The 57,671-nt window shown below is 71.5% G+C and carries 46 protein-coding genes (2 of these 46 cut by a window edge); 22 read left to right on the forward strand and 24 right to left on the reverse strand.

Annotated features, from left to right (window positions below; genetic code table 11):
* The 5 genes from ACFY0K_RS26835 to ACFY0K_RS26855 all read right to left on the reverse strand — a co-directional run.
* Positions 1-4,316 carry the 5' portion of a polymorphic toxin-type HINT domain-containing protein gene (locus tag ACFY0K_RS26835; protein WP_390641978.1) on the reverse strand. 2,530 nt of this gene lie to the left of the window's left edge, so 4,316 of the gene's 6,846 nt are visible here — the first part of the coding sequence; the start codon lies at positions 4,314-4,316; its stop codon lies off the left edge, out of view.
* Positions 4,317-4,423: 107 nt separating this feature from the next.
* On the reverse strand, positions 4,424-8,836 hold the full coding sequence (locus tag ACFY0K_RS26840) for a LamG-like jellyroll fold domain-containing protein (RefSeq protein WP_390641979.1): 4,413 nt from the start codon (positions 8,834-8,836) through the stop codon (positions 4,424-4,426).
* 112 nt (positions 8,837-8,948) lie between these two features.
* Positions 8,949-9,542: a TetR/AcrR family transcriptional regulator gene (locus tag ACFY0K_RS26845; protein ID WP_293998386.1), complete on the reverse strand. Its 594-nt coding sequence runs from the start codon at positions 9,540-9,542 to the stop codon at positions 8,949-8,951.
* A 29-nt stretch (positions 9,543-9,571) separates the two neighbouring features.
* A complete protein-coding gene (locus ACFY0K_RS26850; RefSeq protein ID WP_390642073.1) occupies positions 9,572-11,236 on the reverse strand; it encodes a class I adenylate-forming enzyme family protein in 1,665 nt (554 codons plus the stop codon).
* An 8-nt stretch (positions 11,237-11,244) separates the two neighbouring features.
* Positions 11,245-12,009 (reverse strand): SDR family oxidoreductase, encoded by a 765-nt coding sequence (locus ACFY0K_RS26855; RefSeq protein WP_390641980.1) that lies wholly within the window; start codon positions 12,007-12,009, stop codon positions 11,245-11,247.
* Between the two features lie 185 nt (positions 12,010-12,194).
* Here ACFY0K_RS26855 and ACFY0K_RS26860 point away from each other — a divergent pair, with 185 nt between their 5' ends.
* Both ACFY0K_RS26860 and ACFY0K_RS26865 read left to right on the forward strand, forming a co-directional pair.
* A complete protein-coding gene (locus ACFY0K_RS26860) occupies positions 12,195-13,436 on the forward strand; it encodes an exo-beta-N-acetylmuramidase NamZ domain-containing protein (protein ID WP_390641981.1) in 1,242 nt (413 codons plus the stop codon).
* A gap of 80 nt (positions 13,437-13,516) precedes the next feature.
* Positions 13,517-14,836, forward strand: coding sequence for a serine-threonine protein kinase (locus ACFY0K_RS26865; protein WP_390641982.1), 1,320 nt, complete (start codon positions 13,517-13,519; stop codon positions 14,834-14,836).
* Positions 14,837-14,919: 83 nt separating this feature from the next.
* Here ACFY0K_RS26865 and ACFY0K_RS26870 read toward each other — a convergent pair whose 3' ends face one another.
* Positions 14,920-17,709, reverse strand: a complete 2,790-nt coding sequence (locus ACFY0K_RS26870) for a penicillin acylase family protein (RefSeq protein WP_390641983.1) — start codon at positions 17,707-17,709, stop codon at positions 14,920-14,922.
* Positions 17,710-17,977: 268 nt separating this feature from the next.
* Between ACFY0K_RS26870 and ACFY0K_RS26875 the strand changes: the two genes are divergently transcribed.
* Positions 17,978-18,580: a hypothetical protein gene (locus tag ACFY0K_RS26875; RefSeq protein WP_390641984.1), complete on the forward strand. Its 603-nt coding sequence runs from the start codon at positions 17,978-17,980 to the stop codon at positions 18,578-18,580.
* 185 nt (positions 18,581-18,765) lie between these two features.
* Positions 18,766-19,833, forward strand: a complete 1,068-nt coding sequence (locus ACFY0K_RS26880) for an RNA ligase (ATP) (RefSeq protein ID WP_390641985.1) — start codon at positions 18,766-18,768, stop codon at positions 19,831-19,833.
* 158 nt (positions 19,834-19,991) lie between these two features.
* Here the strand turns inward: ACFY0K_RS26880 and soxR are convergent, their stop codons facing one another.
* Positions 19,992-20,456 carry a redox-sensitive transcriptional activator SoxR gene (gene soxR / locus ACFY0K_RS26885; RefSeq protein ID WP_390641986.1) on the reverse strand — a complete coding sequence of 155 codons (465 nt, stop codon included), beginning with the start codon at positions 20,454-20,456 and terminating at the stop codon, positions 19,992-19,994.
* 122 nt (positions 20,457-20,578) lie between these two features.
* Here soxR and ACFY0K_RS26890 point away from each other — a divergent pair, with 122 nt between their 5' ends.
* A complete protein-coding gene (locus ACFY0K_RS26890) occupies positions 20,579-21,040 on the forward strand; it encodes a MaoC family dehydratase (RefSeq protein WP_093504979.1) in 462 nt (153 codons plus the stop codon).
* Between the two features lie 12 nt (positions 21,041-21,052).
* Here ACFY0K_RS26890 and ACFY0K_RS26895 read toward each other — a convergent pair whose 3' ends face one another.
* From ACFY0K_RS26895 to ACFY0K_RS26905, 3 genes are all read right to left on the reverse strand, one after another.
* Positions 21,053-21,676, reverse strand: coding sequence for a TetR/AcrR family transcriptional regulator (locus tag ACFY0K_RS26895; RefSeq protein ID WP_351958974.1), 624 nt, complete (start codon positions 21,674-21,676; stop codon positions 21,053-21,055).
* Between the two features lie 159 nt (positions 21,677-21,835).
* On the reverse strand, positions 21,836-22,123 hold the full coding sequence (locus tag ACFY0K_RS26900) for a YiaA/YiaB family inner membrane protein (protein ID WP_351958975.1): 288 nt from the start codon (positions 22,121-22,123) through the stop codon (positions 21,836-21,838).
* A 104-nt stretch (positions 22,124-22,227) separates the two neighbouring features.
* Positions 22,228-23,379 (reverse strand): acyl-CoA dehydrogenase family protein, encoded by a 1,152-nt coding sequence (locus ACFY0K_RS26905; RefSeq protein ID WP_390642074.1) that lies wholly within the window; start codon positions 23,377-23,379, stop codon positions 22,228-22,230.
* A 61-nt stretch (positions 23,380-23,440) separates the two neighbouring features.
* Between ACFY0K_RS26905 and ACFY0K_RS26910 the strand changes: the two genes are divergently transcribed.
* Positions 23,441-24,097 carry a TetR/AcrR family transcriptional regulator gene (locus ACFY0K_RS26910; RefSeq protein WP_390641987.1) on the forward strand — a complete coding sequence of 219 codons (657 nt, stop codon included), beginning with the start codon at positions 23,441-23,443 and terminating at the stop codon, positions 24,095-24,097.
* 292 nt (positions 24,098-24,389) lie between these two features.
* Positions 24,390-25,325, forward strand: coding sequence for a DMT family transporter (locus ACFY0K_RS26915; RefSeq protein ID WP_390641988.1), 936 nt, complete (start codon positions 24,390-24,392; stop codon positions 25,323-25,325).
* A gap of 25 nt (positions 25,326-25,350) precedes the next feature.
* Here ACFY0K_RS26915 and ACFY0K_RS26920 read toward each other — a convergent pair whose 3' ends face one another.
* The 9 genes from ACFY0K_RS26920 to ACFY0K_RS26960 all read right to left on the reverse strand — a co-directional run bounded on the left by ACFY0K_RS26920 (position 25,351) and on the right by ACFY0K_RS26960 (position 35,368).
* Entirely contained in the window at positions 25,351-26,439 is a 1,089-nt protein-coding gene (locus ACFY0K_RS26920; protein WP_390641989.1) for a Zn-dependent alcohol dehydrogenase, read from the reverse strand.
* Between the two features lie 13 nt (positions 26,440-26,452).
* Entirely contained in the window at positions 26,453-27,841 is a 1,389-nt protein-coding gene (locus tag ACFY0K_RS26925) for an aldehyde dehydrogenase family protein (protein WP_390641990.1), read from the reverse strand.
* A gap of 95 nt (positions 27,842-27,936) precedes the next feature.
* Positions 27,937-28,389: a DUF3574 domain-containing protein gene (locus ACFY0K_RS26930; RefSeq protein ID WP_390641991.1), complete on the reverse strand. Its 453-nt coding sequence runs from the start codon at positions 28,387-28,389 to the stop codon at positions 27,937-27,939.
* 87 nt (positions 28,390-28,476) lie between these two features.
* Positions 28,477-29,127 (reverse strand): class F sortase, encoded by a 651-nt coding sequence (locus ACFY0K_RS26935; RefSeq protein ID WP_352362214.1) that lies wholly within the window; start codon positions 29,125-29,127, stop codon positions 28,477-28,479.
* Positions 29,114-29,872, reverse strand: coding sequence for a hypothetical protein (locus ACFY0K_RS26940; RefSeq protein WP_390641992.1), 759 nt, complete (start codon positions 29,870-29,872; stop codon positions 29,114-29,116). Before ACFY0K_RS26940 ends, ACFY0K_RS26935 begins: the two co-directional genes overlap by 14 nt.
* A gap of 232 nt (positions 29,873-30,104) precedes the next feature.
* Positions 30,105-31,493 carry a CitMHS family transporter gene (locus tag ACFY0K_RS26945; protein WP_390641993.1) on the reverse strand — a complete coding sequence of 463 codons (1,389 nt, stop codon included), beginning with the start codon at positions 31,491-31,493 and terminating at the stop codon, positions 30,105-30,107.
* Between the two features lie 123 nt (positions 31,494-31,616).
* Positions 31,617-33,860, reverse strand: a complete 2,244-nt coding sequence (locus ACFY0K_RS26950; RefSeq protein WP_390641994.1) for a molybdopterin oxidoreductase family protein — start codon at positions 33,858-33,860, stop codon at positions 31,617-31,619.
* A gap of 247 nt (positions 33,861-34,107) precedes the next feature.
* Positions 34,108-34,725, reverse strand: a complete 618-nt coding sequence (locus ACFY0K_RS26955; protein ID WP_382728119.1) for a TetR family transcriptional regulator — start codon at positions 34,723-34,725, stop codon at positions 34,108-34,110.
* 64 nt (positions 34,726-34,789) lie between these two features.
* A complete protein-coding gene (locus ACFY0K_RS26960) occupies positions 34,790-35,368 on the reverse strand; it encodes a hypothetical protein (RefSeq protein WP_390641995.1) in 579 nt (192 codons plus the stop codon).
* 158 nt (positions 35,369-35,526) lie between these two features.
* On the opposite strand from ACFY0K_RS26960, the gene hmgA reads away from it, so the two are divergent.
* The 3 genes from hmgA to ACFY0K_RS26975 are packed head-to-tail and all read left to right on the forward strand — an operon-like array spanning position 35,527 to position 38,840.
* Positions 35,527-36,897 (forward strand): homogentisate 1,2-dioxygenase, encoded by a 1,371-nt coding sequence (hmgA, locus tag ACFY0K_RS26965; RefSeq protein WP_390641996.1) that lies wholly within the window; start codon positions 35,527-35,529, stop codon positions 36,895-36,897.
* Between the two features lie 26 nt (positions 36,898-36,923).
* Positions 36,924-37,673, forward strand: a complete 750-nt coding sequence (locus tag ACFY0K_RS26970) for a GntR family transcriptional regulator (protein WP_390641997.1) — start codon at positions 36,924-36,926, stop codon at positions 37,671-37,673.
* Positions 37,674-37,685: 12 nt separating this feature from the next.
* Complete coding sequence (locus ACFY0K_RS26975; protein WP_390641998.1) at positions 37,686-38,840, forward strand: type ISP restriction/modification enzyme; 1,155 nt, start codon at positions 37,686-37,688, stop codon at positions 38,838-38,840.
* A gap of 73 nt (positions 38,841-38,913) precedes the next feature.
* Here the strand turns inward: ACFY0K_RS26975 and ACFY0K_RS26980 are convergent, their stop codons facing one another.
* Positions 38,914-39,624, reverse strand: coding sequence for a TetR/AcrR family transcriptional regulator (locus ACFY0K_RS26980; RefSeq protein WP_390641999.1), 711 nt, complete (start codon positions 39,622-39,624; stop codon positions 38,914-38,916).
* 63 nt (positions 39,625-39,687) lie between these two features.
* Here ACFY0K_RS26980 and ACFY0K_RS26985 point away from each other — a divergent pair, with 63 nt between their 5' ends.
* Genes ACFY0K_RS26985 through ACFY0K_RS26995 form a run of 3 tightly spaced genes read left to right on the forward strand, consistent with a single transcriptional unit; the run spans position 39,688 to position 42,638 of the window.
* Positions 39,688-40,623 (forward strand): ATP-binding cassette domain-containing protein, encoded by a 936-nt coding sequence (locus tag ACFY0K_RS26985; protein WP_390642000.1) that lies wholly within the window; start codon positions 39,688-39,690, stop codon positions 40,621-40,623.
* Positions 40,620-41,396, forward strand: coding sequence for an ABC transporter permease (locus ACFY0K_RS26990; RefSeq protein WP_390642001.1), 777 nt, complete (start codon positions 40,620-40,622; stop codon positions 41,394-41,396). Before ACFY0K_RS26985 ends, ACFY0K_RS26990 begins: the two co-directional genes overlap by 4 nt.
* Before the next feature lie 33 nt (positions 41,397-41,429).
* A complete protein-coding gene (locus ACFY0K_RS26995; protein WP_390642002.1) occupies positions 41,430-42,638 on the forward strand; it encodes a CaiB/BaiF CoA transferase family protein in 1,209 nt (402 codons plus the stop codon).
* Positions 42,639-42,649: 11 nt separating this feature from the next.
* On the opposite strand, the gene ACFY0K_RS27000 is transcribed toward ACFY0K_RS26995, so the two are convergent.
* From ACFY0K_RS27000 to ACFY0K_RS27010, 3 genes are all read right to left on the reverse strand, one after another.
* A complete protein-coding gene (locus ACFY0K_RS27000; protein WP_351958991.1) occupies positions 42,650-42,919 on the reverse strand; it encodes a hypothetical protein in 270 nt (89 codons plus the stop codon).
* A 137-nt stretch (positions 42,920-43,056) separates the two neighbouring features.
* Positions 43,057-43,860: an anti-sigma factor domain-containing protein gene (locus ACFY0K_RS27005; RefSeq protein ID WP_390642003.1), complete on the reverse strand. Its 804-nt coding sequence runs from the start codon at positions 43,858-43,860 to the stop codon at positions 43,057-43,059.
* On the reverse strand, positions 43,857-44,399 hold the full coding sequence (locus ACFY0K_RS27010) for a sigma-70 family RNA polymerase sigma factor (RefSeq protein WP_351958993.1): 543 nt from the start codon (positions 44,397-44,399) through the stop codon (positions 43,857-43,859). Before ACFY0K_RS27010 ends, ACFY0K_RS27005 begins: the two co-directional genes overlap by 4 nt.
* Positions 44,400-44,605: 206 nt before the next feature.
* Here ACFY0K_RS27010 and ACFY0K_RS27015 point away from each other — a divergent pair, with 206 nt between their 5' ends.
* Genes ACFY0K_RS27015 through ACFY0K_RS27030 form a run of 4 tightly spaced genes read left to right on the forward strand, consistent with a single transcriptional unit; the run spans position 44,606 to position 51,082 of the window.
* A complete protein-coding gene (locus tag ACFY0K_RS27015) occupies positions 44,606-46,132 on the forward strand; it encodes a DUF4331 domain-containing protein (RefSeq protein ID WP_390642004.1) in 1,527 nt (508 codons plus the stop codon).
* A 43-nt stretch (positions 46,133-46,175) separates the two neighbouring features.
* Entirely contained in the window at positions 46,176-47,750 is a 1,575-nt protein-coding gene (locus tag ACFY0K_RS27020; RefSeq protein WP_390642075.1) for a tetratricopeptide repeat protein, read from the forward strand.
* Positions 47,747-49,447, forward strand: coding sequence for a nickel transporter (locus tag ACFY0K_RS27025; protein WP_390642005.1), 1,701 nt, complete (start codon positions 47,747-47,749; stop codon positions 49,445-49,447). Before ACFY0K_RS27020 ends, ACFY0K_RS27025 begins: the two co-directional genes overlap by 4 nt.
* A 12-nt stretch (positions 49,448-49,459) precedes the next feature.
* Positions 49,460-51,082 (forward strand): serine/threonine-protein kinase, encoded by a 1,623-nt coding sequence (locus tag ACFY0K_RS27030; RefSeq protein WP_390642006.1) that lies wholly within the window; start codon positions 49,460-49,462, stop codon positions 51,080-51,082.
* A gap of 17 nt (positions 51,083-51,099) precedes the next feature.
* Here ACFY0K_RS27030 and ACFY0K_RS27035 read toward each other — a convergent pair whose 3' ends face one another.
* Positions 51,100-51,903: an SGNH/GDSL hydrolase family protein gene (locus ACFY0K_RS27035; RefSeq protein WP_390642007.1), complete on the reverse strand. Its 804-nt coding sequence runs from the start codon at positions 51,901-51,903 to the stop codon at positions 51,100-51,102.
* Positions 51,904-52,200: 297 nt separating this feature from the next.
* On the opposite strand from ACFY0K_RS27035, the gene ACFY0K_RS27040 reads away from it, so the two are divergent.
* The 5 genes from ACFY0K_RS27040 to ACFY0K_RS27060 form a co-directional block, all read left to right on the forward strand.
* Entirely contained in the window at positions 52,201-52,644 is a 444-nt protein-coding gene (locus tag ACFY0K_RS27040; RefSeq protein WP_390642008.1) for a hypothetical protein, read from the forward strand.
* A 425-nt stretch (positions 52,645-53,069) separates the two neighbouring features.
* On the forward strand, positions 53,070-53,891 hold the full coding sequence (locus tag ACFY0K_RS27045) for a glycosyltransferase family 2 protein (RefSeq protein WP_390642009.1): 822 nt from the start codon (positions 53,070-53,072) through the stop codon (positions 53,889-53,891).
* Positions 53,888-54,877 carry a glycosyltransferase family 2 protein gene (locus tag ACFY0K_RS27050; RefSeq protein ID WP_390642010.1) on the forward strand — a complete coding sequence of 330 codons (990 nt, stop codon included), beginning with the start codon at positions 53,888-53,890 and terminating at the stop codon, positions 54,875-54,877. The genes ACFY0K_RS27045 and ACFY0K_RS27050 overlap by 4 nt, the downstream gene beginning before the upstream one ends.
* Positions 54,870-55,670 (forward strand): polysaccharide deacetylase family protein, encoded by an 801-nt coding sequence (locus ACFY0K_RS27055; protein WP_390642011.1) that lies wholly within the window; start codon positions 54,870-54,872, stop codon positions 55,668-55,670. Before ACFY0K_RS27050 ends, ACFY0K_RS27055 begins: the two co-directional genes overlap by 8 nt.
* A protein-coding gene (locus ACFY0K_RS27060; RefSeq protein WP_390642012.1) for a lipopolysaccharide biosynthesis protein crosses the window boundary here: on the forward strand, positions 55,663-57,671 show its 5' portion. It continues 1,840 nt past the right edge of the window; 2,009 of the gene's 3,849 nt are visible here — the first part of the coding sequence; it begins with the start codon at positions 55,663-55,665; its stop codon lies off the right edge, out of view. Before ACFY0K_RS27055 ends, ACFY0K_RS27060 begins: the two co-directional genes overlap by 8 nt.

Below are 57,671 nucleotides of genomic sequence, written 5' to 3' on the forward strand. Positions count from 1 at the left end.
GCGTTGTACGTCGTCGCCGAAAGGTAGGTCCCGGCCAGGGCGCCCTCGGTCGAGGGGATCGTCACCTGGGTGCGCAGCGGGCGGTACAGACGGTCGTACGCGAGGACCTTGCTGCTGTACGCCTGGCCGCCGCTGTAGCGGACGGTCTCGGCGAGTTGCCCCTTGGCGCCGCTGACCGTGTCGTAGATCCACTTGGCGCGCAGAGTGCCGGTGGCCGAGGTGTCGTGCAGTTCGGTCCTGCGGCCCTGACCGTCGTAGACGTAGGCGAGGACGGTGCCGCGGGCGTCCTTGGTGGTGGCGGCGAGTCCGCGGTCGTCGTAGTCGGTGTGGGTGGCGCCCTTGTCGGGGTCGGTGGTGTCGGTGAGGCGGCCGAGGAGGTCGTAGGTCCAGGTCCAGTTGTTGCCGCCCGGATCGGTGACCTTGGTCAGCTCGCCGCGCGGGCTGTAGTGGTAGGCGGTGGTGTCGTAGTCGGCCTCGGGGACACGGGCGTGCAGTTCACGGATCTCGGTGGTCTGGCCGCGCGAGTCGTTGAGGGTGGTGGTGGCGGTACCGCCGGCCGGCGGGATGACGGTGGTGCGGTCGCCGCCGTAGATGGTCTTCGTGAGGCCGAGGACCGTGCCGCCGTCACCGTTGCCGGCTGTCTGGCGCAGCTCGGTCTGGCGGCCCAGGCCGTCGTAGGCGTAGCGGTTCTGCGTCTCCACGCTCAGCGCGTTCTCGGGCTTGAACAGCGTTGTGGAGGGCGCGGTGGTGTCGGTGTAGTAGGAGGCGAACTCCTTGGTCACCTGGCCGCGTTCGTCGTAGAAGGTGTCGGTGAGGAGAGTGCCGCCGCGGGGGCCGGGGGCCTGGGTCTGGCGGGGGCGCAGGAAGCCGTCGTAGAAGACGTACGAGGTGTCCTGGGTGCCGTTGTTGCCGATGACCTTGGTGCCGACGGCGACCGGCTCCTTGTCATTGATCGTGTACGTGAACTCGTAGCTGGGAGTCTGGCTGGTGGTGCGGTCGGGCAGCCAGATCTTGGTGTTGCGGCCCAGCGGGTCGTAGGCGTACGTCGTGACCTTGCCGTTGGTGTCGGTCTCGGTCAGCGGCTGGCCGTGCAGCGCGTCGAAGGTCTGGGTGGTGGTCGTGGCGGTGGTGCTGTCGCCGGGGGTGACCGGCGGGTTGGTGACGGTGGCGGAGGTGGCGAAGCCCGAGGTCGGGTTGTAGGCCGTGGTGGTGGTACGGCCGTCCGTGCGGGCGGTGCGGGTGAGCGTGCCGGCGGAGGTGACCGTGACGTCGGCGGTCAGGTCGGTGGTGGTCAGCTGCCGGCCGTAGGCGTCGTAGCCCGAACCGGACTCCACGTAGACGGCCGTGGTGCCGTCGTACTTCTTGAGCTTGGCGACCCGGGTGGCGTCGCCCTTGGTGGCCGCCGCTCCGTAGGCGCCGCCGTCGTAGGCGGTGCGGGTGTCGGAGAGGACGTCGGCGGGGCGGCTGGTGGCGGTGTCACAGGCCTTGCCGACGGTCTCGACGCGCACCGGGGTGTTGAGGACTGTGCTGCCGGCGACGTAGGTGGAGCGGGTGCACTGGTCGTCGTCCGAGGTGGTCGTGTCACCGGCGTCGTCGATGCGCGTGATCAGGCCGGTGGCCGGGTCGAAGGAGTTGGTGAGGGAGGTGGTGCGCCACTTGGTGCCCGCCCCGTCGTCCAGGGAGGTCCAGGTCCGGGTGTTCTCGGTGCCGGTGAGGTCGGCGGTGACGGTCCCCCAGTCGCGGACCTTCTTCGCGGTCTCGTTGTGCCAGGGCCTGCTCACCGTCTTGGCGAGGACCTTCCCGCCGGGGGCGGAGTAGGTGACGGTCTTGTAGCCGAACCCGGCCGTCGAGGGGTGGTCCGTGATCGGGTCGCCCTCGCCGGGGTCCAGGGTGACGCTGACGTCCTTGGTGCCGCCGGAGGTGTTCTTGCGGTCGCCGTCCATGCCGCGCAGGAAGTAGCTGTCCGTCTGCGACTTCATGGCCGGGTCGCCGCCCTGGCCGCCGGTGCGCACCCGCACGTGGCCGTAGCCGCGCCAGTCGGACCAGGTCTTGAACTTGTCCTTGGTCATCCCGTCGGTGTCGTCGTAGTGCCAGGCGGCGCCGTCCAGGTAGTCGTATCTGGTGACCTGGTCGGGGGCGCCGCCGGTGCGGTCGGTCGAGGTGACCGTGCCGACGACGTACTTGTTGAACCACTGCCGTTCCGGGTCGGTGGTGTTGTCACCGCCGATGTACTGCGGGAAGCAGCGGGTGGTGTTCGTCTCCGGGGTGGGCAGTGCGTCGAAGTCGCAGGCCGGGGCGGAGTATCCGACGTCGATCTGGCCGCCGGACTCGTCCGCGACGGTGGACAGGCGGGCCTTGATGAAGGGCGCCCAGCCGTCACCGGTCTTGTCCAGCCGGTTGGCGAGCTGGGTGTAGGCGAAGGTGACCTTCGGCAGGGTGATGGAGCTGGTGCCGTCGTGTCCGGTGCGCTGGACGGAGTCGAGCAGCAGCTGGTAGTCGATGTCGGCCTGGCCCCAGCGGTGGGCGAGCTTCCAGTCGTCGACCTCGCTGTAGGCGCCGGACACCAGGACCTTGGTGCTGACGTCGGTGAGCCGCTTGCGGGTGAAGAACGCCGGGGAGACCCGGCCCTTGTCGCAGTCGGTGCCCGCGTCGCAGTTCAGGTCCCACGGGGTGTCGTACCAGTAGAAGGCGTCCTTGGTGATCGACGAGCAGTCCGTGGCGCTGTCCGGGATGCACCGCTCGGAGCTGGTGAAGTCGACCTTGGCCAGGGCCTTCGCCGAGTACACGGTGGTGTTCTTCAGGCCGTACTCGATGCGGTCCAGGGTGCCGCCGCGGACGTAGGGGGTGTCGTCGGCCGCCTTGAGGTTGCGGCCGTAGGAGTTGGTCTCCTTGTCGTAGTAGTAGGCGACGGCGTCGCCGTGGGTGTCCACGACGTAGTCCAGGTTCCAGCGCCAGCCCTGCTGGCACCAGGAGTCGGCGAAGGCGGCCGCGTGGCAGGGCTCGCCGGAGTCGTCGCCGTAGACGGGGACGGTCCAGGCGGAGTCGGTGGTCTCCTTGGCGGCGGCCCAGCCGGGCAGCCGGTTGTAGCCGAAGTAGTACTGGGTGCCGTCGGGGGTGGTCACCCGCCAGTACTCGTCGTTGCGGGCGCCGTTGGAGCGGACGTCGGAGGCGGAGCCGTAGATCCGCTCGACCTTGGTGCCGTCGTCGTCCTTCAGCTTCCAGGTGTTGGTGCCGCTGGGCACCAGCTCGCCGCCGGTGCCGTTGAGCTGGAGCACCGCGTTGTCGTAGCCCCAGCACAGGTCGCCGGGCACGTTGCCGTCGGCGTTCTTCACGTCGTCGTCGGAGCAGCTCTTGTAGCGGCGCTCGATGTACCCGGGTGACAGGTCGAAGCCGTCGCCGACCCAGGAGGACTGGTTGTTGGTGTTGCCGGTACGGCCGTCGACGGCGCCCGAGGAGTACGACAGGGAGAGGTTCGGGACCAGTCCGCCGGGCACCTGGGGCACCGACATCGGGTACGACCAGGCGAAGGAGCCGCTGTTGAGGTCGGTGCTCCAGGTGGCGGAGGCGGACAGCGAGGTGGCCTTGTAGTCACCGAGGCCACTGCCGGAGCCGGCGACCGCGGCGAGCACCGTGGCGGACGTGGCCTTGAGGGTGACGGCGTTCGCGGTGAGGGTCTTGGACTCGGGGTCGTTGACCGTCTTCACCGGTGCGGTGGTGCGGCACTGCGGCCGCTGCGGGGTGGTCAGCACGCAGGCGGGCAGTTCGACCAGGCGGAGCCGGTCGGCGTAGCCGCCGCCGTAGGCGCCGGCGAAGGAGGAGTAGTCGAGCGTGGCGCGGACCCGGCCGGCGTCCGCCGCGCCGGCGGCGCGCAGGGTGAGGACCGGGCTCTCCAGCCCGGCCTTCCGGGCGAGGGCGCGGTCGAGGACGCGGGCGGCGACCTTGCGGGGGGCGGACCTGCCCGTGGTGTCCTCGGCAGTGGCGGGGCTGGCGGCGAGCGTGAGCGGCAGGCCCTTCGCGCGGGCCGGCTTCGAACCGAGCGTGACCGTCGCCGCGCCGGGCTTCGGCCAGGCGGTGGCCGGCGGCCGCTGCGGGGTGCGCGGGGTCTTCATCACCTTGCGCGGCAGGGCCTGGGCGGCCGGGCCGCCGGCGACCGGCGGCTCGGAGGCGGGCAGTGCGGGCCGGTGCCAGCCCTCGGCGACGGCGGGGGCGGTCACGCCCTGGAGCAGGGTGGCGGTCAGCACCGAGGCGGTGGCCAGGGCGATCCTGCGTCGTGGTACGCGGAACAGGCGGGCAAGACTGCGTGCTACGGGTCTCATGGTCATCCCTCGTGGTTCCCGGTGCGCCCCACCGGGTGCCGGACCGTGGGCGGTGCGGTACGGCACCCGGTGGGTGCGTGTCGAACGAGCGTGGGCCGGACGGTTCGTCAGTCGCCGCTGGGTACGGCGGTCTCGACGCCCGGCATGCCGACGGCGAGGTGGCTGATCTGCGTGTCGGTGAGCGCGCCCTGGAAGGTCCACAGGTCCGACACCGTGCCGGGGAAGTACTCGCCCCAGGTGCTGGTGCCCGTCTTGGCGCGGCCGAGTTGGAGGTTCTGCGCGGCCTTGAAGGTCACGACGTTCTCGTCGGAGGAGTCGATGTCCGTGCAGCCGGCCACGTCCGGGTCGCCGTCCCCGTCGGCGTCCGCACAGGCCACGTCCTGGAGTTCACCGTTGACGTAGAGCTTGAGGCCGTGGGCGAACCCGTCGTAGACGACCGCGAGGTGGGTCCAGTCCTGGACGCTGAAGAACTGTCCGTTCTCCACCTGGGTGGTGGTGGCGGTCGTGGTGTCCGCGTCGGCGGTCTCGATGCGCCAGCGTCCCGGATCGTCGGCTGCCGTGCCGGGCACGTAGCGCACGGCGAACGCGCTCCTGCTGGTGCCGGGCGCGCTGAGCAGGGTGACGTTCCCGGTGGGCTGGGCGGCGGCCTGGACGAACGCGCTGACGGTGAAGCTGGCGCTGGTGTCGACGGTCGGGACACCGCTCGCGGTGGCCGCGTAGTCGTCGACGCCGTCCAGGGTGAGTCCGCCGTCGACCCAGCCGGAGCCGGTCGCGGCGCCGTTGTAGAGGGTCATGCCGGCGCCGGTCGCGGAGGCGTCCGGGGTGATGGGCGGGGTGCCGGTGGCCGACTCGAACTTCCAGCGGGCGCCGATCAGCGGACGCTGCTTGAAGAGCTGCCGCACCTCGTCGCCGGAGACGGCACGGTCGTACAGCCGTACGTCGTCCATGTCGCCCTTGAGCGGGGAGGTGACCGCGCCGGCGGTGGTGAGTCCGCTGCCGATGGTCAGCGGGCCGTCGGCGGACCAGCGGTAGGTGAAGGGCGTGCTGGCCGCCAGGACGCCGTTGACGTAGAGCTGGAGCTGGGCCGCGTCGGCGTCGTAGACGCCCACCACGTGGTTCCACTCGCCGAACCGGCCGGCCGCGCAGTCGGTGTTCGCCGGGCAGGCGGTCTGGGTGGCCCGGACCAGGGCCCCGTCCGCGGTGTCGGACTCGGGCCGGGTGAAGACCCAGCCGCCCAGCGCCGAGGAGTGGTAGAGCTCGAAGCTGCGCCGTACGGACCCGAGCTGGGAGACGGCGATCATGGACCGGGCCTCCTTGTCCTTGGGCAGCCGGACCCAGGCGGAGACCGCGAAGCTCTGGTAGGTGTCCAGGGCGGGGCGGCCGGTGGTGGCGTAGTCGTCGACGCCGTCGAAGGTCAGGGCCCGTCCGCTCACCCCGGTGGTGCCCGCCGTGGTGCCGCCCTTGAGGACGGCGTCGGCGCGCTGGCCGCGGCCGGTCACGGTGGTGGCCTCGGCGGTCTCGTCCAGCGGCCAGACCAGTTTGGCGGGCCGGCCGGTGTCGACCGGCTGCTGGGCCGCCAGCTCGGTCACCTGGGCGTCGGTGAGCTGGTAGTCGAAGAGCTGGACCTCGTCCAGGGAGCCGGGGAAGTAGTTGGAGAGGGTGCCGTAGAGCCGGGTCGCGCCGAGGACCGTGCCGCCGCGGGCGTCCCAGGGGGCGGTGAACGGTGCGCTGCCGACGAGCTTGCCGCCCACGTACAGCTTGACGACGCGGGCGGTGTTGTCGAAGACGCCCACGAGGTGGGTCCAGCCGCCCAGCCGGGCGGTGGTGCACGCCGTGTCGCCGGCGGCGCAGGCCGGCTGCACGGCGCGCGCGGCGTCACCGCCGGAGGAGGCGTCGTCGGTGTGCCGCAGGAAGACCCAACCGCCCAGGGCGGAGGAGTAGTAGACCTCGAAGCCGCTGTGGTTCTGGCCGCCCTGGGACAGCGCGACGACCGGCCGGCCGGGGTCGTTGCCGGGCAGCTTGGCCCACAGGGACACCGAGAAGCTCTTGCCGGTGTTGAGGACGGGCGAGTCGGTGGCCGCGTAGTCGTCGGTGCCGTCGAAGGCCAGGCTGCGGCCGACGACACCGGTCCCGCCGGGGGTTGCCCCGTGCAGGTCGGCCGGCCAGTCGTCGCCCGCTCCGGAGACGCTCGTCGCCCCGGCGTTCTCGTCCAGCTGCCAGGACAGCCGGTCGGGCTGTCCGGAGCGCACCCGGAAGGTGTAGGTGGTGGGCTCGGAGCCGTTGCCGGCCGCGTCGAAGGCCTGCGCGGTGATGAAGTTGACGCCCGGCCTGGTGGGCATGAACTTGATCGTCTTGGCGCCGCCGCCCGAGGTGGTCAGGGTGTTGGCGCTGGTGGGCGAGGAGTTGACACCGAACCAGTACTTGGTGACGTCGGCCGAGGTGGTGTCGATGGAGAAGGTGCCGTACCGGCCGACGCCGTCCCACCAGGGGTCGTCCGGGTTCTCGGAGTCGGAGGGGCCGTACTGCGCGGAGCTGATCGTCGGCCCGGCCGGAACGCCGGTGTCGTACATGAAGTGACAGCCGTGCGAGCCGGTGTAGCTCCAGGCCGACCACTGGGCTCCGTCGTAGGCGCGGACGTGCCACTCGACGTGCTTGTTCTTCGGGATGGTGCTGGGCAGCGGCAGGGAGAAGTCGGAGCCGCTCTTCTTGCTCGTGGTCCGGGCGGAGGTCCAGTGGACCTTCCAGCCGGCGCCGTCACCGGCGTCCCAGTCGGCCTGGAACTGCACGGAGACCGGGTCGCCGTCGGGGTCGGTGACATCGTTGGCGCGGATCGTCGCGGCGGAGCGGATACGCACCATCTTGTCGGCGGCCACACAGGGGCCGCCCGGGCTCATGCCGAGCTGGGAGAGAGCGAGCTTGGCGGGGGCGCGGTTGTACTGCACGCGCAGGTAGGCGTCGTCGGAGAACCGCTTCCAGGTGTAGCGGTCGGCCTCGTCCGTGGCCTTCATGCCGAAGGTGATGGTGGACCACTTCTTGGCCGCGGCGGTGGCGACGGCGTCCTTCACGTCGAACTCGGCGTCGGCGGCGGCGCAGCCGTCGGAGCCGTAGGCGAAGCTGAGGGTCCGCAGCCGGCCGATCCAGAAGTCGCTGTTGTCCTGGCTGTTCCAGGTGGTGGACGAGGAGATCGGCTTGGTCCGCCAGAGCTGGACCTCGCGCTTCTGGCAGGAGGCCGCGTGGGTCTCGTGGACGACGAACTCGGCGGACAGGATGGAGCGGCCGGCGAACTTCGTGGTCGGGATCTGGTAGAAGAGCCGCTTCACGTCGTACGGGGCGCAGTAGTCCCAGCCGCAGTAGCCGAGGCCGGCGTCGGAGTCGCCGTTGAACTTCCACTGCGGGGAGCCGGCCCAGTACCGGGACACCATGGTCCAGGAGGTGGCCTTGGGCGAGTACCACTGCGGGTCGATGTAGACGGGGTAGCGGGTGTCGTCGCCGGTGAGCAGTTCCTTGTCCGGGGTGAGGACGAGGGTGTCGCCGCGGTCGGCGACCTCGACGCCGACCGGCGCGACACGCGCGGACTCGGCCGCGGTGGGTCCGTCGCCGTCGGGCGCGGCGGCGGTGCCGGCGGCCGCGGTCACGGCGGACGAGGTCGCACGTGCGACAACCGGGTCGGCCTGCCCGGCGGCCTTGGTGCCGCCCGGGCCGGCGGAACCTGTGCTGGAGTCCCACATCACCGGCGTGGGCGCCTCGAAGACGACGCCGCCCGCGCCCTTGTCGACGGCCTGGAGCCCGCCGGTCGCGGTCTCGTCGACCGCCATGCCGTCGGCGTTCAGCTTCAGCCGCAGCTGGGCCAGCGCGTCGCTCGCGGCGGCCGCGGCCGACTTCACCACGAGGAGCTGGGTGAAGCCGTCGGGCCGGGCGCCGAGGCGCAGTTCGACGTCGGGGAGGATGTCGGGGTAGACGGCCGTGTCGCCGTCGAGGGTCGGGGTGGGCACGGTGCCGGGCCAGGAGAGTTCGAGCGTGCGGCCCGCGCGCTCGAGGCGGACCAGCGGGCGGCCGGTGCCGCCGCCGGAGAACTCCAGTCCGACCGTGGCCGCCTTGGGGGCCACCATGCCGTCGTCGGCCTTGGCGAGCGCGGTGTCGACGGGCCGCCAGGTGCCGTCGATCCGGGTGCGGACCGGGCGCAGGTACTCCCGGGCCTCCAGGTGGCCGTCGGGGGTGGCGTAGGTGTCGCTGCTCTCGCCGCGCAGCGAGACCACCTCGACGTTCTGGCCGCTCCGCCGGGCCGCCGCGAGTGCTTCCTCCTCGGTGGCGGCGGTGCCGTCGTCGGCGCCGACCTGCTGCGCCGACGACGGCACCGCCGCTGCGCTCCCCCGGGCGGCGGCGGCCCCGGGGACGGCCCCGGTCGTGGCCGCCACCGCCGGGAGCGCTCCCAACTGCAGCAGCGCGGCCGTCAGGGCGGCGCTCAGGCCGAGCGCCGCCCCACGCCGAGGTCTTGGCCGTTCTCTTCCATGGCGCGCCATCCCACACCCCCGTTTTGACATGATCAGCTCACAGGAAAGAAAAAGGTAAGAGCGATCAGTGACGGAAGGGTGAATTCCGTCAACGGGAAGATGAACGGCGGACGAGCAGCGATCAGGGGCGCAGTGCCCGCAACAGCAGGTCGGCCAGGTGGTCGGCGACCTCCTGGGGGGTCATGGGGCCGTCGGGGCGGTACCAGGTCGAGAGGTGGTGGACCGAGCCGAAGTGGTAGTCGACGACGAGGTCGGCCGGGGTCGCGGTGGAGAAGACGCCCTCGCGCTGGCCCTCCTCGACGAGCGCGCGGAAGCGTTCGTGGTAGCGCCGGCGCTCGGCGCGCACCTGCTTGTTCTTCTCCGGGCTCAGGTGGTGCATGGAGCGGAAGAAGATCGACGCGTCGTCGAGGTTCTCGATGGTCGTGACGACCACGTCCGCCGCCGCTCCCCGCAGCCGCTTCTCGATCGGCTCGTCCGCGTTCGCGAAGGCGTCGAGCCGCTCCTGCTGGACGCGCAGCACGCGCGCGTACACCTCGTGCAGGAGGTCGTCCTTGGAGCCGAAGTAGTGGTACAGCGCCCCCTTGGTGACGCCGGCCGCCTCCACGATCTCCTGCACGGAGGTGCGGTCGTATCCCTGCTCCGCGAAGAGCCGGGTGGCGGCGGCAAGAAGCCGCTGCGGAACAGGAGCCCCGTCTCCGTCCGTCGTCCTGGGCACTGCCGCCACCTGCCTTTCTCGTAGATCCACTAACCCTGTTGCGGTCGGGAACGCAGTTCCCGTCGGAGGATCTTCCCACTTGCCGTCTTCGGCAGCTCGGGCAGGATCTCCACCTGGCGCGGATATTTGTAGGCCGCCAGTCTCTCCTTGCAATAGAGGGCGAGATCGTCCGGGTCGGTTGCAGTTCCCGGGCGAAGACTGATGTAGGCCTTCACGGTCTCCCCGCGGTACCCGTCCGGCACCCCGACGACGGCCGCCTCGCGTACCGCCGGGTGGGTGTACAGGACGTCCTCGACCTCGCGCGGCCAGACCTTGAAGCCGGACGCGTTGATCATGTCCTTCTTGCGGTCGACGACGTACAGCCACCCCTGCGGATCCATGAACCCGATGTCGCCGGTGCGCAGTTCGCCGTCCGGGAAGGTCTCGGCGGTGGCCTCGGGCCGCCGCCAGTAACCGGGCACCACCTGCGGCCCGCGCACCGCGATCTCGCCCTGCTCGCCGAAGGGCACCTCGTGGCCCTCGTCGTCGATGATGCGGACGACCGTGTCGGGTCCTGGCACGCCGACCGCGAGGGTCCCGGAGACCGGGTCGACGGGCGCCTCCAGCTCCGGCGGCACGGAGGCGCACGGCGCGGTGCACTCGGTCAGCCCGTAGCCGTTGCGGATGTACGGCCCGAATCCGGCGCGGAACTTCTCCACCAGGGCCGGCGGCAGCGGCGCGCCGCCGGAGGAGATGTTGACGAAGGAGGCGAAGTGCTCCGGGGTGACGTCCGGGTGGGCGGCCAGGGCCATGAAGGCGGTGGACGGGCCGACCGTGTACTGCGGGCGGTGCTCCGCGAACGTCTCCAGGACCAGGCCCGGCTCGAAGCGGTACGTGAGCACGAGCGTGCCCACGCTGGTCAGGCAGGCGCAGAGCTGGCAGACCATGCCGGTGATGTGGAAGAGGGGCGCGAGGGCGTAGTAGACCGGCGCGTCGGGCAGCGCGAGCCCGGTCCGCTGCCGCTCCGCGTTGTACATGATGTTGCCGTGCAGGTTGGTGGCGCCCTTGGGGGTGCCGCTGGTGCCCGAGGTGTAGCTGATCAGCGCGATGTCGGAGGGCTCCGGGTCCCGTCCCTCGGGGGCCTTGCCGCCCTGCCGCGCGACGGCGACCAGGTCCTCGGCGTCGGCGGCCTGCGGCAGCCGCTCGAAGGTCAGCACGCGCGCGTCGTCACGCGTCTGGAAGTCCAGCTCGCTCGCGGTGAGCACGATCCGCACCGGCGAGTCGGCGGCCGTGTCGCGCAGGTACGACTCCCAGGCCCGCTGCGAGCAGACCAGTGCGGCCACCTCGGCGTCCCGCAGGACGTGTGTGACCTCCCCCGACTTGTACATCGGGTTGACCGGCACGACGGTCGCGCCCGCCTTCCAGGCGCCGAGCAGCGCGAGCACGAAGTGCGGCGAGTTCTGCAGGATCACGGCTACCCGGTCGCCGCGCTCCAGACCCCGCTCGGCGAGATGCGCGGCGACCGAGTCGCTCAGCTCGTCGACCTCGCGGAAGGTGAGGCGGGCGTCGAAGTAGGTGAGGCAGGCGCGGTCGGGCGCCTCGGCCACGGCGGCCCGCAGGGCGTGCACCAGCGAGGCGGGCGGCTCGACCGGCCCGCGCTGGGCCTCGTTGAGCAGGCCCACCCACGGGCGGGCGGCATAGACGGACTCGGTCACCGACTCGCTCACCGGGTGGCCTCCCACTTCTGCTGGATGTGGTTCATGTTCGTCAGCCAGCGGTCCGGGTCGCCGGCCCGCGCCCGGTAGAAGTCGGCGACCTCGGGGTGCGGCAGGATCAGGAACCGGTCCTCCGCCATCCCCTTGAACAGCGCGTCGGCGACGGCCTCCGGTTCGATGGCGGTCGGCTGCAGCACGATGTCGCCGGCGCTGCCGGTGGCGGCCAGCATGTCGGTACGGACGCCCTGCGGGCAGATGGCGTGCACCTTCAGGCCCCGGTGCCGGTAGGTCAGCGACAGCCACTCGGCGAAGGCGTACGCGGCGTGCTTGGTGACGCTGTAGGGGGCGGCCCCGATCATGGTGAGCAGCCCGGCCGCGGACACGGTCGACACGAACCGCCCGCTCCCCCGCTCCAGCCACTCCGGCACCAGTTCCTGCGCGGCCCGCACATGAGCCATGACATTGACGTCCCAGGCGGACTCCCACACGGCCGCGTCGGCCGCCTCGGACCCGCCCGACCCGAGCCCGGCGTTGGCGCAGTAGACGTCCACGCTCCCGCCGAGCGCGTCCCGGGCGGCGCCGACGATGCCGGACGCGTCCCCCGGAAGGGCGATCCCGCCGATCTCCGCGGCGACCGCGGCCGCCCTGTCCCCGTCCAGATCGTTCACGACGACCCGGGCGCCCTCGGCGGCGAACCGCCGGGCGAGCGCGGCCCCGATGCCACCTCCCGCCCCGGTGACGACGACTCGGGCATCTTGCACGGCTCCCACCATCGGTCTCCTTCGACACGACGCGACCAGACTCGGCTCAGCACGGACACACTAACCGGTCGGTATGTTCCAGGAAAGGGCCCACCGCAACGCGCCCCGAAAGGGGCGCGGGGAACTGCGCGACCAGCCACATCCGGCCCGCGGCCTGCCAAACTTCATGCGGGAGCACTCGACGTGGAGGTCACCCCATGCGCCTGTCCAGAAGAGCTCTGCTCACCGCCGCCACGGCAACGGCAGCGGCCGTGACAGCCCTGCCCACGGCCACCACAGCCGACGCCCACGGTCACCTCAAGACCGGTTTCGACCACCTCTCCGCCGACGGCTACTCCCTCCTCGCCGCCCAGAAGGCCGGCATCGTCACCAACCCCACCGGCATCACCCCCGACACCCGCCACATCGTCGACGTCATGCACGCCGACCCGCGGGTCAGGCTGACGGCGGTCTTCGGTCCGGAACACGGTTTCCGCGGCACCGCCCAGGCCGGCGGCTCCGAGGGCCGCTACGACGACCCGGCGACCGGCCTCCCCGTCTACGACACGTACCTCAAGAGCGGACAGCCCCTCGCCGACGTCTTCACCGCGTCCGGCGTGGACACGATCGTCTTCGACATCCAGGACGTCGGCGCCCGTTTCTACACGTACATCTGGACGCTGTACGACTGCATGGAGGCCGCCCGGCTGGCCGGCAAGCGCTTCGTCGTCCTCGACCGCCCGAACCCGGTGACCGGCCGCACCGCCGAGGGCCCGGTCCTGCACCGGGAGTTCGCCAGTTTCGTCGGCAGGCAGCCGATCGCGCAGGCGCACGGGATGACGGTCGGCGAGCTCGCGCGGCTGTTCAACGCGGAGTTCCTGGACCCGCCGGTGACGCTGGACGTCGTACCGATGACAGGCTGGCGGCGCTCCCGCTTCTACGACGCCTACGGCCTGCCCTGGGTGCCGCCGAGTCCCAACATGCCCACCCCGGACACCGCCCTCGTCTACTCGGGGACCTGCCTCTTCGAGGGCACGAACCTGTCGGAGGGCCGCGGCACCACCCGTCCCTTCGAACTGCTCGGTGCGGAGGGCATCGACGCGCGCTGGGCGGCCGCGGCCAACGAACTCGCACTGCCGGGCGTGCGGTTCCGGGAGGCGTACTTCGCGCCCACCTTCTCCAAGTTCCAGGGCAGGACCGTCGGCGGGGTGCAGATCCATGTGCACGACCGGGCCGCCTACGAGCCCGTACGCACCGCGATCGCCCTCCTGGTCACCGCGAAGAAGGTGTGGAGCGGCTTCGCCTGGCGCGAGGACGACTGGATCGACAAGCTCACCGGGTCCGCGCGCGTGCGCACGATGACCGACGCCGGCGCGGGCCCGGACGAGATCGTCGGCGCCTGGCAGGACGAACTCGCCGCATTCCGCCGGGTCCGAAAGGAATTTCTCCTCTACAGGTGAGGCGTGTTGTATGGCCAACCTTGCCCCGCGGCGGGACGATGCGCGCACATCGCACCTGTTCGGGGGACGAGGAGCCTGGTATGGCGGATCCTGGGATGAGTGTGGCTCCCTACTGGGAACTGACATTCGACGCGGACGGGGACCCGGACGGCGCCGAACGCGACCGGCTGCTGGGCGAGATCGGCGGCCACGGCCTCCGTGACCTGATCGTCTTCGCGCACGGCTGGAACAACGACCGATCGGGGGCGACCCGCCTGTACCGGCGGTTCTTCGCGCCGGTCCCGAAGCTCGCGCCGAAGGCGCGGATCGGGTACGCCGGGGTGATCTGGCCTTCGATGCGGTTCTGCGACGAGCCGATCCCCGACTTCCCCAAGTCGGTGGTGGCCACGGAGGCCGAGGAGGCGCAGGCGCCCGTCCTGGACAAGGACACCCGGCACGCGCTCCTGGAGACCTTCCCGGGGCGGGCCACCGTGGTCGACCAGATCGCGCGGATGCTGGACCAGCGGCCTGCGAACGAACTGGAGGAGTTCGGACGCCTTGTCCGGGTGCTGGTCGAGGTCCTCCCCGGCGGCCCGCAGCCGCTGTTCGCGGCGGACACGCTCGCGGAGGGCGTCCCGCAGAACGAGCCGGTGCTGTTCAACGGGGACATCACCAGCCTGTGCGAGGAGTTCGCGGCGGCGCTGGCCACCCTGCGGGGCAGCGGCGACACGGCCGGGTTCACGGTGCCGAACCCCTGGGACGGCGCGAAGGAGCTGCTGCGGCAGGCGACGTACTACGCGATGAAGCGGCGTGCGGGGACCGTCGGGGAGCGGGGGCTGGGGCGGGTGATCGGGCAGCTGGCCGGGGCGGCACCGGACCTGCGGGTGCACCTGGTGGGGCACAGCTTCGGCGGCCGGCTGGTGTCGTTCGCGTTGCGCGGGCTGCCCGAAGGGGTGCGCACCGTGAAGTCCGTGACCCTGCTGCAAGGGGCGTTCTCGCACTACGCGTTCGCCGCCCGGCTGCCCCACGACCCGCGCGCCGGCGGCGTGCTCCAGGGGCAGCAGAACCGCATCGACGGCCCGCTGGTGTGCTGCTACTCCCACTTCGACGAGTCGCTCGGCACGCTGTATCCGCTGGCCTCGCGGATGGCGGACGACTGCGAGTCGGCGCTGGGCGAGGACGTGGTGCGGATGCTGGGCGCCAGGTGGGGCGCGATGGGTTACGACGGCGTCCAGGAGGTGCCGGGCACCCGGTCGCTGGACCTGGCGGCGGCGCTGCGCGGCCCGCTCACCGCGCCGGGCTGTGTGAACGTCGACGCGGGTGCGGTCGTGAAGAGGGGCGGCCCGCCGTCCGGGGCGCACAGCGACATCGTGCACCCCGAACTGGCGCGGGTGGTGCTGGCGGCGGGGCACATCGCGTGACCCCGCCGCCGTGGGGCAGCAGCCGAACGGTGGTGGTCACACCGGCGTTCGGCTCACCGGCATGCTGCTCACCGGCGTGCTGCTCACCGGTGTGACGTGAACTCGACGACCTGCTGGAAGGTCGGCCGGTTCTGCCAGCTGATGTTGTAGTGCTTGATGCCGCCCAGGGTGCGCTGCACGATCGAGTCGGCGCACCACTGGTCGCCCGCCGAGCACAGCGAGTCCCCGGGGTAGACGGTGGACGCGCTGGTGCCGGCCGCCGTCTTCAGGGTGCTGATGAGGATGTCCCGGCAGGAGCTGAGGCTGCCGCCGCCGCAGTACTGCTCGGCGAGCGGTCCCGAGACGGTCTGCCCGAGCACCGACCGGATGTCCTTGTCGACATAACTCCACCAGCCGTACTGGAAGGAGCTGCCGGCATGCGCACCGGTCGGTCCGTGGGCGGCCGACGGGGTCTCGTCGATGTAGAGGTTGTTGGTGAACGCGGTGTACAGGTCGTCACCGAGGCCGGGCTGGAACTCGGCTTTCACCAGCAGCGGCCACCAGGCGTCCAGGATCCGGACGGCGTCGGCGTTGGCGTACGTCTTCGAGCCCGCCGAGGTCTCCGTTCTCTTGCCGCCCGCGGTCAGCCAGGTCTGGAGCTTGGTGACGGCCGCGGCGGCCGTGGAGTCGGTCACCGTACTGCTGTTGATCACCTTCAGCAGCTCCGGCAGGACGTCCTCGGCACGCAGATCGGTGAGCGACGCGTCTGCCATGGCCTTGACAAGCGAGGAGCGGGTGACGCCCCCGGCCGCGACGAGTTTCCTGACCCGGTCGTTCAGCAGGTTGCCGCGGTGGACCGAACCGTCGCCCCAGCTCGCGGTCGTGTAGTTCAGTGCCTGTTTGTTGTTCCAGGAGATGTAGTAGTCCTGGTCGACCGACTGGGGGTGCTGCGCGGCCGGGGTGTAGTCGGCCGTGTTGGTGGCCGGGTTCCAGTTCTGCCACTCATAGGCGGCCTGGCCCCAGACCGGGAACTCGGCGTCGACGCCGCTCGCCCGCACCGGGTTGTTGCCGCTGTTGTAGTACGCGGTGTGCGTGGAGTCGGCGTAGAACCAGTTGAACGTGTAGTTGATGTGCTGCACCGCGCTCTGGAAGGTCTGCGGGCTCTTCACGTAGTCGGGATCGTTGAGCATCTGGAAGCCGATGATCGAGTCGGCCTCGTGCATGTAGGAGGATCTCAGGGTGGTGTAGGCGACCTTCTTCCCGCCGACGGTGGCCCGGTATTCGACGGGGCCGTACTTGGTCTTCCAGACCTTCATGGTGTAGGAACCGGCGGCCGTGCCGTCGGCCGTGGTGGGCTTCCAGGAGTTGGCCTGCTCGACCTCGTCCATGGCCGTGCAGGTGCCGTGGAACAGGTAGTGGTAGTCGTCCTGGCAGAGTTCGACCGCGTAGGAGTCGATGATGTCCTGCCCGGAGGTGGTGGCGGACCACGCGTAGTCCTGGCCGCGGCCCAGTTCGACGTACATGCTCAGGCCGGCGAAGGAGGCGCCGCGGGCGCTGATGCCCGGGCCCTGGATCTCCTGGAGCATGAGCAGCTGTGGCGCGAAGTAGCCGGTCTGCGGTCCGAAGACGGCGATGGGGTGACCGCTCGCGGTGTACTTGCCGCTGACGACGAGGGCGTTGGACATGCCGCGTCTGGCCGAGCTGAGCGCGGTCTTGGTCGCGGTCTCGGACGCGGCGGTGGCGTTCTGGTCGGCGCCGGTGCCGGTGGCGTTGTAGACCAGGGGTTCGGTGGTCACCGAGCCGGCGTCGGGCAGCGCCTCGCCCTGCGGGTTGTCCGGTTTGGTGCCGTACGGGAAGCTTTCGCCGTTGTGCACGGTGAGGACCGCCTCGGGGTCGTTGCGCTCGCGGAACGACTCCCAGACCTTGGTGCCCTCCGTCACACCGTACTTCTCCTGCGCGGCGAGCAGCGATATGGCGTTGTTGACCTCGCCCCCGCCGCCGGAGCCGAACAGCGCGCCGATCACGGAGGCCAGCGCCACCAGGTCGGTGATCTTGAAGTGGTCGATCGTGCCGGCGTTGGTGATCGAGTCCTTGTGCCCGGTCAGCACGTACTCACCGGGGAAGTACCGGCCGCTGTCGGAGGCGTCGATGTAGGAGTTGATGCCGTCCAGGTAGGCGTTGGCGTCCGCGAGGGCCTGCTGGCCGCGGGTGCCGTTGTTGGCGACGGCGTTGTCGATCTGCGCCTGGAGGTCGGCCTCGGAGTAGGGGGCGTTGCGGTAGAACTCCTGCTCGAGGCCCTGGTTGGAGGCGGCGCCGCCGGCGAAGGTGGTGAGCTGGCCGCGGCCGACGTGCCGGAACACGTCCATGAGCCACAGCCGGTCCTCAGCGGCCGCATACCCCGCGCCGAACTCCGTGCCGTATCTGGTGGTACCGGTGATGTGCGGCACACCGGTCTTCTTGTCGCGGACGATGGTGACGTCGCTGCGGCCGGCCGGGCTCTCGGTGGAGGCGACTTGATCGGAAGCGACCCCGAACGACGAGTCGTTGAAGAACGTGTTGATCTTCGCGTCGGTGAGGGTGGAGTAGCCCGTGGCCAGGCTGTTGTAGGTGCCCAGCTGGTCCTCGGCGTGGTCGGGCTCGGTGCCGAAGATCTGGTTGAGCAGGATCTGGGCGAGGGTGGCGTTGCCGTTCTCGCCGGGCGGCAGGATGTCGGAACACTGGCCGCCGCAGTAGTCGTTGGAGGCCGTGGCCGCCCCTGCCGGGGTCGCCGCAGCCAGCGGGGAGAGCAGCCCGGCGATGAGCACGCATACGGATGCGGCTTTCAGGAACCCGGGGAGCTTGCGGGGAGTTCTCAGTCTGTCGAACAACGCGTGATGTCTGGTGCGCCGTGGCATGGCAGCTCCTCACGACGGGGGTGGTGCCGGACGTTACCGCCGGTATCCCCGGGATTGAAGATGAACATGCGTCAAGTTTTGGAAGGGTCGCCCGCGTCGGCGGTGTCACCGGCGGTCGGTCAAGGCGGGCGGCCTTATGGACGGCATCGGAAATCGGATGGAGCCGATTCGAGTGTCGATACGTCTATACGGCAACGCCGCGCGGAGCCCGTGCGGCGACGCCGAAGTGACCGAAGTACAGCTGCAGGTGTGACGGAGGTGCAGGGCGATGGCCGGTTTCCGGAGTCTGGCGAGACAGGTGCGAGATCCACGGTGCGATCTGGCGCTACGGCGCTACTCACTGCGCAAGTGCCTGGAGCGGTTCGCTCCCTACGGGCACCGCGCGACCTGGGACCATCTCTGCTCGCGGGCCGGGTTCGGTCCCGAGGACCGGTCCCCCGATCCGGCGCGTCTCGTGGGCGCACTGGAGGAGCTGGAGGAGGCGCGGACGGTATGGCTCGGCTATGAGAGCGAGTTCGCCGAGCGCCGCAAGAAGGAGAAGCACGACGGGCTGCGCCGCCCGGGCAGCGTGGACGACTGGCACCGGCTGACCTGGGGCGGATTCGGAGTGGCCTGGTGCGACGACCCACGGGTCCATCCCGACGAACCACTCGCCGAGGTGCTGCGACGGCTGATCGCCGCCCTGGAGCGCGAGCCGGGCACGGTCTGCCCGGTGTGCGCAGGGGAGCGCCTCATCTGGAAGTACGACCTGGACCACGAGCCCTCCGCCGGTCCGGTCTGCGCGGACTGCGGGATCCTGGTGCCGCGTCCGGTGCTCACCGCCGAGGCCCTGGCCTACGCCAGGCTCGGGCGGCTTCTCATGTCGGCCTGACCACGTGGGGGTGCGCCGGGGATGCCGCACCCCCAACTGCCGAGCGGCCCGCGGTGGGCAACCGCTCAGGACAGCGCCATAGCAGCGGCTAATCCGCTGGTTCCACCCGTTTCCCGTCCGGAGAGTTGGGTCCGATGAAACCCAGCTGAGGAACCCCGCGGGTTCCCTCCGAGCGAGGAGCACCGATGTCGACGCTGCGCGTCACCGCCGAAGTGCTGACCGTCCACGAGCACCCCAACGCCGACGCGCTGGAGCTCGCCCAGGTGGGCCTCTACCGCGCGGTCGTCGCCAAGGGCGTGTACCGCACCGGCGAGACCGCCCTGTACATCCCCGAACAGGCCGTGCTGCCGGCCGCGCTGATCGAGGAGCTGGGGCTGACCGGGCGGCTGGCGGGAAGCAACGCGGACCGGGTCAGGGCGGTGCGGCTGCGAGGTGAGCTCTCGCAGGGCATCGTGTGCCGCCCGAAGGCGCTGGCCGGCGTCGACCTGGTGCGGGCGGCGGCGGAGGGCACCGACTTCGCGGAGACCCTCGGCATCACCAAGTGGGTGCCGCCGGTCCCGCCCACGATGGACGGGGACGTCGAGTCGGCCCCCGATCTGCTGCCCTGGGTCGACATCGAGAACATCCAGCGCTACCCCGGCATCTTCGAGCCCGGCGAGCCGGTGGTCCTCACCGAGAAGCTCCACGGTTCGGCGTGCCTGCTCACGTATGTCGCCGACGCGGACCGGGTGTACGTCTCCTCCAAGGGCTTCGGCGCGAAGTCCCTGGCCCTCAAGGAGGATCCGCGCAACCTCTACTGGCGGGCGGTGCGCGGCCACGGCGTCGCCGAGGCGGCCCGCCGACTCGCCGAACGGCTCGGCGCGCGCCGGGTCGGGATCTTCGGGGAGGTGTACGGGGCGGGGGTCCAGGACCTGACGTACGGGGCCGACGGGCGGCGGGAGTCGCTCGGGTACGCCGCGTTCGACGTGTCGGCCGAGTGCGACGGGGCGGTGCGGTGGCTGGACGCGGCGGAGCTCCTGGCGGGCGAACTGCCCCTGGTGCCGCGGCTGTTCGAGGGCGCGTACGACATCGAGCGGGTGCTGGAGGTCGCGAGCGGGCGGGAGACCGTGTCCGGGCGGGGGCTGCACCTGCGGGAGGGCGTGGTGATCCGTCCGGTGGTGGAGCGGTACAGCGCGGTGACCGGGGGGCGGGCGATCGCGAAGGCGGTGAGCGGGGCGTACCTGACGCGCAAGGGTGGGACCGAGTTCGAGTAAGTGCGGGTGAGTGGGGGCTGGGGCGGGGGTGGGGACGCTTACCGGCGCTCGCCGGGTGCTGACGCGACTGCAGCGCGCCCCTTAGGGGCGCTGGGGACCCCCCGGCCGAAGGCTGGGGGAGGAACTGCGCGACCAGCCCCCACCGGCCCGCAGCCGAACTACGGCCGCCCCCTCTCCGGCAGCAGACGCGACCCCGCGCGCCGCTCGCCGAACACGTCGTCCGGGTTGGACAGCACGCAGCTGCTCAAGGACAGGCACCCGCAGCCGATGCAGTCCGTCAGGTGGTCGCGGAGTCGGTTCAGCTGCCTGATGCGCTCGTCCAGTTCCGCCCGCCACGCCTCCGAAAGCCGCGCCCAGTCCTCGCGGTTCGGCGTGCGTTCCTGAGGCAGCTCCGAAAGGGCCTCGCGGATCGTCGCGAGGGGGATGCCGACGCGCTGTGCCGCCCGGACGAAGGCCACCCGGCGCAGGGCGTCGCGGGTGTAGCGGCGCTGGTTGCCGGAGGTCCGCCGACTGCTGATGAGGCCCTTGGACTCGTAGAAGTGCAGCGCGGAGACGGCGGCGCCGCTGCGTGCGGACAACTGGCCCACGGTCAGCTCGTGGATCTTCTCGGGAATCTGCGGCACCCTGCAGAGCCTACCCACCGGGCGCGGGCCGTGGTCCGTTGACAGGGGACGCATACCCGACCATGCTAAGCAGTTGCTTAGACAATGCACGCGTGATCCGTGAGTGCGAGAGGGCCGGCGACATGGCAGAACCGAGGATCTTCACCTCACCCGACGAGCTGAAGGCGGCCGTGGGCGAGCAGCTGGGCTGGACCGACTGGGTGGAGGTCGACCAGAAGCGGATCGACCTGTTCGCGGACGCGACCGGAGACCACCAGTGGATCCACGTCGACCCGGAGAAGGCGGCCGCCGGGCCGTTCGGCACGACGATCGCGCACGGCTATCTGACCCTGTCGCTGCTCCCGCTCTTCGGCCCTCAGCTGATCGCGGTCGAGGGCGTGAAGATGGGCGTGAACTACGGCACCAACAAGGTCCGCTTCCCCGCCCCCGTCCCGGTCGGCTCCCGGCTGCGCGCCACCGCGAAGATCACCGGCGTGGAGGACGTGACGGGCGGCGTCCAGGTGACGGTCGCCTTCAGCGTGGAGCGCGAGGGCGGCGACAAGCCGGTCTGCGTCGCGGAGTCGGTGTCCCGGTACTACCTCTGAGGACGCCGGCCGCTACTTGGCCCCGACCATCCGCAGCACGAGGTCGGCGTAGAGCGCGCCGACCTCCTCGGGGGTCCGGGGGCCGTTCACGTTGAACCAGCGGGCGACGTCGATGCAGAGCGAGAGCACCGCGAGGGTGGTGCCGTGCACGTCGATGACGTCGAACTCGCCGGAGGCGAGGCCCTCCTGGATGATCCCGCGCACCTCGGCGTCGACCTGGCGGCGCAGGTCGAGGATCTCGGCGCGGGCGTCGGGACCGAGCGCGTCGAGTTCGTACTGCACGACCCGGGCGGTGGTGCGCCGCCCGGCGTGCCAGCGGACGAAGGAGCTGACGGCGTCGGCGAGCCGCTCGGCGGCGGTGCCCTCGCGCCGGGCGGCCGTCTGGAGGATCTCCAGGGCCTTGTCGTGACCGATGCGGCTGATCCGGTGGAGCAGCTCTTCCTTGGTCTTGTAGTGGATGTAGAGCGCGGCGGGGCTCATGCCGGCCCGGCCCGCGATGTCGCGGGTGGTGGTGGCGTGGTAGCCGCGCTCGGCGAAGGCCTCGACGGCGGCGACCAGCAGGCGCCGGGCCGCGTCAGGGGTGACCTCTTCCCACGGCTCGACCTCGCCGCCGGTCGTCTCCTGCGCCGTACTCATCGCTCGCTCGCCCCTCTCGATACCGGAGCTCCACCATACCGCCCCGGCTGAGCGAGCGCTTAGTGTGCCCGCTCAGAGCTTTTCCCGGGCGGCAGCTGGCATGGAGCCTCACCAGGGCTTCCCTTAAGGCTTCCCCCAGTGCTTCCCTCAGGGCTTCTCTCAGAGCTTCTCGAAGGGGTCATGTTCGGCGAGCAGCTTCTCCAGCCTGGCCTGGTCGACGCGGCTGACGATCTGGCCGGCCTCCTGGCGGTCGCGGACGACCTTCGCGAGGGTGAAGGCGGAGGTGACGAGGTAGAGCACGGCGATGCCGAGGAAGCCGCGCACCCAGGCGTCGGCATGCAGCCGGACGATGCCGATGGCGGTGGCCGTGAGGGCGAGGGCGAAGGAGGCGACGGCCTGGCCGTAGAAGGCGGCCGTGTTCTGGTGTCTGACCGGTGTGTCACTCATGGTCAGAGCATCGCCGGACGTGTTCCGCGGCACATCCGTCCGGATACTCCCCGGTACTCGCCCGATACTCCCCGGCTACTCGGGCCGGATACTCAGGCACGTACTCAGAACGCCGAGACGCCCGTCAGTGCCCGCCCGATGAGCAGTTTCTGGATCTGGCTGGTGCCCTCGTAGAGCGTCATCACGCGGGCGTCGCGCAGCAGTTTGCCCGCCGGGTACTCGTCGATGTAGCCGTAGCCGCCGAAGACCTGGAGGGCGTTGTTGGCGGCCCGCACGGCGGCCTCGGAGGCGAAGAGCTTGGCCTTGGAGGACTCGGTGGCGAACGGCAGCCCCCGGTCGATCAGATCGGCGACCCGCCAGGTCAGCAGCCGGGCCGCGTCCACGTCGACGGCGATGTCGCTGATGAGCTCCTGGACGAGCTGGTGACCGGCGATCGGCGTGCCGAACTGCTCGCGCTCCCCCGCGTACCGCACGGCCGCGTCCAGCGCGGCCTGCGCTATCCCCACGCAGCCGGCGGCGACCGACATCCGCCCCTTGGCGAGCGCCGACATGGCGACCGAGAAGCCCTTGCCCTCGGGGCCGAGCATCGCCGAGGCGGGGATCCGGACGTCCTCCAGGACGAGTTCGGCGGTGGCCTGGCCGCGCAGGCCGAGCTTGCCGTGCAGGGGGCGGCGGGTGAGGCCGGGGGTGTCGGCCGGCACCAGGAAGGCGGAGACGCCCTTGTGGCCGGGGGCGTCGGTGGAGCGGGCGAAGAGGAGCACGACGTCGGCCCAGGTGCCGTTGGTGATGAACATCTTGGTGCCGTTGACGACGTAGTCGTCGCCGTCGCGAACGGCGCGGGTGGTGAGGTTGCCCGCGTCGGAGCCGGTGCCGGGTTCGGTGAGGCCGAAGCAGCCGACGTACGAGCCGGAGGTGAGCCCCGGCAGCCACCGCCGCTTCTGCTCCTCGGTGCCCCAGGCGGCGACGGTCTTGGCGACCAGCCCCAGGGAGACGGACACGATCCCGCGGACCGAGGAGTCCCCGCGGCCCAGTTCCTCCGTCACCAGGCAGTACGCGAGATGGTCACCGCCCGAGCCGCCGTACTCCTCGTCGATCGTCAGGCCGAGGAAGCCGACCTCGCCGAGCTTCTTCACGATCCCCCGGTCGACCTCCTCGGCACGGTCCCAGGCGATCACGTTCGGGGTGATCTCGCGGTCGACGAAGTCCCGGGCGAGCTGCCGTACGGCGGTCTGCTCCTCGCTGAGCCCCAGGTTCACCATGCGATCACCCTTTAAATTAGCACTGCTAGTTTCTTTCTCCGGCCCTACTATGTGCGCCATGGCCCGACCGCGCAAGCCCCTCCTCAGCACCGACCGGATCGTCCGGGCGGCCCGGGAACTCGTGGACGCGGAGGGTCTGGCGGCCGTCTCCACCCGCCGGCTCGCGGCCGAGCTGGGGGTGAGCGGGCCGTCGCTCTACAACCACTTCCGCACCAAGGACGAGATCCTGGAGGCGGTCGCGGACTCGGTCAGCGCGCAGGTCGACCTGTCGATGTTCGAAGACCTCGGGCCCGACGCCGGGCGGGACTGGCGGACCGCGCTGCACGACTGGGCGGTGTCCTACCGGGCGGCGCTGCGCGACCACCCGAACATCGTCCCGGTGCTGGCCCGGGGCCCCGGCCGCCGCCCGGCCGGGCTGCGGCTCGCCGACGTGGTGTACGGCGCGATGGTGGACGCAGGGTGGCCGCCGGCGCAGGCGACGTCGATCGGGGCGCTGATGCGGTACTTCATCATGGGATCGGCGCTGGGGTCGTTCGCCGCGGGGTTCGTGGGCGACGCGAGCGCGTACGATCCGGCCGACTATCCGCATCTGGGGCAGGCGCACCTGCTGGCGGATCAACAGGAGAAGATCGACGAGCGGGCCTTCGAGACCGGGTTGCGGGCGTTGCTGGACGGGTTGCAGGAGCAATTTTCGAGGGTGGGGGAGACGATGTGAGGTTCGGGGGGCTTTCGGCCGGACGTCGAGTGCGGGTAGGTGGGGGCTGTTCGCGCAGTTCCTCCCCCAGCCTTCGGCCGGGGGACCCCAGCGCCCCTGGCGGGGCGCCACAGTCACCGCGTCTCCCAGCCGCGGGCGGCGTCGCAGCTACCCGGCCGCGGGCAGTCGTGCCGCTGGGGCGGCACGGGTGGGCGCGGCGGCCCCCTGTCAGCGCCGGTAAGCGTCCCCAGCCCCACCCACCCGTCCGAAATCCGCCAGCCTTGGCCCGCTCCCAGTCCCTACCCTCGACCCTATGAAGAAGCCCGACCACCGTCTCCTCCCCGTCGCCGCAGCTGCCGTCACCGTCGTGCTGTGGGCGTCGGCCTTCGTGTCGATCCGCAGTGCGGGCGGCTCCTACTCCCCCGGCGCGCTCGCGCTGGGCCGGCTGCTCTCCGGGTCGCTCGTGCTCGGGCTCCTGTGCCTCGTACGGCGCGAAGGACTGCCGCCCAGGTCCGCCTGGCGCGGGATCGCGATCTCCGGGCTCCTCTGGTTCGGCTTCTACAGCGTCGTGCTGAACTGGGGCGAACAGCAGGTGGACGCCGGCACCGCGGCCCTCGTCGTGAACATCGGCCCGATCCTGATCGCCCTGCTCGGCGCCCGGCTGCTCGGCGACCCGATGCCGCCGCGGCTGCTCGCGGGGATGGCCGTGTCGTTCGCGGGCGCGGTGACCGTCGGCCTGTCGATGTCGGGCGAGGGCGGTTCCTCGGTGCTCGGCGTGGTGCTGTGCCTGCTGGCGGCCGTCGCGTACGCCGGCGGCGTGGTCGCGCAGAAGCCGGCGCTCGGGCGTGCGAGCGCGCTCCAGGTGACGACGTTCGGGTGCCTGATCGGCGCCGTCCTGTGCCTGCCGTTCTCCGGGCAGCTCGTAGGCGAGGCGGCCGACGCCCCGCTCTCCGCGACCCTCAACATGCTGTACCTGGGGGTGTTCCCGCTCGCCCTGGCGTTCACCACCTGGGCGTACGCGCTCGCCCGTACGACGGCCAGCCGGATGGGCGCGACCACCTACGCGGTGCCCGCGCTGGTCGTCCTGATGTCGTGGCTGGCGCTTGGGGAGGTGCCCGGTGTGCTGACGCTCGCGGGCGGGGTGCTGTGCCTGGCCGGTGTCGCGGTGTCCCGGTCGCGGGCGCGGACCTCCCGGGTCGTGGCCGCCGCGCAGGAGACCCGGCCCGAGGAGACCCGGAAGCCCGCGTGACGGCACCCGCCCGCGGCGCGGCCGCTCAGAACACCACCAGCGCCCGGCCTCCCTTGCCCGCCAGCATGTTCTCGAAGGCGACCGGGATGTCCTCCAGCGCGATCCGCTCCGTCACCAGCGCGGACAGGTCCAGGCGGCCCTCCCGGACGTGTTCGGCGAGCAGCGGCAGGTCACGGGCCGGGTCCGAGTTACCGTAGACGCAGCCGGAGAGGGTGCGGCCCCAGTGGAAGAGCTCCAGCGCGTTGAAGGTGACCTGTTCGGTCCTGGCGCCGATGCCGACCACCGTCGTACGGCCGCCCCTGCGGGTGGACTCCCAGGCCGCGCGGATGCTGACGGCGCGGCCGACGCACTCCACGGCGACGTCGACGCCCTGCTTGCCGGTGAGGGCGCGGATCGCGCGGGGCGTGGTGTCGGAGACGACGACGTAGTCGGTGGCGCCCGCGGCCCGCGCCAGTTCCTCCTTCTCCTGCGAGACGTCCACCGCGATGATCCGGGAGGCGCCCGCGATCCGGGCCGCCTGGACGGTGGCCAGGCCCACCCCGCCGACGCCGAACACCGCCACCGTCTCGCCCTCGCGGACGCGTGCCGAGTGGTGGACGGCGCCGTAACCGGTGAGGACCGCGCAGCCGAGGAGGGCCGCGTCGGTGAGCGGGATGCCGGCGGGGAGCGGGAGGACGCAGGACTCGGCGACCACGGTCTCCTCGGCGAAGGCCGCCACGTTCAGGCCGGGGTGCAGTTCGGTGCCGTCCGCCGTACGGGCGTAGACGTCGGCGGAGCCGTTCAGCGCGTTGGCGCAGAGCCAGACCTCGCCCAGCGCGCAGGCGTGGCAGCTGCCGCAGGAGGGCGCCCAGTTGAGGACCACCGGGTCGCCGGGTGCGAGGCGGGTGACGTCCTCGCCGACGGCCACCACCGTGCCCGCGCCCTCGTGGCCGAGGACCGCCGGGACCGGCACCCGCATGGTGCCGTCGGAGAGGGAGAGGTCGGAGTGGCAGACACCGGCGGCGGCGAGCCGGACCCGGACCTGGCCGGGGCCGGGGTCCGGGAGTTCGATCGCGGTGACCGACAGCGGGGCGCCCACGGCGGGCAGTACGGCGGCTCGGACCGTGAATGTCATCGCAGCGGCCTCCTCAGAACTGCAGGGACTTGGTCTGGAGGTACTCGGCGAGACCGTGCGCGCCCAGCTCCCGGCCGACGCCCGACTGCTTGTAACCGCCGAACGGGGCGAGGGGGTTGAAGCGCCCGCCGTTGATGTCGACCTGACCGGTGTCCATGCGCCGGGCGAAGGCCACCGCCTCCGCCTCGTCCCCGGCCCAGACGGCGCCGGCGAGCCCGTAGACCGTGCCGTTGGCGATGCGCAGGGCGTCGTCCTCGTCGGTGTAGCGCAGGATCGACAGGACCGGGCCGAAGATCTCCTCCTGCGCGATCGTCATCTCGGGGGTGACGTCGGCGAAGACGGTCGGGCTGACGAAGCAGCCCTGCTCGCGCGGGGATTCGGGGCCGCCGGCGACCAGCCGGGCGCCCTCCGCGACGCCCTTCTCGATGTAACCCCGCACCCGGGCCTGCTGCCTGGCGCTGACGACCGGTCCGATCCGGTCGCCGTACTTGGCGGCCGCCGCGGCCGCCAGCTCCACCGCCTCCTCGTACCGGTCGGTGTGCACCAGCATCCGGGTCCAGGCGCTGCACGTCTGCCCGGAGTTGGACATCACGTTGGCCACGCCGACGTTGACGGCCCTGGCGAGGTCGGCGCTCGGGAGGATGACGTTCGCGGACTTGCCGCCCAGTTCGAGGGCGACCTTCTTGACAGCCGCCCCGGCGGTCGCGCCGATCTGCCTGCCGACCGCCGTGGAGCCGGTGAAGGAGACCAGGTCCACGTCCGGGTGCTCGGCGAGGGCCTGCCCGGCGACCGGGCCGAGGCCGGTGACCAGGTTGAACACGCCTGCCGGGAAGCCCGCCTCGTGCACCGCCTCCGCGAACAGCTGGGCGGTGAGCGGGGTGTTCTCGGCGGGCTTCAGCACGACCGAGCAGCCCGCCGCGAGCGCCGGGGCGACCTTGGCGACGATCTGGTGCAGCGGGTAGTTCCAGGGCGTGATCGCGCCGACCACGCCCACCGGCTCCTGGTAGACGGTGGAGTTGCCGACCTTCTCCTCGAAGGGATGGGTGGCCGCCAGTTCGGCGTACGAGCCGGCGACCGCGATCGGCACGCCCGCGTGCACCGCCTGGGAGAACTGCAGCGGTGCGCCCAGTTCGGCGGTGACCGTCTCGGCGATCTCGTCCTTGCGGGCCGCGAGTGCGTCGCGCAGCGCGCCGAGCCGGGCGGCCCGCTCGGCGGGCGGGGTCGCGGCCCAGACCGGCAGGGCGGCACGGGCGGCGCGTACGGCGGTGTCGACGTCCAGCGCGCCGCCCGCCGGGACCCGGCCGACGACCTGCTCGTCGACCGGGTTCACGACCTCGATCACGTCCCGGCTCTCGGCGGCGCGCCAGGCGCCGTCGATGTACAGGCCGTCGTGTGCCTTCATGCTGCTTCCTCCCGGCGGGGCTGCGTCGTCCGAGTCACAAACTAGCGGCGATAGTTTTAGCGCGCCAGACGTGCCCGGTGACCGCTTCGGCACCATCAGAAGTCGACCTGGGCGTGTTCGTCCACTCTGCCCACGCTCTCCTGCGCGAAGGCCTTCTCGTAGGCCCGCCGGATCTCCTCGATCTTCCGGTCGCTGTTCTTCACCGCCGCCTCCGGGTACAGCAGGACCAGCACGTACGACCGCTCCCTCTCGATCGCCCCGTGCGCGTCCCGCCACTGCCCGCGCCCGCCCTGCACGGTGAGCCCGTCGGGGAAGTCCGGGGTCACCTCCCTGTCGACGAAGGCCGTGAACTGCCGGTCGGTGACGGCGGGTCCGCCGTCCGGGCGGGCGGTGCCGAAGAGCAGCCGGGTCTCGATGTACGGCTTGCCACGCGCCGGTACGGCGGAGGGGTGGTCGGCGGCCAGTGCCGTGTACGCGGCCGGAGTGCCGGCGAGCAGGATCCCGGCCACTGCGAGGGCCGACCGGTTGCGGAGGTATTGAGTGCCCATGCCCCCTTCCTAGAGGGATCGCCCCTCCCAGGTCCGCGCTTCCGGCCGGAGTTCACTCGTCCAGGTCGAACCACGGCGCCCCGCCGGTCACTTCGTCGCGGTCAGGTGGGCGAAGACCACCACGTTGCTGGTGTAGCCGGTCCGCCGGCTGAAGAGGCCACCGCAGGTGATCACGCGGAGTTCGGGGCGCCGGGTCGGGCCGTACACCTCCTTGTCGGGGAAGCCGGCCTTGTCGTAGACCTTCACCCGGTCCACGGTGTACACGGCGGTACGGCCGTCCGCGCGCCCGGCCTCGATCCGCTTGCCGGGCTTGACCTGCGCGAGTGCCGCGAAGACGGCCGGTCCGGTCCTGGTGTCGCGGTGGCCGACGGCGATCGCGAGGCCGGACTCGCCCGGTGTGGCGCCGCCCTGGAACCAGCCGATCAGCTTCGGGTCGTCGACCGGCGGTGTCTCCAGCTGCCGGCCCCGGTCGAGGCGGACCCCGATGACCGGCGCGTCGACACCCAGGAACGGGATGCGCATCGACGTCGGCCGGGACCGGGGCAGCGGGCGGGGCGGGGGCCCGGCCGCACCCGGGCCGGCCGCCGCGAGGGCGTCCGACCCGTCCGGTGCGGCCGACCCGTCGTGCCCCCACCACCGGACCACTGTCACCAGGAGGACGGCCAGCAGGGCCGTCCTGGCGAGCCGGTAGGCGCGGGTCCGGTACCAGGGCCTGCGTCTGCGCCTACGCGGCGCCATGGGGCCGGCGGCGGATCAGCCGGACGTACACCACACCGCTGGCGGCGACCAGGGTGACGGCCGTGGCCGCGGCCACGGGCGAGAACGCGGCCGCCGTGTCGGCGATGCCGCCGCCGCCCGCGTGCACACCGCCCTGCGGGCCGTTGTGGTCGCCGCCGCCCTGCCCCCAGGACGAGTCGTTTCGCTGGTTGTCCTGGATCTGCCCGTTCGGACCGTCCTGCCCGCCCTGGTCGTTGGGGCCGTTCGGGCCGCCGCCCTGGTCGTTGGGACCGTTGGGACCGTTCGGGCCGTTCTGGCCGTTCTGGTCCTGCGGACCGTCCTGCCTGCCGTCGTGGCAGTTGACCCGGAAGACCTTCTCCTTCCGGGCGCCGTCCACGATCCACGCGAGCCTGTACTGCCCGTCCGCCAGCCCCAGTGGGTCGGTGTGACCGGCACCCCCGGCGAGCTGGATGGAGCCGGCGACGGTGGCGGCGGTGGGCAGGGGCGGCTGCGGCGTGATGGTGTAGCCGATCTGGGCGAGGATGTCGAAGTTGACGGCGTCGAGGTAGAACTTGCAGACCACCGGGTCGTCCTTCGAGACCCCGAAGGGCACGCCCACACGGTGGAGCCTGATGTCGCCGTTCTCCCCTTGGGCCACCGCGTTCGGCGCCGCCACCCACGACGCACCCGCCGCGGCGAGGGCGGAGAGGAGGACGGTGGCGCCCGCGCGGGAGCCGACGGTGCGTGGAAGTGTGAGCGTTGGCATGCAAGCTCCTCCGAGTTAGATGATTTTCATACAAATCGGCCTTTCATCTGGACTGTCACTCATGCACTCCACGACCCGCGGCATCCACGTCCGACGCGCCGTCAGATATCGCTCGTGCGGCGCAACGCCTGCCCCTTTCGCCGCCCCGACGGCACCCGACCGGCCCCCTCACCCCCTCCCGCACACTGAGTAGCACGCCGATGCTGTGTGACATGGCACCGCGAGTGCTATGTCACATGGTCCCGAACAGGATCCCCGCCCCCAGCACCACCACCGACGTCAGCGCGGCCCACTTCACGACGAACCGCGTGTGGTCGCCGAACTCGACCTTGGCCATGCCGACCAGGACGTAGACGGCGGGCACCAGCGGGCTGGACATGTGCAGCGGCTGGCCGACGATCGAGGCGCGGGCGATCTCCACCGCGGAGACGCCGTGCGCCTGGCCGGCCTCGGCGAGCACCGGGAGGATGCCGAAGTAGAAGCCGTCGTTCGACATGAAGTACGTGAGCGGGATGCTCAGCACGCCGGTGACGAGGGCCATGTGCGGGCCCATGCCGTCGGGGATGTTGCCGACGAGCCAGTCGGCCATGTGGTCGACCATGCCGGTGCCCTGGAGGACGCCGGTGAAGACGGCGGCGGCGAAGACCATGCCGGAGACGTTGAGGACGTTCTCGGCGTGCGCGGCGATCCGGGCCTTCTGGGCGGTCATCTGGGGGTAGTTGACGGTCAGGGCCAGGGCCGCGCCGAGCAGGAACAGCACCGGGATCGGCAGCCACTCCATGATCATGGCGGTGAGCAGGGCGACCGTGAGCAGCGCGTTGAACCAGTACAGCCTGGGCCGCAGGGTCTCGCGGTGCGGGTCGAGGCCCTGGAAGCCGTGGTCCTCGGGCCCGTCGGGGAGGTCAGCGCCCGTGCCCGAGCCCTGACCCCCACTTCCGGAAGGAGCCTTGCCCGCCCCCACGAGAACCGTCTCCGGCTCCTCCACCAGTACCTCGTCCAGCGTCAGCACGCCGAGCCGTTTGCGCTCGCGGCGGCCGAGGACGTAGGCGAGGGCGAAGACGAACAGCAGGCCCGTGGCCAGCGCGGGGATCATCGGCACGAAGACGTCGCTCGCGTCCAGCTTGAGCGCGGTGGCGGCGCGGGCGGTGGGGCCGCCCCAGGGCAGGGTGTTCATCACGCCGTTGGCCATCGCGGCGACCCCGGTCATCACGACCATGCTCATCCTCAGGCGCTTGTACAGCGGGTACATCGCCGAGACGGTGATCATGAAGGTGGTGGAGCCGTCGCCGTCGAGCGAGACGATGGCGGCGAGCACGGCCGTGCCGACGACGATCCGCAGCGGGTCGGCCTTGCAGAACCTCAGGATTCCCCGGACGACCGGGTCGAAGAGGCCGACGTCGATCATCACGCCGAAGTAGACGATGGCGAACATGAGCATCGCCGCGGTGGGCGCGAGGCTGGTGACGCCGTCGATGACGTAGTCGCCGAGGTGGGCGCCCTTGCCGACGGCCACGCAGAACAGCGCGGGAATCAGCACGAGCGCCGCGATCGGCGACATCTTCTTCAGCATGATCAGGACCAGGAAGGTCGCGATCATGGCGAAGCCGAGGATGGTGAGCATGAGTGGATTACCTAACGTTCGCCCTTGAACTCCCACCAGGGCCGGCGGTGCGGACGACGTTAGGTCGCGTCAAACGTCGTTAACAAGACGTTGACGCGCGAGCAATAAGCGCGAAAGTCCAGGTCACGGGGTTGCGGTCACTTCGGCGGTCACCTCGATGGGGATGCCGTTGAGGACTGCGTTGCCGGACAGCGGGTCGAGCAGGCTGCCGTCGAGGAGCTGGTTGACGTTGACGCCGGGGGCGGTGGCGGCGTGGCTGAGGCGGGTGCCGGGGCGGTCGTGGCCCCAGCCGTGCGGGAGGCTGACGACTCCGGGGCGGACGCCGTCGGTGACCTCGGCGGGGGTGACCACCTCGCCGCCGGCGCCCTTGACGCGGACGTCGGCGCCGTCGCGCACGCCGAGCCGTGCGGCGTCCTCGGGGTGGATGTGCAGGGTGCAGCGGTTGGTGCCGCCGGTGAGGGCGGGCACGTTGTGCATCCAGCTGTTGTTGGAGCGCAGGTGCCGGCGGCCGACGAGGACGAGCGCCGCGGGGCTGGTGTCGAGGGCCGCGCGCAGCCGGGGCAGGTCGTCGGCGATGGGCCGGGGCAGCAGTTCGACCCTGCCGCTCCGGGTCTTCAGCGGCTGCGGGAGGCGGGGCTGGAGGGGGCCGAGGTCGATGCCGTGCGGGTGGGCGAGCAACTGCTCCAGGGTGAGGCCGTCGGGGCGGGCGCCGAAGCCGTCGCCGTAGGGGCCGAGGCGCAGCATCAGGTCGAGCCGGCGTTCGGGGCCGGTGTCCCCGGTGAGCAGCGCGGCGAGTTCCTGCGGGTCCCGGCCGTGCACGGGCGAGTGGGGCTCCCTGACCGCCTTCCCGAGGGTCTGGCCGATGACCAGGTCGTCCACGGCGGAGGGTTCGGCGCCGTGCATGCCGCCGGCCGCGAGGATCAGCCGGGCGTGGATCTCGGTCTCGGCCATCAGGCCGGGCTCCAGCGGGACGGCGGGGCGGGAGTAGCGGACCTGGTTGCGGACGGCGAGGGTGTTGAAGGCGAAGTCGTGGTGCGGGCTCTGCGAGGGCGGCGGCGGGGGCAGGACGACGTCCGCGTGGCGGGCGGTCTCGTTGAGGTAGGGGTCGACGCTGACCATGAAGTCGAGGGAGTCCAGGGCCTTGTCGAGGCGGTCGCCGTCCGGGGCGGAGAGCACCGGGTTGGTGGCGATGGCGATCAGCGCCCGGATCGGCTCGCCCTCCGCCGTCGCGGTGTCGATCTCCTCGGCGAGCGCAGAGAGCGGCAATTCGCCCTTGGCCTCCGGGTGTTGGCTGACCCGGGAGTGCCAGCGGCCGAGCGCGAAGCCGCGGCCGGGCCCGGCGGGCCGCGGGGTCCGGTCGGTGGCGGCCTGCGGGAAGAGCGCGCCACCGGGCCGGTCGAGGTTGCCGGTGAGGGTGTTGAGGACGTCGACGAGCCAGCTGGCGAGGGTGCCGTGCGGGACGGTGCAGCTGCCGATCCGGCCGTATACGGCGGCGGTGGGGGCGGCGGCGAGTTCGCGGGCGAGGGCGCGGATCGTGCCGGCGTCGACGTCGGTGGCGTGGGCGACCGCGTCCGGGGTGAAGTCGCCGATCGTGGCGCGGAGTTCGTCGAGTCCGTCGACGTGCGGGGCGAGCCGGCCGAGGTCCACCAGGTCCTCCTCGAAGAGGACCTGGGCCATCGCGGCAAGCAACAGGGCGTCGGCGCCGGGCCGGATGGCGATGTGCCGGTCGGCGAGTTTGGCGGTGCGGGTGCGGCGCGGGTCGATGACGGTGAGGGTGCCGCCGCGGGCCCTGAGCGCCTTGAGTTTGCCGGGGAAGTCGGGGGCGGTGCACAGACTCCCGTTGGACTCAAGGGGGTTGGCGCCGATGAGGAGGAGGTGGTCGGTGTGGTCGAGGTCGGGCACCGGTATGGCGTTGGCGTCGCCGAAGAGCAGTCCGCTGGAGACGTGCTTGGGCATCTGGTCGACCGTGGACGCGGTGAAGACGCTGCGGGTGCCGAGGGCGCCCACGAGGACCTGCGGGTAGAGGCCGCCGGCCACGGTGTGGACGTTGGGGTTGCCAAGGACGATTCCGACGGAGTCGGGGCCGTACCGCTCGACGACGCCCCGCACCCCGGCGGCGACCGCGTCGAAGGCCTCCGCCCAGGTGGCCTCGCGCAGTTCGCCGTCCCTGCGGACGAGGGGGGTGCGCAGCCGGTCGGGGTCGGCGTCCACGGCGCCGAAGGAGGCGCCCTTCGGGCAGATGAACCCGTTGCTGAAGACGTCGTCGCGGTCACCGCGGGCGCCGGTGACGCGGGTGCCCTCGATGGTGAGGGTCAGGCCGCAGGTGGCCTCGCACAGGGGGCAGATGCGGAGGGCGGTGCGGGGCATGGGGGCCTCCGAGAGGGTACGGCGATGGAGGGGTGGCCGGACTCGGGTGAGCATACCGGGCGGTATGTGGGGAGGGGAGTGCTGCAGCCCTTCGAGTGCGGGTGCGTGGGGGCTGATCCCGCAGTTCCTCCCCCAGCCTTCGGCCGGGGGCACCCCCAGCGCCCCTTACGGGGCGCTCCGATCCGGGCCTTTGAACAGACCGTCAGTCCAGGGAACGTCAGTCCAGAGAACGTCAGCCCAGAGAACGTCAGTCCAGAACCCGCGCCAGGTACGCCCGCAGCAGCTCCCGCGTCTCCGTGATGATCGACTCGTCGCCCTCCGGGGTCATCCGGAAGGACAGGTGGACCAGGGCGTCGGCCGTCTCGACCGCGACCAGGAAGGTGCGGCGCAACGGCTCGTCCGGGGCGCGGCCGATGTACGCCGCCAGCAGTTCGGTCAGCCGGTCGGCCACCCGGTGGTTCGGCTCCGCGTCGCGGGCGCCGACCGGGATCTGGTTGCCGAAGTCGACGAGGGAGAAGCCGGGGGCGGTGCGCTTCATGGCCAGGTACTCGTCGAGCACCGCGTCCATCGCCGTCCGCCAGTCCCCCTTCGGGGCGTCCTTCAGCCGCTCGGTGACGCGCTCGGAGTAGCGCTCCAGGTTGCGCTGGGCGAGGGCGTCGGCCATCTGCCGCTTGTTGCCGAAGAAGCGGTAGACCGAGCCGATGGGCACTCCGGCGCGCACCGCGACGGCCCGGGTGCTCAGTTCGTCGTAACCGACCTCGTCGAGGAGGTCGGCACAGGCGTCGAGGATCCGGGTCAGCCGTTCGGCGCTGCGGCGCTGTACGGGCGCTTTGCGAAGCGGTGTCGCTGGGGGCACGGGCTTCATGATGCCTTTCCGCCGGGATCAGGTGAACCTCGCCCCCCAGTACGCGGACGGATGGCCCATGCACTCATCCGGCGTCCGCACTGCTCGTGCCGGTGCCGGTGACGGAGGGGGTGGCGGACACGGCCCCCGAGGGCGACGCCGTCTCCGCGCCCGACGCCGTGACGTCCGCGGTGCTCTCCACCGGTTTGCCGTGCACGGCCCAGACCGTGCCGTCGTCCGCGTAGAGCCGGGCGGTGATGTGGTGGGTGCCGTGCGGGACGAGGCCGGCGGGCAGGTGGTAGGCGGGGGTGCGCAGCCGGGTCACCAGACCGCCGTCCACGAAGAGGTAGGCGAGTCCGCGGCCGACGACCGCCTTCGCCGCGGTGCCCGCCCGGGAGAACCGGAAGCGGTGCAGGTCGAGCCGTACGTCCCAGCCGCCGGACGCGTCCGGGGTGACCACCGTGCCCACCTCGGGCGCCTGCTTCTTGTCCAGCTCGCGGTAGTGGCGCCCGCTCTCGTCCGTGTCGTCGAGGATCTTGCCCACCGGGGCGGGCGACTCCGCCCCGCGCCGCGCGTGGGCGTTCCCGGTCCCGCACCCCGCAGCGGCGACCAGCAGCAGCACGCAGACCGCGAGCGCACCCGGCAGTCCACGCGTCCACGACATGCCCGGGAGCGTAGAACAGCGCGCCGCGGACCGGATCCCCCTGAAGTCGGGTTTCTCGCCATACACCGCCGGGATGATCCCGGCCCTCTTGCACGCGCCCCCACGCAATCCTACGGTGATGCATAGGAATCGATGGCACGCAGGTTCAGGGAGCGATCATGGGCGATGGGGGCACCTCCCGCGCGAGCGCGTTCGAGCGGGAGCGCGGGGAAGCGCGGAAGACCGCCGAGGGGCTGGCGTACCTCTCCGGGTTCGGCAACGAGCACTCCTCGGAGGCGGTGCCGGGTGCCCTGCCCGAGGGCCGCAACTCCCCGCAGCGCGCGCCTCTCGGCCTGTACGCGGAGCAGCTCAGCGGTACGGCCTTCACCGAGCCGCGGGCCCACAACCGCCGCTCCTGGCTGTACCGGATCCGCCCCTCGGCCGCCCACCCTGCGTTCACCCGGGCCAGCGGCAACGGCGGGCTGCGCACCGCCCCCTTCACGGACATCGCCCCGGACCCGAACCGGCTGCGCTGGGACCCCCTCCCGCAGCCCGCGCCCGGCACGGACTTCCTCGACGGCCTGTGGACGCTGGGCGGCAACGGCGACGCGACCCAGCGGACCGGCATGGCCGTGCACCTCTACCACGCCGACGCCTCCATGGAGCGGGTCTTCTCCGACGCGGACGGCGAGCTGCTGATCGTCCCGGAGCGCGGTGGACTGCTGCTGCACACGGAGTTCGGCTTGCTGCATGTGGAGCCGGGACATGTGGCGCTGATCCCCCGCGGGGTCCGCTTCCGTGTGGAGCTGCTGGATGCCACGGCCCGGGGTTATGTGTGCGAGAACTACGGCTCGCCGTTCCGTCTCCCCGACCTCGGCCCGATCGGCGCGAACGGCCTCGCCAACGCCCGGGATTTCCTGGCCCCCGTCGCCGCCTACGAGGACGTCGAGGGCCCGGTGGAGGTGGTCAACAAGTTCTGCGGCAACCTGTGGACCGCCACATACGACCACTCCCCACTGGACGTGGTCGCCTGGCACGGCACACATGTGCCGTACGCCTACGATCTGCGCCGTTTCAATGTGATCGGCAGCATCTCCTACGACCACCCCGACCCGTCGATCTTCACGGTGCTGACGTCGCCGTCCGACACCCCGGGCCTTGCGGGTGTCGACTTCGTGGTCTTCGCGCCGCGCTGGCTGGTGGGCGAGAACACCTTCCGGCCGCCGTACTTCCACCGGAACGTGATGAGCGAGTACATGGGGCTGATCGAGGGCGCCTACGACGCGAAGACGGCCGGGAAGGGGGGCTTCGTGCCGGGCGGCGGGTCGCTGCACAACATGATGTCGGCGCACGGCCCGGACCGGGAGACGTTCGACCGGGCGAGCGCGGCCGAGCTGAAGCCCCAGAAGGTGGACGACGGCCTGGCGTTCATGTTCGAGACCCGCTGGCCGGTGACGCTCACCCCGCATGCGGCGACCGCCGAACACCTCCAGCAGCGCTACGACGACGTGTGGCAGGGCCTGGAACGGCACTTCCGCCCCTTGCACTGAAGATCCCCCACCGGTACGGATGGCCCGTGACCTCCTTCGCCCCGGACTCGATCGTCCTCAACCGCAAGCTGCCGCTCTGGTACCAGGTGTCGCAGTCGCTGCGCGCCTCGATACTCGGCCGCTCGCCCCGGGACCCGCTCCGGCTGCCCACCGAGGAGCAGCTGGCGGAGCACTACGGCGTGAGCGTGCTGACCATGCGGCAGGCGCTGAAGGAGCTGGAGGACGAGGGCCTGATCAGCCGGCACCGGCGCCGGGGCACCTTCATCGAGCCGGATGCCCGGCGCGGCACACCGGTACGGCTGCTCGGTTCGGTGGACGCGATCGTGGCCCAGCAGTCGGGGATGACGGCGGAGCTGCTGGACCACGGCACGGTGCCCGTCACCGGCGAACTCACCGAGTACTTCCCGGACCTCACCGAGGTGGCGGCCTATCACCGGCTCCGCAGCGACGAGCAGACCGGCGAGCCCACCAACCACGCCCGCAATCACGTACGGCCCGAACTGGCCGAGCGCATCGACCCGGAGGACCTGGTCCGGCAGCCGATGACCAAGGTGCTCCGGGACGTCGTCGGCGCCGACATCAGCCGCATCACGGACACGGTGGCGGCCCGGCTGGCCGACCCCGAGACCGCCCGGCTGCTCCGGGTCCCGCTGCTCAGCCCGATCCTGCACTACACGGGCGTCACCTACGACACCGCCGGCCGGGTCCTGGACCTGGCGGTCATCCACTACCGCGGCGACCGTTTCTCCTTCACGGTCACGCTCGACGCCACCTGAAGTCGTCGTACGATGCCGGGCGTGACGCACGACGACGCTCCGCTGCTGGCGGACCTCATGCCGTGGTCCGTCGCACCACTACGGCTCGGCCGGGAGTGGCCGACGGCCCCCGACCCGGCGACCCTGAAGGCCCGTTGGGACGCCCTGCTCAAAGCGGAGGGCCCCGACCGGGAGACCCTCTTCGAGCCGACGCGCGCCCGCACGGTCCACTCCGCGGTCGCCCAGCTCCCCGGCCGGCCCAGCGGCACCGGACCGCTCGCCGACACGTCGGGCCCCTGCCCGGCCCCGGTCCGCGTCCTGGCCGCCCCGTTCGACGAACAGTGGCTGATCCCGGACCACCGCCTGATCGACGCGGCCCGCCCGGAGTTGTGGCGGGTGGCGGACGACCGGCAGGTCTTCGCCGTCGAGTCACCGGAGGGCATGCCCCTGCTGGCGACCTCCCACCTCCCCGCCCTGCGCGCGGGCCGCATCCGCCCGCTGTACCGCCGGCCGGGCGGCGCGGAGCCGAACCTGGCGCCGGGACTGACGGCGTACCTGGCCGACCGGCTGGGCCGCGGAGTCACCCCGCAGGACGTCCTCGCCTGGGCCCTGACCGCCATCCGCCCGGACCGCACCGTCCCCCTCACCGACGACCCCGTCCTCTGGGCGCAGGGCGTGGACCTCGGCCACCGGGCACTGTGGCTGCTGCGCCGCGACGGCGACCGCCCCAGACTCCCGGGCGGCCGCCGCCCGTACGTCCGGGCCCCGCTGCCCGCCCGCCCCCGCACGATCCACTACGACACGGAGGAGGAGACCCTCCACCTCGACGAGGGCCGCGTCTCCCCCGTGCCCCCGGAGGCGTGGGACTTCAGGACGGGCGAGGCGCGGGTCCTGGAGGCGTGGTTCGCGGCACGGACGAGTCAGACGGCGGAACCGGGCACCCTGGCGGCGATCACTCCGCCGGCCTGGCCTCAGTCATGGACATCGGAACTCCTGGAACTGGTCACGGTCCTGACCTTGTTGGCGGACGTACGCGCACAGCAGGCCGAACTGGAGATCAAGTCACCGATCACAGCGGCCGACCTGACGACAGCGGGCGTACTCCCGCCCCCGAAGGCGTCCCGCAAACCGGCATCCGTCCTGGAACACACCGAAGAAGGCCCAGCTGGTCAACTGACGCTGCTCTGACAGGGGCGCTGGGGGTACCCCCGGCCGAAGGCTGGGGGAGGAACTGCGCGACAAGCCCCCACCGCCTCGCACCCTACGACAACGCGAACCCGTCCAGCACCCTCTCCACCGACCGCCGGAAAACCCCCTCCAGATCGATCGGCCCCGCATCCTCCGCGAACGCCGCCGCCATCCGGGGATACGCCCCCGAGGCGATCTGCCCGCCTAGATAGGCGATGCGCACCGCGTTCTCCCGCTCCTCGGACCACGGCAGGTTCCGCACCCGTTCGGCCGTGTCGATCTCGTTCCGCACATAGGTCGTGACCACACCGTTCACCATGGCGATCAGCTCGAACTTGGTGCCGTACGACACGTCCAGCGGATCCAGGCAGGCCAGACAGTGCTCCAGATACCGCAGGGCGTGGGGGCTGAACCCGTAGACCGGTGACATCAGGCGAGGCAGCCACGGGTGCCGGTGCATCAGCTCCCGCGTCTGTTCGGCGACCCGCATCATGTCGGCACGCCAGTCCCCCGTCGGCTCCCACAACTCGTGTTCCGAGCTGATCGCGTCAACCATCAGCTCGTACAGGTCCTCCTTGCGGGGGACGTAGTTGTACAGGGACATGGTCCCGCACCCCACCCCGGCCGCCACATGCCGCATCGACACGGCGTCCAGCCCCTCCGCGTCGGCGATGCGCACCGCGACGGCGGCGATGTCGGCGCGGGTGAACGCCGGCTTCGGCCCTCGCCCGGCGCGCTCCGGGCGGGCCCAGATCACCTCGGGTTCGGCCCCTCGGACTGTCATCGATCATCACCTCGCCCACCATGCTAGTTACGTACACCGTACGTAGTGCGCTACGGTCGCCCCATGACTACTACGTACGCTGTACTTAGTGAAGGTCTGGAGAAGCGCTTCGGCGCGGTGTCCGCGCTGCACGGTCTGGATCTGGCCGTGCGAGAGGGCACGGTCTGCGGACTGCTCGGGCCGAACGGGGCGGGCAAGACGACGGTCGTGCGGCTGCTGGCCACCCTCCTCCGGCCCGACGCGGGCTCCGCCCGCATCGCGGGGCACGACGTGGTCCGGGACCCGGCGGCCGTGCGCCGCAGCATCGGCGTCACCGGCCAGTTCGCCTCGGTCGACGGCGATCTCACCGGCCGCGAGAACCTGCGTCTGTTCGCCCGGCTGCTCCGGGTGCGCAGGCCGGACGACCGGGCGGCCGAGCTTCTTGCCCGCTTCGGCCTCACCGAGGCCGCCGACCGGAAGGCGGCCACCTATTCCGGCGGTATGCGCCGCCGCCTCGACCTCGCCGCGAGCCTGGTCCGCAGGCCGGCCGTGCTCTTCCTCGACGAACCCACCACCGGCCTCGACCCGGCCGGCCGGAGCAGCATCTGGGAAGCGGTGCGCGAGCTGACGGCGGAGGGCACGACGGTCCTGCTCACCACGCAGTACCTGGAGGAGGCCGACCAACTCGCCGACGACATCGCGCTGATCGACCGGGGCCGGGTGGCCCGGACCGGATCCCCCGCCGAGCTGAAGGCGCTCATCGGCTGGTACGCGCAGGCAGTGGTGGCCGACCGGGACGCGCTGCCGAAGGCGGCCGCGGTTCTCGACCGGCTCACCGGCAGGGAGCCGCAGTTCGACCACGACCGGCACACCGTCGGCGCCGTCACCACGGACCCGACCCTCACCCTCCCCCGCCTGGTGCGCGAACTCGACGCGGCGGGTGTCCCGTTGCTCGACGCGAGCCTCAGACCACCGACCCTCGACGACGTTTTCCTCCGACTGACGGGAAGTCCCGCATGAGTGCGCTCGTGTACGACGGTGCCGCGATGACGGGCCGGCAGCTGCGCCGCGTCCGCAACAGCCCCGGTCTCGCGATCCTCACCCAGCTGATGCCGGTCAACATGCTGCTGTTCTTCGGCTACGTCTTCGGCAGCGCACTGGCGATGCCGGGCGCCGAATACCGCTCCTTCCTGGTCCCGGGGCTGCTGGTCGCGACCGCGGCAGGGGGTGTCATGACCGGCATGTTCCAGGCCGCCCAGGACACCCACCGAGGGGTGGCGGACCGCTTCAGGGCCATGCCGGTGAGCCGGGCCGCCGTACCGCTGGGACAGGCTGCGGCCGACCTGGTCGTCACCACGGCGGGTACCGTGCCACTGCTCCTGGTGGGGCTCGCCGTGGGCTGGCGCGTGGAGGGATCGCCGGCCGCGGCGGCCGGCGCGGTGGGCCTCCTGCTCCTGTTCCGGTTCGCCTGCACGGCCGTAGGCATCTACCTCGGCCTGCTCACCCGCAGCGAGGAGGCGGCCGGTCAGCTCGGCGCGTCCACGTTCGTCCTGCCGCTGCTGTCCAACGCCTACATCCCGACCGGCAACCTCCCGGGCTGGCTGCGCACGCTCGCCGAGTGGAACCCGATCAGCGCGGTGACGACCGCCCTGCGCGACCTGTTCGGCAACGCTCCGGTACCCGACGGCGCGGCCTGGCCGGTGGCGCACCCCGTCGCGGGGTCGCTCGCCTGGAGCCTGGTCCTCGTCGGCGTCTTCCTGCCGCTCGCCGTCCGCCGGTACCGGCGCTGCTGACAAACCCGCCGGTCACCGGACATGATCCAGCGCATGGACCGTCTCCCGCTGCCCCTCGAAGGCATCACCGTCGTCGCCGTCGAACAGGCCGTCGCCGCCCCCTTCGCAACCCGCCAGCTCGCGGACCTCGGCGCGCGCGTCATCAAGGTCGAACGCACCGACGGTGGCGACTTCGCCCGCGGCTACGACACCGCCGCGGGCGGCCTCGCCTCGCACTTCGTGTGGTGCAACCGGGGCAAGGAGTCCATCGCGCTGGATCTGAAGGACCCGCGCGGCCTGGACGTCGTCAGGCGACTCGTCGCGGACGCGGACGTCTTCGTGCAGAACCTGGCCCACGGTGCCGCGTCCCGGCTCGGGCTCGACGCGGCCACGCTGTGCGCCGCGCATCCCCGGCTGGTCGCCGTGGACATCTCCGGGTACGGGGCGTGGGGGCCGTACGCCGACAAGCGCGCGTACGACATGCTCGTGCAGTGCGAGGCGGGGCTGGTGTCGGTCACCGGGACGCCGGAGCAGCCCGTGAAGGCGGGGATCCCGGCGGCGGACATCGCGGCGGCCATGTACGCCTTCTCCGGCGTCCTCGCGGCGCTGGTGCGGCGCGGGACCACCGGGCGGGGCGGGCCGGTGGAGGTGTCGATGCTGGAGGCGCTGGCCGAGTGGCTGGGGCATCCGCTGCACCACACCATGCACGGCGGGACGCCACCCGAGCGCACCGGTCTGGCGCATGCGGTCATCGCGCCCTACGACGCCTACCCGACCGCGGACGGCGGGCGGGTGCTGCTGTCGGTGCAGAACGACCGGGAGTGGCGGCGGCTTGCCGAACAGGTGATCGGGCGGCCGGAGTTGGGAGCAGATCCGGCGTTCGCGACGAACGCCGCGCGGGTGGCGAACCGGGAGCGGACCGACGACCTGGTCGGGGCGGCCCTGAAGGCACTCGACGCCGACGAGGCGCTGGCGCAGTTGGACGCCGCGGGCATCGCGTGCGCGCGGCTGCGGGATCTGCACGAGCTGGCCGGGCATCCGCAGCTGGCGGCCCGGGACCGGTGGCGGGAAGTGGGGTCGCCGGTCGGGCCGCTGCGCGCGCTGCTGCCGCCCATCACGCTGCCGGGCGGGGACGAGGCGCGGATGGGGGATGTGCCCGCGCTCGGCCAGCACACCGAGGCGCTGCTGCGTGCCGTGGGGATGACGGACGCGGAGATCGCAGCGCTGCGCCGGGACGGTGTGGCGGCCTGGGCGCGGGCCTGACGGTCAGGCGGTCAGTGCTTGTTGCCGCCGAACAGCGAACGGCGCAGCCGGCGCAGTGGCGCGAAGAGGGAGACACGGCTGACCCGCGCACCCCGGTCGCTGCGCCGTGCGGGTTCACGCGCGGTCAGCTCACGCATCAGCGACGTCGCCTCGACCGCCTGCTGCTGCGGTATGGCGGGACCCGCCAGCACCGACAGATGGCGGTCGAGGCGCGAACTGGTCGCACCAGTCCCGCAGGTGATCGCAGGAACCCTCGCCCTGCTGCGTGTTATCTGATCCATGTCACTCCCCACCCGTACGAGTCCACCCGGCCCGGGCAGGGTAACCCTATCGCCCCGATGGGGCACTCGTGTATCGCGGTCACAGGATTCACCTTCCCCGCAAGGGTGTTGACGACCCCTCTTGAACTTCTCTTTGACTACTCTCCGAATCCAACCGATTTCAGGGCGAGTTGGACAACTGGCTGGCTGGTGGGCTGCACTGACCCACCGGCGGGCTCGACGGTCACCGCGAGTGACGTCGCCGATCTGCTCAGACCGGTGGCGACCAGGGGCGTGTCGGCCTCGAAGAGCCCGAGGGAGCGCGGTTGCACACGGGGGCGCATGAGCCAGAGCTGGTGTACACGGCCGTTGGACGGAGTGCCGTATCCGCGGAGCGTGACGACGGCCTGCCCCTCCGATACGGAGGCCACCGCTCCGATACTTCGGCCCTGGGCGTCCTTGTAGCTGGTCGCGCGGGCGTCGGTCGCGGCCAGAACGTGGGCGATCTCACGTGACTGGGCCCGCTCGGCGTCGAGCCGGTTCTGCGTCCGGTCGGCCTGCACCGCGAACAGCAAGGCGACGACCAGGGCGGCGGCCGCGGTGGCGGTGGCGAACGGCACGAACAGGGGGCGCGGACGGCGGCGCGGCGGCGGGGGCTGTGCACCCCAGACGTGCGGCGGCAGATTGGGCACGCGCTCCTGGCCGGGAGCCGGCTCCTGCGGGGTGGCGCGGACGGCGGCCAGCACCCGGTCGCGCATCGCGAGCGGCGGCGGGGCCGCGGCCGAGAAGGCGAGCCGTACCGCGTCCTCGGTCAGCTCCCGGACCTCCTCGGCGCACCGGTCGCAGTCCTTCAGGTGCTTCTCGAAGCGGCGCCGCTCGCCGGGCTCCAGGGCGTCCAGGGCGTAGGGCGCGGCCAGCGAGTGCAGGTCCTCGCGGTGCAGCAGGCGGCCGACCAGGCTCACGCCACACCTCCCAGGCAGTCGCGCAGCCGGGTGAGTCCGTCGCGCATCCGTGTCTTGACCGTGCCCAGCGGCAGCTTGAGCCGCTCGGCCACCTCACGGTACGTGTAGCCGTCGTAGTAGGCGAGGGTGACGGACTGGCGCTGCAGGGCGGTGAGCCGGTCCAGGCAGCGGCGTACCCACTCGCGTTCCAGGCCGGCCTCCACCGTCTCCGCGACCTGGTCGAAGGCTGGTTCGCCGGCCCGCAGCGCCTCGCGCTGTTCGCGTTCGCCGGCCGCGCGGGCGCTGCGCACCCGGTCTACGGCGCGGCGGTGGGCGAGGGTGAGGACCCAGGACAGGGCGCTGCCCCGGCCGGGGTCGAACTTCGCGGCGGAGCGCCAGAGTTCGAGGAGCACCTCCTGGGCCACCTCCTCGGACTGGGCGGGGTCGCGGACCACACGGCGCACGAGACCGAACACCGGCCCGGACACCAGTCCGTAGAGGTCCTCGAACGCCTTCTGGTCGCCACCGGCGACGAGCACCAGCAGTTCGTCCGCCTCCACCCCGTCCCCCCTTCTGTGGCCGCACCCGGCCCGTCCTCCCACACCAGGCATTCGCAACTGACGCACCTCCGGCAGAAGTACGTATGCGGGAGGCAAAAACGCGGGTCGAGCAGGAAGAAAAGATTTTTTTCTTCCGACCAATCCGAACGGCCCTCCGGCTCCGTATACCCGTCCGTCAAGCAAGTTGGGACCGAGGGACGGACGGCATGACACCTCTAAACTCCAGGAGCGGCGCGGGGCGCAAGGGCCTTGTCACGCTCATCTGTGGGGCACTGGCAACCGGCGGGATCACAGCCGCCAGCGTCGCCGCGCTGGAACCGGGGGCGGCCTCCGCCTCCTCCCACCGGGAGGCCCCGCTCATCTCGGGCACCCCCCAGTACGACAACACCGACCTGTACGCGTTCGTCAGCCCGGACAAGCCGGACACCACCACGATCGTGTCGGACTACATCCCCTTCGAGGAGCCGGCCGGCGGCCCGAACTTCTACCAGTTCGCCGACGACGCCCAGTACGACATCCACGTCGACAACAACGGTGACGCGAAGGACGACCTGATCTTCCGCTACACCTTCAAGACCAAGATCAAGAACAAGCAGACGTTCCTCTACAACACAGGCGTGGTCGACAGCCTGAACGACCCCGATCTGAACGTCACGCAGTCGTACAACCTCGACCTGATCAAGTTGAGGAACGGCAGGCAGCAGCACACGACAAGGCTCGCCAGCAATGTCCCGGCCGCTCCGTCGGACGTCGGCAAGGCGTCGATGCCGGACTACGCGGAGCTGCGCTCCCAGGCCATCTACAAGACGGTGGGCGACGGCGCGACCTTCGCCGGCCAGGCCGACGACCCGTTCTTCGCCGACCTGCGCGTCTTCGACCTGCTGTACGGCGGCAACCTGAGCGAGGTCGGCAACGACACCCTCAAGGGCTACAACGTCAACACGATCGCCCTGCAGGTGCCGAACTCCCTGATCCGCCAGTCGGCGTCGCGCCCGACCGTCGGCATCTACGCGACGACCCAGCGCAGGAACGCGCAGGGCTACTACTCGCAGGTCTCGCGCCTCGGCAACCCGCTGGTCAACGAGGTCGTCAACCCGCAGAAGGACAAGGACAAGTTCAACGCGTCCGAGCCCAAGGACGACGCGCAGTTCCTGAAGAACGTCACCAACCCGGAACTGCCGAAGCTGATCCAGGCGATCTACAACATCAAGGCGCCGTCCGAGCCCCGCAACGACCTCGTCAGCGTGTTCCTCACGGGCGTCAAGGGCCTCAACACACTGCAGCCGCAGGCGACGCCGTCGGAGATGCTCCGCCTGAACACGTCGATCAAGCCGACGGCCAAGCCCAAGCGGCTCGGTGTGCTGGACGGTGACAACCAGGGCTTCCCGAACGGGCGGCGGCTCACCGACGACGTGATCGACGAGGCGCTCCAGGTCATGGAGGGCGAGCTGGTCGGTTCGAAGAACGACCTGGGCGACGCGGTCGACAAGAACGACAAGAGCTTCGAGAAGTACTTCCCGTACGTGGCCGAGCCGACGGCGGGCTCGCGCGGCAAGATCGCCAAGGCGGCGGCCGGCAGCAGCACGAAGAGTGCGCTGGGCGACGCGCTGACCGGTTCCGGTGACAACAACATGACGCTGATCGCGGGGTCGGCGGCCGCGGGTGCGGCGGGCGTGCTGCTGATCGGCACCGGGTTCGGCTGGTGGCGGCGGCGGATGCGGCGGCCGTACTGAGCGCTGTCGCGTTCAACGCCGTAGTGCTTTAGGCAGTGGGCGACTGCGGGCCGGCCGGTGGCTGGTCGCGCAGTTCCTCCCCCAGCCTTCGGCCGGGGGTACCCCCAGCGCCCCTTCGGGGCGCTTCAAGACTGGCGCGGCCCGCACCCACTCAATCCCCCACGGCGCGGGCCGCGCCGCCCCGTGCGAACAGCTACTAGGAGAGGGCATGGCCCCGGGTACGAACGAGAAGCAGCCCGCCGAGACGAAGGACGACGAACGCGTCAGCGCCCTGCGCCGGTTCGCCGCCGCGGGGCGGAACTGGCGGCGGGCTCAACTGGCCGGCTCGGCGGTGCTGATGGCCATCGCGCTGACCGGCGGGGCGATCGCGTTCGGGGCCGCCAAGGACGGCGGGACGGCGCCGGTGGCCACGTCGAGCGCGGTGGACCCGGCGCTGCTCGCGAGCGGGGACCTCGACACGACCATCGCCTCCCTCCAAGCCCATCTCCGCACCCAGCCCAAGGACTCCGACAGCTGGGCCACCCTCGGCCTCGCCTACGTCGAGCAGGCCCGCACCAAGGGCGACCCGTCCCGCTACCCGCAGGCCGAGAAGTCCCTCAAGCGCGCATTGCAGATCACCCCGGACAACGACGAGGCGCTGGCCGCCGAGGCCGCGCTCGCCGCCGCCCGGCACGAGTTCGCGCCGGCGCTCGGCTACGCGGACCAGGCCCTGAAGCAGAACCCGTACAGCGCGAACGCCCTGGCCTCCCGCATCGACGCCCTGGTCGAACTCGGCCGCTACGACGAGGCGAGCAAGGCCGCCGACCTCGCCGACCAACGCAAGCCGGGTGTACCGGTGTTCACCCGTTACGCGTACGTACGCGAACTGCGCGGCGACGTCAGGGGCGCCCAGCGGGTGCTGGAGCAGGCCCTGTCCACGGCCACGTCGAAGGGCGACATCTCCTACGTGGCCGCCCAGCTCGGTCTGCTCGCCTGGAACCAGGGCGACTACAAGACCGCGGAGACCTACTACGCCCGCGCCCTGACGGCCGACGACACCTACATCCCGGCGCTGGAGGGCCGGGCGCGGGCCCAGGCGGCGCTCGGCGACCGGGCCGACGCGATCAAGGGCATGGAGCTGGTCGTCTCCCGCTATCCGCTCCCCCAGCAGCTCGTCGAACTCGGCGAGCTGTACGAGGACCGCAACGCCAAGGGCGACAAGGCGAAGGCCGCGGACCAGTACGCGCTCGTCGAGGCCTGGATCGCCCTCGCCCGCGCCAACGGCGTCAACGCCGACCTCGACACCGCCCTCGCCGCCGCCGACCACGGCAACAAGGCCGAGGCGCTGAAGGCCGCCCGCGCCGAGTGGGCCCGTCGCCGCACCGTGCACACGGCGGACGCGCTGGCCTGGGCCCTTTACGTCAACGGAAAGCAGAAGGAAGCGCTGCCGTACGCCCGGCAGGCCACGGCCACCGGTTACCACAACGCCTCCTTCGTCTACCACCTCGGCATGATCGAGCTGGCCAACGGCGAGAAGGCGGCCGGCCGGGCCGCCCTCACCAGGGCCCTCAAGCTCAACCCCGGCTTCTCCCCGCTGGGCGCCCGTACCGCCCGCAAGGCGCTGGAGGACTCGAAGTGAACCTCCGCCGGATCGCCGCCGTCTTCACCCTGGCCTGCGCCGCGACCCTGCTGTCCGGCACGGGCGCGAGCGCGCACCCGCTCGGCAACTTCACCGTCAACAAGTACGACGGTCTCGTCGCCGCGTCCGGGCAGCTCCGCGTCGACCACGTCGAGGACCTCGCCGAGATCCCGGCGACCCAGGCCAAGCCCGAACTGAAACGGCTCGGCACGGCGAAGTGGGCCGAGCAGCGCTGCACGACCGCCGCCGACGGCAGCAGGCTCACCGTCGACGGCCGTATCACCCCGCTGACCGTGCGGACCAGCCACGCCGAACTCCGCCCCGGCCAGGCGGGCCTGAACACCCTCCGCGTGGAGTGCCGCTTCACCGCGCCCCTCCCCCAGGGCGCCGCGGCCGGCCTCACCTTCCACAGCGCGGGCGCGGACACCGGGCCAGGCTGGCGGGAGATCACGGCGCGCGGCGACCGGATGACCCTGACGAAGACGGACGTACCGAAGACGTCCGTCTCCCACGAACTCACCAGCTACCCCAAGGATCTGCTCTCCTCCCCCGCCGACACCACCACCGCCGCCGTCCACGTGCGGCCCGGCGGCCCGGCCCTCGCCCAGGAACGCCAGGACACCCCGGGCGCCGAGATCCTCCCCCGCGGCATCGACCGCTGGACCCAGGCCCTGACCGACCTGGTCGCCCGCAACCACCTCACCGTCGGCTTCGCGGTGCTCGCGCTCTTCATCTCCATCGGCCTCGGCGCGATGCACGCCCTCGCACCGGGCCACGGCAAGACCCTGATGGCGGCGACCGCGGCGGCCCGCGGCGGCCGCGCCCGCCTCCGCGACGTCCTCCCCCTCGCCGCGTCGGTCACGGTCACCCACACCCTGGGCGTGGTCGCCCTCGGCGTCCTGGTGACGGCGGGCTCGGCGGCGACCCCGTCGGTGATCGCCTGGCTGGGCATCGCAAGCGGCCTCATGGTCCTGGCCGCGGGCGCCAACCTGACCCGCAGGGCCTGGCGGAACAGGGCCCACGAGCAGGCGCACGCCCACGGCCACCATCACCATCACCACGACGACGAGCACGAGTCGCCCGAGAAGCGGGAACCGGTCCTCGTGGGGGCGCACGACCACGGCCACCACCACCCCCATGACCACGACCACGCTCATGGCCACGACCACCCTCATGGGCACGACCACCCTCATGGGCACGACCACGGCGCTCGGCCACACTCCTCAGCCCGTCCGGCGTTTGAGGACGAGGCCGTTCGGGCCGAAGGGGGGTCCGGGGGCGCAGCCCCCGAGCACGGCCCCGCCGACATGCCGCACAGTCACGGCGGGTTCACCCACACCCACCCCACGGCCCCCACCCTCCGCGGCACCATCCTCCTCGGCTTCGCCGGCGGCCTCGTCCCCAGCCCCTCCGCCGTGGTCGTGCTCGTCGGCGCCGCCGCCCTCGGTCAGGCCTGGTTCGGCCTGCTCCTGGTCGTCGCCTACGGCGTCGGTCTCGCGCTGACGCTGACCGCCGCCGGGTTCGCCGTCGTCAGGCTGGGTACGGGAATGACTCGGGTGATGGACAAACGCCCTCGCTGGACCACCCACCCGATGACGGCACTGGTCCGCAGGACCATTCCGCTCGTCTCGGCACTCGTGGTCGTGGCCCTGGGCGCCGGACTGGTGCTCAAGGGGGCCGCATCCGCACTTCTCTGAGTTACGTTTGTGATGAATTCGCGCGAGCTGCCGTGGGGGGCACCCGTGACCGAAGAGCCGGGCCGTGAGCGAGTGATCGCGGGCCGCTACCGACTGCTGTCCCCGCTGGGCGAGGGCGGCATGGGCACCGTGTGGCGGGCCCGTGACGAGGTGCTGGGCCGTGACGTCGCCGTCAAGGAGGTGCGGGCGCCCGCCGGGCTGCCCGGCTCGGACGTCGAGCGGATGTACGCCCGCCTGGAGCGCGAGGCCTGGGCCGCGGCCCGGGTCGCGAACCGCAACGTGGTGACGGTGTACGACGTGGCGATGGAGGGCGGACGGCCCTGGATCGTCATGGAGTTGATCCCGGGCGTGTCCCTCGCCGACGTGCTGGAGGCGGAGGGGCCGATGTCCCCGCAGCGGGCGGCCGGCGTCGGCGCCGAGGTGCTGTCCGCGCTGCGGGCCGCGCACGCCGCCGGGGTGCTGCACCGGGACGTCAAGCCCGGCAACGTGCTGCTGTCGAACGACGGCCGGGTGGTGCTCACCGACTTCGGGATCGCCACCGTGGAGGGCAGCTCGGCGCTGACCATGACCGGCGAGGTGATCGGCTCACCGGAGTTCCTCGCCCCGGAGCGGGCGCTGGGGCGGGCGTTCGGTCCCGAGTCCGACCTGTGGTCGCTGGGCGTCCTGCTGTACGCGGCGGTCGAGGGCGCCTCACCCTTCCGGCAGGACACCCCGCTGAGCACGCTGCGGGCCGTGGTCGACGAGGAGTTGCCGCCGCCGTACCGGGCCGGACCGCTCGCCCCCGTCATCGAGGGGCTGCTCCGCAAGGACCCGGCAGCGCGGATCTCCGCCGAACAGGCCGAGCGGGACCTGCGGCTGGTCGCGGCGGGGGGCACCCCGAGCACGGCCGCCACGGTCCCGGTCCCGGGACCGTACGAGGCGCCGACCCTCGTCGCCCGGCAGACCCGGCCGTTCTCCCCGACGCCCCCGATGCCCACCCCGGCGGACAACCGGCCGCCCGCCAACGGCCGCGGCGGCGACCGCAGGGCCGGTACCGTGCTGATCATCGGGCTGGTGCTGGTCGTCCTCGCGCTCGGCGGCCTGACGTACGCCCTCCTCAACGGGGGCAACGGCGGCGACGGCGGCGACAACGCCGGGGCGCGTCAGTCGGCCAGCAACCTCAGCTCCCCCGCGCCCAGCCACAGCAGCCGCGCCGCGTCGAAGTCCCCGTCGGCGTCCGCGAGCAGCAGCGCGCCCGAGCAGAGCGTGAAGGTCAGGGTGGCCGGGTCCCGTACGGACTACTCGGGGGCCTGTCCGCCGTCGACGGCGCAGGCGCCCACGTTCACCGCGACGTTCACGGTGGGGAGCGTGCCCGAGGACGTGCAGTACCGGTGGGTGCTGAAGAACGGGAAGCTCGACGACCAGGGCTGGAAGACGCTGTCCTTCCCGGACGGCGGCGGGAGGACCCGGCAGACGCAGGTGACCGTGACGACCTGGTCCGACAGCGGGACGCTGAGCGACGCGATCGCCGTCGAGGTGCGCAGTCCGGTGGAGACGACGTCCAACTCGGTGCCGTTCTCGGTCACCTGCACCAAAACGACGGAGACCCCGACCGACGGGGCCTCCGCTTCGCCTTCGCCCTCTGGTTCGTACTAGGGCTCAGGACCTGGAGCTCAGGACGCGTTGCTGGTCAGCACCGGCAGGTAGCCGCCGGACTGGCCGGACGCGGTGGGGTGGTACGACTCGGTGATGTCCAGCCAGTTGACGCTGTGCAGCCAGGAGCTGCCGGAGCAGATCTCGTGGCTGGAGAACGCGCTGCGGACGTCGCCGAAGGTGAACCCGTGGTCGGCGGCGCGCTTGGCGATCGCGGTGTCGATGTAGTCGGCGGCGTTGTTGATGGCGGTGCGCTTGGTCGAGGAGAGGCCGAGGCAGGTCGTACCCAGCAGGTAGAAGCGGGGGTAGCCGAGGACGACGACCTCGGCGTTGGGGGCCTTGGCGCTGATCGCGTCGTACACGTTGTCGAGCTTGCCGGGGAGGGTGGAGTCGACGTACGCCTCGGCGGTGCTGATGCGGGACAGGCAGGTGCTGTCGGAGCTGAGCACACACGTCGTCATGACGTCGGCGAAGCCCGCGTCGTTGCCGCCGATGGTGACGGAGACCAGGGCGGTCGAGGAGCTGAGCGTGCCGAGCTGGCCGGAGAGCACGTCGTCGGTGGTGGCGCCCGAGCAGGCGAGGAACGAGAACGAGGACGGGCTGTGGGCGGCGTTCCACAGGTAGGGGTAGGCGTTGGTGCTGCGGTCGCAGCTGCCACTCGAGCTGATGTAGCTGCCGGCGCCGACGCCGGACGCGTACGAGTCGCCGAGTGCCACATAGCCGCCGGTCGCGGCCTGCGCTTGCGACGCGGCCGCCCCGGTGAGGGCGAGGCCGGTGGCGAGGAGGAGTGAAGTCACGTATGCCGTAATTCGGGAACGTCTCATGGAACCTCCCTTTAGCAGGATCTCTGCCATAACTGTCGTAGCAACTACGCGTGTTGACGGGAAGTGTCCATGCCAAAACTGTTCAGGAGTTCAACCTGACAGCCCTTCGGGAGGCACGAGCCCCTGAAGCCCGTGTCGTAATCGATCACCGGAACACACCGAAATCGAGCGACTTGTTCCCCGGAGGCATCAGGCGTCTCTGGGGAACGGTCATGTCCGGAGATCCGCTTGACGCCCTCCGTTCGGCTGCGCGACATTGAAGCCCGGCATCCGACGCCTTGGGGGGCAAAGTCGGTCATGCAGACCATACGTCTCAAGACATCTTCAACAGCGGGCGAACGGGCACGGCCAGGACCGGGGAGGGACCTGGGGCCCCTGCTCGCGGGGGCCGCGACGGCCGTCGCGGGGACGGGTGCGCTGCTGGCGCTCACCGACTCGGGCGCGTTGTTGCGCGGGCCCTTGGCGCTGTTCTTCCTGCTCGCCGCGCCGGCCGCGGCGATCGGTGCGGCACTGCGCGGACTCGATCCGCCGGCCCGCGCGCTCACCTCGCTGGCGGGTGCCGTCGCCCTGGACATGCTGATCGCCCAGGGGATGCTCGCCACTCACCACTGGTCCTGGCGCGGCGGCATCGTCGCCGTGGCCGCGATCAGTCTTCTGCTGCTTCTGCTGGTACTCCTGCGACCGGTGGAACGCATTCTCAAACGGATGCCCCGGCGAACCGGGAAAACCCGTTCGAGTTGAAGAGCAGGGTCGGCCAAAGTTTCGTAACGGCCAAACCAATAAAAACGTGAGAACCAGTTCCGGGACTTGCCATACTGGTTCAATCGTCAATACCGTCATACATCTCACCCGCATTCGGATCATCATCCAGCGGCTCCAGGGGAGGGCTCAGGACCGCGATGTTCCGGGGCGGGGCGCGGTAGGGGGGTGCCGTGCTCGGTGACCGCAATGACCACTTTGGTTTCTCCTGTGACCACTGTCGTTTCCGAGTCGTGCCGCGCGACCGGCTGCCGTTCTGCGGCAGACCGGGCAACTTTGCCAGCTCACCTGCGGATACGGAGATCCTTTTTCCGTGCCACGAGTGAGTAGAACCCCCCTTTCGAACCGGACACCAAAGCGGGCCGCCCATGGGGCGGGCGGTCCACCGGACGAGAGGGACAAGACTCGTGAGTTCTGTTCTGCGTCAGCCGACTTCGGGCCAAGATCCGTTCATGGCCACGGAATACCGGCCGATCTCATCGCACCTGGCGATCACACCGCCGGTGAGTGTGGTGATTCCCGCCATGAATGAGGCGGAGAATCTCCCCTACGTCTTCAAGACACTTCCCGCCTGGATACACGAAGTGGTCCTGGTGGACGGTAATTCCACCGACAACACCGTGCAAGTGGCGCGGGAGTTGTGGCCTGACGTGAAAGTCGTCGAACAGAGTGGCAAGGGCAAGGGAGATGCCCTCATCACCGGGTTCGAGGCGTGCACCGGCGACATCATCGTCATGGTGGACGCCGACGGCTCGGCCGACGGTCACGAGATCGTGTCGTACGTCTCCGCCCTGGTCTCGGGCGCCGACTTCGCCAAGGGCTCGCGCTTCGCCAACGGCGGCGGCACGGACGACATGACCTTCATCCGCAAGCTCGGCAACTGGGCGCTGTGCACGGTCGTCAACCGCAAGTTCGGCGCCCGCTACACGGACCTCTGCTACGGGTACAACGCCTTCTGGCGGCACTGCCTCGACAAGATCGACCTCGACTGCACCGGCTTCGAGATCGAGACCCTGATCAACATCCGGGTGGTCAAGGCGGGCCTGAAGGTGCAGGAGATCCCGAGCTACGAGTACCTCCGCATCCACGGCACCAGCAACCTGCGTGCCGTACGCGACGGGCTGCGCGTGCTCAAGGTGATCCTGAAGGAGCGCTCCAACCGGCGTGACCTGCGCCGGCAGGTGCGGCACTCCCCGATGCTCACCACGGGCCAGGGAGAGTCGTCTTGAGCGATCCCGACATCTCCGTCGTGATCTGCGTGTACACCGAGGACCGCTGGGAGGACATCCTCGCGGCGGTCTCCTCGGTGCGCGCCCAGTCGTATCCGGCGCTGGAGACCCTGCTGGTCGTCGACCACAACCCGGCGCTCCTGGAACGGCTCACGGAGGAGTACAAAGAGGCCACCGGAGTGCGGGTGCTCGCCAACGCGGGCCCCCGCGGCCTGTCCGCGGGCCGCAACACGGGCATCGCCGCCTCCTACGGCGAGGTCATCGCCTTCCTCGACGACGACGCCGTGGCCGAGCGGGACTGGCTGCGCCGCTTCGCCGAGGGGTACGCCGACCCCGAGGTGATGGCGGTCGGCGGCCGGACCCTGCCGATCTGGGCCTCGGGCCGCCGGCCCGACTGGTTCCCGGAGGAGTTCGACTGGGTGGTCGGCTGCACCTACCGGGGGCTGCCGGCGGGCCGCGTCCGGGTCCGGAACGTCCTCGGCGGAAACGCTTCTTTCCGGCGCACGGCCTTCGACGCGGCGGGCGGCTTCGCCACCGGCATCGGCCGCGACGGCGACAGGCGCCCGCTGGGCTGCGAGGAGACCGAGCTGTGCATCCGGCTCACCCGGGCCCGCCCGGACGCCGTGCTGCTCATCGACGACCGCGCGGTGATCCACCACCGGGTCCCGGAAGTCCGCGAGCACTTCGGGTACTTCCGCACCCGCGCCTACGCCGAGGGCCTCTCCAAGGCCCTGGTCGCCCGCAGCGTGGGCGCCGGCAAGGGCCTGGAGTCCGAACGCCGGTACACCACGCGGGTGCTGCCCGCGGGGGTCGCTCGTGGCCTGCGGGACGCGCTGCTGGCCCGGCCCGGCGGCGCCGGCCGGGCGGGCGCGATCGTCGCCGGGGTGCTCACGGCGGCGGGCGGCTACGTGGTGGGGAGCGTGCGGGCCCGGCGGGGCGGCGCGACCTTCGCCGTCGCCCGGATCGAGGAGGGCTCCCATGGCTGAGGCCCCGGTCCCGATCCTCATGTACCACTCGGTCGCGACCGCACCCAACGACGCCACCCGCGCGCTGTCGGTGGCGCCGGAGGCGTTCGCCGAGCAGATGGCACTCGTCGGCGACCTGGGCCTCACGCCCATCGACACGGCGGATCTGGCGGCGGGCTGGCGCGACGGCGGCCCGCTCCCCGACCGTCCCGTCCTCATCACCTTCGACGACGGCTACGAGGGCGTCCACCGGCACGCCCTGCCCGTGCTCGCCAAGCACGGCTTCGTGTCCACGCTGTTCGTCTCGACGGGCTGGATCAGGGGCGCGTACGACACCGGAGGCGGCCTCGACGCCATGCTCGACTGGGACCAGGTACGCGAACTCGCGGGCACCGGCTGCGAGATCGGCGGGCACAGTCACACCCACCCGCAGCTCGACCAGCTGGAAGACGACCGGCTGCGCACCGAACTGGTGCGCAGCCGGGAGATCGTCACGGACGAACTCGGCGCGCCTCCGGCCTCGTTCGCCTACCCGTACGGCTACTCCAGCCGCCGGGTCCGGCAGGCCGTGCGGGCGGCCGGGTACACCCAGGCGCTCGCCGTCGGCAACGGTCTCGCCCGCCGCCGTCAGGGTCCGTTCGCGCTGCAGCGCGTCACCGTGCGCCGCAGTACGGACGCCGCGGAGTTCGTACGGCTGCTCGAAGGCCGTTCGATCGCCCGCAACTTCGCCAGGGACCGTGCCCTCACCAAGGGGTACGCCGTTCTCCGCAGAGCACGCCAGGTCCGCCGGAAGGCCATTCGTTCCCGTGTCTGACACGACCACCACAACAGAGGCCGGCACACCCGACACAGCGGCGCCCGAGCAGTCGGGGCGCCGCCTTCGCCTGCCCGGCCGGGGCGGCTCGTCCGGAGCCAGTCCGCTCTTCAGGAACGCCTACGCGCTGATGCTGAACACCGGCATCTCGGCGGTCCTGGGCCTGGGGTTCTGGCTGGCCGCGGCCCGCTACTACTCCGAGTCGGCCGTCGGCCAGGGCTCCGCCGCCATCGCCGCCATGAAACTCCTCGCGGGGCTCACCGCGGTGACCCTGACCGGCGCCCTGGCCCGCTTCATCCCGGTCGCCGGACGCCAGACCGGCACGCTCATCTTCCGTACCTACGCGGGCAGTTCGCTGATCGTGGCGCTGGCCGCCGGTGTCTTCCTGATGACGCTGGGCGTCTGGGGACCGTCGTACCGCTTCCTGCACGGGCCGCTGCCCGGGTTCGGGTTCGTCGTGGCGGTGATCGCCTGGAACCTGCTCACGCTCCAGGACGGGGTGCTGACCGGGCTGCGCAACGCGCCCTGGGTACCGGTGGGCAACACCGTGTTCTCGGCCGTCAAGCTGGCCCTGCTCGTCGCGTTCGCGGCGGCGATCCCGGTGGCCGGTGTCTTCGTCTCCTGGGTCGCCGCGATCGCCACCTCGTTCGTGCCGCTGGGCTGGCTGGTGTTCCGGCGTCTGGTGCCCCGGCACGTCGAGGCGACCGCGGACCACGCGAAGCCGCCCACGCTCGGGGAGATCGGCCGGTTCCTGGCCGGTGACTACACCGGCTCGCTGTTCTCCCTCGCCGTGGTCTACCTGGTGCCGGTCATCATCGCCTCGCAGGTCAGCTCCGAGGACAACGCGTACTTCTACATCACCACCACCATCGGCGGCACCACCAACCTGCTCGCCATCAACATGGGCGCCTCGCTGACCGTCGAGGGCTCGCACGACCCGGCCCGGCTGGCCGGCAACGCGCGGGCCGCGCTGAAGCGGATGGCCCGGATCATGATCCCCATCTGCGCGCTGCTGTTCTTCGGGGCGCCCTGGATCCTCGGCGTGTTCGGGCCCGGCTACGCGGACGCGGCGACCCCGCTGCTGCGCTGGTTCGCGGTCGGGGCACTGCTCCGGGTCGTGATGGAGACGTACTTCGCGGTGCTGCGCGCGCAGAGCCGTACCGCGGGCCTGGCCTGGCTGCAGGGGCTGTTGTGCGTGCTGGTCCTCGGCCTGACCCTGCTGCTCCTGCCCCGGATGGGGCTGACCGGCGCGGGCGTGGCCGAGATCTCCAGCCTCGCGGTGATCGTGGCGATCGCGGCGCCCCGGCTGTGGCGGACGCTGCGGGCCGCACCGGCCGAGGTCCCCGCGGACGCCGCGCCGGACGGGGACCTCGCCGACCTGGGGGCGCTCTCCCCCTCTCGGCTTCGCTCGGGCGGGGGGACCCCCATGGCGCCGTCCGCCGCCCCGCGCAGGCGGGGTCCGGCCTGGGCGCTGGACACCGACACCCTCGCCCTCGGCATCCATGTGGACTTCGACCATGTGGAGCGACGGCCGGACGTCCGGCCGGGGCCGGGAACTCCGCCCACGGGTACGCCCGTTGTCCGGCCGGACGACCGGCCGACGTGGGCACTGCGGCCGCCGCGGAACCTGGGGCTGCCGGTGGAGGAGAGGGAGCCGCACGCGGAGTCCTCGCTGGGGCCCGCCGAGGCCTCGCTGCTCAGGGAGGCGGAGGTCGACGCGCCGTTCGGGAAGGCTGCCGTACCGAAGAAGCCGGAGGAGCCGGACGGGCCCGACGAGGTTCCGGAGGGGCCCGGGTCCGCGTCGGCGCGCTCGCTGCGGGAGCGGCTGACGCCCACCCGCACGGGCGTCCTCCTCGGCTGTCTGCTGGCCGCCGCCCTGCTGCTCTACTGGGTGCCGGCGGCCCGGCTCGACGACGCCGACCTGAACCGGATGGGCGGGCTCGGGCTGATCTCGGTGCTGCCGCTGCCGACGCTGGCCGGGGCGGCGCTGCTGGTCACGGT

This window comes from Streptomyces sp. NPDC001507 (assembly GCF_042894765.1).
Taxonomy (GTDB): domain Bacteria; phylum Actinomycetota; class Actinomycetes; order Streptomycetales; family Streptomycetaceae; genus Streptomyces.

Coding starts and splice junctions, on each gene's coding strand:
- ACFY0K_RS26870 (WP_390641983.1), bottom strand. CDS start 17,709: ATGCCACGGCGCACCAGACATCACGCGTTGTTCGACAGACTGAGAACT.
- ACFY0K_RS26860 (WP_390641981.1), top strand. CDS start 12,195: ATGCGCCTGTCCAGAAGAGCTCTGCTCACCGCCGCCACGGCAACGGCA.
- ACFY0K_RS27000 (WP_351958991.1), bottom strand. CDS start 42,919: ATGGATCAGATAACACGCAGCAGGGCGAGGGTTCCTGCGATCACCTGC.
- ACFY0K_RS26930 (WP_390641991.1), bottom strand. CDS start 28,389: ATGGGCACTCAATACCTCCGCAACCGGTCGGCCCTCGCAGTGGCCGGG.
- ACFY0K_RS26915 (WP_390641988.1), top strand. CDS start 24,390: ATGAAGAAGCCCGACCACCGTCTCCTCCCCGTCGCCGCAGCTGCCGTC.
- ACFY0K_RS27055 (WP_390642011.1), top strand. CDS start 54,870: ATGGCTGAGGCCCCGGTCCCGATCCTCATGTACCACTCGGTCGCGACC.
- ACFY0K_RS26935 (WP_352362214.1), bottom strand. CDS start 29,127: ATGGCGCCGCGTAGGCGCAGACGCAGGCCCTGGTACCGGACCCGCGCC.
- ACFY0K_RS26950 (WP_390641994.1), bottom strand. CDS start 33,860: ATGCCCCGCACCGCCCTCCGCATCTGCCCCCTGTGCGAGGCCACCTGC.
- ACFY0K_RS26960 (WP_390641995.1), bottom strand. CDS start 35,368: ATGTCGTGGACGCGTGGACTGCCGGGTGCGCTCGCGGTCTGCGTGCTG.
- ACFY0K_RS27030 (WP_390642006.1), top strand. CDS start 49,460: ATGAATTCGCGCGAGCTGCCGTGGGGGGCACCCGTGACCGAAGAGCCG.
- hmgA (WP_390641996.1), top strand. CDS start 35,527: ATGGGCGATGGGGGCACCTCCCGCGCGAGCGCGTTCGAGCGGGAGCGC.
- ACFY0K_RS26980 (WP_390641999.1), bottom strand. CDS start 39,624: ATGACAGTCCGAGGGGCCGAACCCGAGGTGATCTGGGCCCGCCCGGAG.
- ACFY0K_RS26875 (WP_390641984.1), top strand. CDS start 17,978: ATGGCCGGTTTCCGGAGTCTGGCGAGACAGGTGCGAGATCCACGGTGC.
- ACFY0K_RS26945 (WP_390641993.1), bottom strand. CDS start 31,493: ATGCTCACCATCCTCGGCTTCGCCATGATCGCGACCTTCCTGGTCCTG.
- ACFY0K_RS26890 (WP_093504979.1), top strand. CDS start 20,579: ATGGCAGAACCGAGGATCTTCACCTCACCCGACGAGCTGAAGGCGGCC.
- ACFY0K_RS27035 (WP_390642007.1), bottom strand. CDS start 51,903: ATGAGACGTTCCCGAATTACGGCATACGTGACTTCACTCCTCCTCGCC.
- ACFY0K_RS26990 (WP_390642001.1), top strand. CDS start 40,620: ATGAGTGCGCTCGTGTACGACGGTGCCGCGATGACGGGCCGGCAGCTG.
- ACFY0K_RS27040 (WP_390642008.1), top strand. CDS start 52,201: ATGCAGACCATACGTCTCAAGACATCTTCAACAGCGGGCGAACGGGCA.
- ACFY0K_RS26985 (WP_390642000.1), top strand. CDS start 39,688: ATGACTACTACGTACGCTGTACTTAGTGAAGGTCTGGAGAAGCGCTTC.
- ACFY0K_RS27015 (WP_390642004.1), top strand. CDS start 44,606: ATGACACCTCTAAACTCCAGGAGCGGCGCGGGGCGCAAGGGCCTTGTC.
- ACFY0K_RS26955 (WP_382728119.1), bottom strand. CDS start 34,725: ATGAAGCCCGTGCCCCCAGCGACACCGCTTCGCAAAGCGCCCGTACAG.
- ACFY0K_RS26855 (WP_390641980.1), bottom strand. CDS start 12,009: ATGGTGGGAGCCGTGCAAGATGCCCGAGTCGTCGTCACCGGGGCGGGA.
- ACFY0K_RS26895 (WP_351958974.1), bottom strand. CDS start 21,676: ATGAGTACGGCGCAGGAGACGACCGGCGGCGAGGTCGAGCCGTGGGAA.
- ACFY0K_RS26995 (WP_390642002.1), top strand. CDS start 41,430: ATGGACCGTCTCCCGCTGCCCCTCGAAGGCATCACCGTCGTCGCCGTC.
- ACFY0K_RS26910 (WP_390641987.1), top strand. CDS start 23,441: ATGGCCCGACCGCGCAAGCCCCTCCTCAGCACCGACCGGATCGTCCGG.
- ACFY0K_RS26925 (WP_390641990.1), bottom strand. CDS start 27,841: ATGAAGGCACACGACGGCCTGTACATCGACGGCGCCTGGCGCGCCGCC.
- ACFY0K_RS26880 (WP_390641985.1), top strand. CDS start 18,766: ATGTCGACGCTGCGCGTCACCGCCGAAGTGCTGACCGTCCACGAGCAC.
- ACFY0K_RS26900 (WP_351958975.1), bottom strand. CDS start 22,123: ATGAGTGACACACCGGTCAGACACCAGAACACGGCCGCCTTCTACGGC.
- ACFY0K_RS26920 (WP_390641989.1), bottom strand. CDS start 26,439: ATGACATTCACGGTCCGAGCCGCCGTACTGCCCGCCGTGGGCGCCCCG.
- ACFY0K_RS26975 (WP_390641998.1), top strand. CDS start 37,686: ATGCCGGGCGTGACGCACGACGACGCTCCGCTGCTGGCGGACCTCATG.
- ACFY0K_RS26840 (WP_390641979.1), bottom strand. CDS start 8,836: ATGGCGCGCCATGGAAGAGAACGGCCAAGACCTCGGCGTGGGGCGGCG.
- ACFY0K_RS26940 (WP_390641992.1), bottom strand. CDS start 29,872: ATGCCAACGCTCACACTTCCACGCACCGTCGGCTCCCGCGCGGGCGCC.
- ACFY0K_RS26865 (WP_390641982.1), top strand. CDS start 13,517: ATGGCGGATCCTGGGATGAGTGTGGCTCCCTACTGGGAACTGACATTC.